The organism is Aeromonas sp. 604443, assembly GCF_049170315.1.
GTDB classification, from domain to species: Bacteria; Pseudomonadota; Gammaproteobacteria; order Enterobacterales; family Aeromonadaceae; genus Aeromonas; species Aeromonas veronii_A.
In genome coordinates this window covers 1-57,252 of sequence record NZ_JAAKMI010000020.1, presented here as the reverse complement: position 1 = coordinate 57,252, position 57,252 = coordinate 1, and the positions used below count along the sequence as shown (strand labels likewise).

Genomic DNA, 57,252 nt, shown 5'->3' with positions numbered 1-57,252 from the left:
TCGGTCACAGTCAGGGTGACCTTCTGGCCATCTTCCACGTTGCTGGTCGTGCCCTTGAGCTCGACCGCCTTGGCTTCATCCACCGACAGGTTGCCATCACCAATCGCCGCCAGGTCGATGCTCGGCAGGTCAGTATCCACTTCATAACCTTCGCTGTCGGTCGCGGTGGCGCTGTTGCCCGCCACGTCGGTGCTGGTCACGCTGGCATCGATGGTGCGGTCGCCATCGGCCGCCAGATCGCTGCCCGCCACCAGGATGGTGAAGCGGCCATCGGCAGCCACCTTGCCGGTGTATTCGGTGTTGTTGACGGTCAGGGTGACGGTGTCCCCTACCTTGAACTCGCCCGTCACGGTGCCGCTGACCGGGATCTGCTGACCCGCTTCAGCGGCGTTGATGACGTCGTCGGCGGTGATGTCGGCATCCAGGGTGATGGCCAGGTCAGGGGCCTTGCTATCAACACTGCCATCGTCGGTAGCGGTACCTGTGTTGCCAGACGGATCGGTGATGCTGGCCGTCACCTTATAGCTGCCTTCCGCCAGCGGAGTAGTGACATCTACGCTGTAACCACCACCCGGTTGCACGATGGCGGTCAACGTTTGTTGAGTGCCATTGGCATCGGTCACGACCAGAGTGACCGTGCTGCCAGCAGGTGCATCCGTAGTGCCCGTAATGGTCGGGGTGGTGTCATTGGTATTGTCAGGTGCATCAACAGTAATCACCGGAGCGGTTACATCCACACTGCCATCATCGGTCGCGGTGCCGGTGTTGCCGGCCGGATCGGTCACGGAAGCCGTCACCTGATAGCCCCCTTCGGCCAGCGGTGTGGCGACATCCACGGTGAAGGTGCCATTAGGTGTGACAATAGTGGTCAGGGTCTGCTGATTGCCGTTGGCATCGGTCACCACCAGGGTCACCGTGCTGCCAGCAGGCGCATCCGTGGTTCCGGTCAGGGTCGGAGTGGTGTCATTGGTATTGTCTGGCGCTACCACGGAGATGGTTGGAGGCGTAAGGTCAAATACCTCATCTTCTCCTGCAGCATCCAGCGGTGGCTCGCCATTGGTGTTGTAGGTGGTATCGAAGGTCGCTTCGGCAATGGTTGCGGAGCCGGTACGGTCGATGGTGACAAAACCGCCGTTGCCACTGGCTCCGGCGACACCACCAACCCCGCCACCACCGGCAGCAGGTGCACCGCCTGCGGCGGAGGCTTCAAAGGCCTGGGTCGGGTCAGCGCCACCCAAAATGGCTTCTTGCAGGGCACTGATATCATCGGGTGTGCCTGCGGCACTGTTTTGCGCCAGCTGGGGAGCATCTTCCTCTTCGGCAGGCTCACTCTGCTCGCTGGCAGGTTGCACATTGAAAGACTGTCCGCCGCCCATGAAACTGGCGCCATCCGGCGACATGATCACCGCCCCTTTCGGCAGCACATCCCCTTCCACCAGCAACTTGCGGCTACCATCTGCAGCCACCTGATAAACTTGACCTTTGAGCTGGGTGACGGTTACGCCCTGTTCCAGAGTAACGGAATTGGTAATCATGTTCTCTCCTGAATCCTGATTTGCATGCAAAAAGCCACAGCCTACTCTGCACAGAGAGAGAGCAAATAACCAGTTCGAAAATTCGAAAGAATAGACTGATTTGAGGCTGGACCGTTCAGCCAGACAGAAGGGTGATGAGGGGATTACCGAAAAATAAAAACTAAAATTATCAATATATTACATTATAATGGCAGGAGCATGACAAGGCATGCTCCTGTCCGGTTTAACCCTATGCACCGGCCCAGAGGATGATGGCCAGCAGTTGTGGCGAGATGATCCGCAAGAACATCACCAGCGGGTAGACAGTGGCGTATGAGAGCGCACTGGCACCACTGGTCGGGTGCATGGCGTTGGCAAAGGCCAATGCGGGAGGATCCGTCATGGAGCCAGCCAGCAAGCCACAGAGGGTGAGATAGTTCATCTTGCCATAGAGACGCGCCAGCACCCCGACCACCAGCAAGGGGATCAGGGTAATCGCTGCCCCATATAGCATCCAGGAGGGGCCATCACCGTTGATCAGGGTATCAACAAAGCCGGCCCCTGACTTGAAGCCAACCACCGCCAGAAACAGCACGATCCCGATCTCCCGCAGCGCGAGGTTGGCGCTGGGGGGCATGAACCAGTAGAGCTTGCCGATGCTGCCGATCCGCGACAGGATCAGCGCCACCACCAGCGGCCCCCCCGCCAGACCCAATTTGAGAGCGGCCGGGAATCCGGGCAGGTAGAAGGGGATGGAGCCGAGCAATACGCCGAGGCCAATCCCGATAAATACCGGCAACATCTGCACCTGTTGCAGTTTTTGTTGCACGTTGCCGACCACATTGGTCACGGCCTCGATGGCATCGAGACGACCTACCAGGTTGAGGATGTCACCAAACTGCAGACTGGTCTGGCTGGTCGGTACCAGCTCGATACCGGCCCGGTTGAGGCGCGAGATCACCACGTCATAGCGCTGTTTGATGTCAAGATCGCGGATCTTCTTGCCCAGCACCTGCTCGTTGGTCACCACGACCCGCTCCACCCTCAGGTCGGTACCGCGAGTCGATAGGGAGGTGTCGACCTCTTCACCCAGCACCAGCAACACCTTGTGCAGTGCATGGCGCTCACCAACCAGGTGCAGCAGGTCGCCCAGCTCGATACGGGAATCAGGGCGCGGCACCATCAGCTCGTCGCCACGCTTGAGGCGTGAGCAGATGACATCAGACTCGTCGAGACTCGGGATCTCGCTCAGCATCAAGCCATGCATGTTGGGGTTGCGTACCGCGATGTTGATGGTCTGCAAGCTCTCCTTGGTTTTACCTGTCTGCAACTCGAACTGGGCGGCTTCATCGTCGATCTTGATGCGAAAGAAGACCCTGACCAGCCACATGGTGAGCAAAATGCCGCAGATGCCGAATGGATAGGCCACTGCGTATCCCATCCCCATCAGCCCGGTTGAACCATGGGGAGCTCCCAGCTCCGCCAGGATCTGCTGACCCGCACCAAGAGATGGGGTATTGGTCACGGCACCGGAGAAGACCCCGAGGATCACCGGTAGCGGCACATCAAACAGTTGATGAAGTGCCGCCGCAACGATGCACCCCAGGATAACCAGCAAAGCAGCAAAGGCATTGAGCTTGAGTCCGGAGCTGCGCAATGACGAGAAAAAACCGGGGCCGACCTGAATGCCGATGGTATAGACAAACAGGATCAGGCCAAACTCTTGAATAAAATGGAGTGTTTGCTCATCGAGCGCCAGCTCTGACACCCCGGCAAAGTGACCCACTATGATGCCGCCGAACAGCACCCCACCGATCCCTAACCCAACGCCATAGACTCGCCAGTTTCCAAGCCAGAGTCCCAGCACTGCCACCAGCGACAACATGCTGATGGAAAGCGCGATTTCACTCATTTCGTGCATCCTTTGCGAATTGAACTGGCCCTAGCTTGTCAGCAAACGCTGATGCCAACTGTGTGATACCGCACGAATTTATCCTTTTACGCGCTAAAAATACCAATTAAGGGCTAGTTGCAAGACGTTAGGCGACGTAGCCGTAAATGGCCATAAAGTGACAAACGCTGCCACCCAGCACAAAGAGATGCCAGATGGCGTGGTTATAGGGGATCTGCTTGGCCACATAGAAGATGACCCCGAGGCTGTAGATAAGGCCGCCAAGCCCGAGCAGCAGCAGCCCCTCACCGGCCAGATGGATATAGAGCTGGTAGATGACCACCAGCGACAACCAGCCCAACATCAGGTAGGTAAAGAGCGACAACTTCTTGAAGCGGTTGATAAATACCAACTTGAACACCACGCCAGCCAGCGCCAGGGCCCAGATCACCACCATCAACCCCTTTGCCAGCGGCGTGTCGAGTGCAACCAGCAGGAAGGGAGTATAAGTACCGGCAATCAGCAGATAGATGGCACAGTGATCAAACACCTTGCACCAGCGTCTGGCCCGCCCTTCCGCCATGCAGTGGTAGAGGGTCGAGGCAAGATAGAGTAGCACCAGACTGCCGCCATAAAGGCTGTAGCTCACCAGCGCCTGCGTACCCTGCCCCCATCCCTTGATGAGCAACAGCACCAGCCCGACAATCCCCAGCAACAATCCCGCACCGTGACTCAGCCGGTTTGCCAGCTCCTCCCGGGGGGAGTAATCCATCACACCACTCATAACATCGACTCCACAATAACTGTGGCTCACTCTACCCAGCGCCATTTCGGAGTACAAGTGTTCGCTTAAAAAATGGAGTGGCTGTCACCCGCCCCCCTTTGGTGTATGCTCTGCCGCCGATGCCCGACAGAAGCGGCATAGACACCAACACCGGTGACCTGGTCTGGAGAACCTGATGACGTTGACTGAGCTGTTTACACATGCGGATCCCGCCTTTGGCGAGGCGATGAACACCTTGCTGGAGAGCTTCCACCACTCCGACGACAGTCAGGCTATCTACCAGCGCGACCAGTTCACCCACCAGCTCGCTCAATCCCGAATGCCTGCGGTCGGTCTCTCCATCGATGAGTATCTGGCGCGGCTGGCCACCCTGGTACCCGGCGCATCCCATCTCACCTCGCCACGCTACATGGGTCATATGACAGCACCATTGCCGGCCTTCACTGCCGAGCTGTCGCGCCTGCTGGTGATGCTCAACCAGAATCCGATGAAGATGGAGTCCTCCCGACTGCTCAGCTTTCTGGAGCGGGAGGTGCTGGCCAAGCTGCACCGCCTCATCTATGGCAGGGACGATGCTTTCTACGGCGAGCAGATGCATGCCAAGGATGCCGCCCTCGGCGTCATGACCAGCGGCGGCACCATCGCCAACGTCACGGCGCTGTGGCTAGCCCGCAACCGTGCCTGCGGCGACAACCTGTTCGCCCTCTATGAGCAGGGCTATCGCGGCGCCGTCATTCTGGGCTCCCGGCTGATGCACTACTCCTTCGACAAGGGGATGGATCTGTTGGGACTCGGCGCCCGCAGCGTCTGGCGCCTCGAGACCGACGAACAGAACCGGCTCAGTCTGGCCGCGCTGGAGCAGGCGCTGATCCAGAGCAAAGAGCAAAAATTGAAAGTACTGGCGCTGGTCGGCGTGGCGGGCAGCACAGACTTTGGCTCCATCGATCCCCTGCCGGAGCTGGCGGCCATCGCCGAACGCGAACAGATCCACTTCCACGTGGATGCTGCCTGGGGTGGCCCGACCCTCTTCTCCCCCCGCTATCAAACCCTGCTGGCCGGGATCGAGCGAGCCGATACCGTCACCCTGGATGGCCACAAACAACTGCTGGTGCCGCTCGGTACCGGTATGCTGCTCTGCCGCCAGCCCGACCTGATGATGGCGGTCAAGCGGGAGGCGCCCTATGCCATTCGCGCCACCTCGTTCGATCAGGGCCGCTTTACGCTGGAGGGCACCCGCCCGGCCAACGCCCTCTATCTGGACGCCGCCTTCCAGCTGTTTGGCCAGCAAGGCTATGCCGACCTGATCGAGGCCAACTACGACCGGGCCCGGCTGATGGCAGAGCTCATCGAAAGCGACCCCGCCTTCGAGCTGATGTCTGCTCCGGTGATGAACCTGCTCTCCTATCGCTGCATCCCGCCCCATCTGCAGGGCAAGGTGCTGGATGAAGCGGCCAATGCGCAGATCAACGACTTCAACGTAGCCCTGCAAAAAGCCCAGCGCGCCGAGGGGCACAGCTTTGTCTCCCGCACCCAGCGGGCCGTGGTGCGCTACGGTGCCCAGCCGCTTACCCTGCTGCGTGCCGTGCTGCTCAATCCCCTAATTGAAGAGCGCCATATCCACGACCTGCTGGCCGATCAGCAGCGACTGGGGCTCACCATTGCTCGCCAACTGTTTGGCGACAGCGCGGAACCGGCGTAAAAATGAGCGGTCTTATTCATTTGCCGTTGTCTGCTGTACAGGTAGACTGAGCGAAATTTGCAGGCCATTTTTGAGGACTAGGCGCCAACAATGAAGCAATTTATTGAATTTATTCCACTTATCGTTTTCTTCGCGGTCTACAAGTTCTACGACATCTACATGGCTACCGGCGCACTGGTGGTGGTCACCGGTCTGCAGCTCGCCTATAGCTGGATACGCTATCGCAAAGTCGAGAAGATGCAGCTCTTTACCTTCCTGCTGGTCGGCTTCTTCGGCGGCCTCACCGTCTTCTTCCACGATGACACCTTCATCAAGTGGAAAGTGACTGTCATCAACGTGCTGTTCGCACTGGGTCTGCTCATCAGCCGCTACGGCTTTGGCAAGAACCTGATCAAACAGATGTTGGCCAAGGAGCTGCAAGCACCCGATGCAGTCTGGGACAAGGTCAATCTCGGCTGGGTCGGCTTCTTTACCGTCTGTGGCCTGCTCAACCTCTACGTGGCGTTCAACCTGCCGCAAGAGATGTGGGTCAACTTCAAGGTGTTCGGCCTGCTGGGGATGACGCTGGTCTTTACCCTGCTGAGCGGCGCCTATCTCTATCGCCACATCCCTGCCGAGCAGTTGTCCCAGCAAAAAGACGAACCCAAAGAATAACCCTCATCAGAAAAGGATCCTCTCATGTGGTATCTCATCTACTCCGAAGATGTCCCCGATAGCCTGCCACTGCGCAAGCAAGTTCGCCCTGCCCATCTGGCTCGCCTGCAAGCCCTGCAGGATGAGGGTCGCCTGCTGACCGCCGGCCCCAACCCGGCTATCGACGCCGAGGATCCGGCCGATGCAGGCTTTACCGGCAGCACCGTCATCGCCGAGTTTGCCTCGCTGGCTGACGCCAAAGCCTGGGCCGATGCCGATCCCTATGTTGTAGCTGGCGTCTATGCCAAAGTGACCATCAAGCCGTTCAAGAAAGTCTTTTAAAACTGCGTCAAATACAAAGAGGCCGGAACGGATGTACAACCCGCTCCGGCCTCTTTTTATTGCGCGATGCTCAGCGCACCAACAAGGTCACGCTCTGGCGACAAACCAGGGATTGAGGATATCGGGCTTGTTGTAGGCAAGGGGTGAGCCATCGAGCTGGGTGACGCTGCCACCCGCCCCCTCCAGCACCGCCTGTGCAGCGCCGGTATCCCACTCGCAGGTAGGTGCGAGGCGCGGATAGAGCTCGGCGCCCCCCTCGGCAATGATGCAGAACTTCAGCGAACTGCCCATGGAAACCAGCTCGATCTCGCCAAAAGGAGCCAAGAAATCGAGGGTTTCCTGCGACAGGTGGTTGCGACTGCCCACCACTCGCCACGCCTCGCCTTCACGATGAGGCCGGGTCTGGATAGGCTCGCGCTTGCCATCGGCGATGCGCCAGGCACCGAGACCCTTTCCGCCATACCAGAGCTTGTCCAGCACAGGGGCATAGACCAGCCCCCAGCGCGGCGCCCCCCCTTCAATCAGCGCGATATTGACGGTGAACTCGCCGTTGCGGGAGACAAACTCCTTGGTGCCGTCGAGGGGATCCACCAGCCAGTAGCGGGACCAGCCGTGGCGTGCAGCCATCACCTCTGGCCCTGACTCCTCCGACAATACGGGAATATCCGGAGTCAGCCGCGCCAACCCCTGAACGATCACCTCATGAGCCCCCTTGTCGGCCGCGGTCAGCGGACTCTCGTCGCTCTTGTACTCCACAGCGAAGGGCTGGCTGTAGATGGCCATGATGGCCGCTCCCGCCGCACGGGCGACAGGTTCAAGTTCGGTGATATCGGGGTGGTACATAACAGGCTCGATCAGTGAGTGAGAAACCCAGTCTATCGCGTTTGTCATCAACCGCTTATAGCTGATTGCACTGGATTATATTGCCCCTGCTTCTCCTGCCCCTTGCCGCCATCGGCCGGTACCAGCAGCACTTCGATACCGGCATTGCGCAAACCGGAAAGGATATCGGCAGGCACGGCATCGTCGGTGATCAGGGTGTGAATACGCAGGGTATCGATGATCTTGTGCAGGCTGCGCCGGCCAAACTTGCTGGAGTCGGTGACCACCACAATCCGCTCGGCTACCTGACACATGCAGCGGTTGAGGCGCGCTTCGTCCTCATGATGGGTGCTGACGCCGCGCTCCAGATCGATGCCATCCACCCCGAGAAACAGCATGTCAAAGTGGTAGTTTTGCAGGGACTGCTCCGCTTGCGCACCGTAGAAGGAGAGCGACTTGCGGCGCAGATGTCCGCCCGTCATCAGCAGCTCCACCCCTTCTGCTTCGAGCAGTTCATTCGCCACATTCATGCCGTTGGTCATCACCAGGATCTCCTGATGTCCCTTCAGATGTCGCGCTACCTCCAGTGTTGTCGTCCCCGAATCGAGGATAAGGCGACAACCTGAGGGCACCAGGGTCGCCGCCAGCGCGCCTATCCGCTGTTTCACGGGAGTATTGAGCACACTCTTGTCGGCAATGGTGCGCTCCGGCACCGTCTGACCCGGCTCGCACAACAGGGCGCCACCGTAGGCACGCACGGCCACCCCCTGCTTCTCCAGAAAGGCCAGATCGTTGCGGATGGTCACGGTAGAGACCTGATAGTGACTCGCCAACTCGTTGACCTGAACGCTGCCATTGCTGCGCAGCTGCTGAATAATCCGCTCCCGCCGCTCGCTGGTTCCGAGCGCACCTTTTTCGCTTGTTTGCATAGTTCTTCTGCCGGAATGCTGTAGTGAAAGATCGCTTTCACTTCGTTACGTTTGCATATTAACGCTCAGCGAAGGTGCCAAATCAAGCCTTCATTACGCTTTACCACCACTCTCATCATCTTTCCCCACCATTCAAAATCTTTCGATACCTTTCTTTTTGTGATCCCTTTCAAGATCTGACGACTCTTTTGTTTCGTTTTCTTTTCCTCCCCACTACCGTAAAGAAAAGAAATCGAAAGAACATTTCCATCCGCAGCAACCAAGGAACATCAAAATGAAATCCATGCTGGCACTGGTCGAAAGACATAAACAGGGAGAACAGACCGGGATCTACGCCGTCTGCTCCGCTCACCCGCTGGTGCTGGAGGCCGCGCTACGGCTGGCCGCCGAAGGGGATGAGCTGCTGCTGGTCGAGGCCACATCCAATCAGGTGGATCAGTTTGGCGGCTATACCGGCATGACCCCCGCCGACTTTCGCGATCGCCTCTACGAGCTGGCGGCACAGTGTCACTTTCCGGCGCAGCGCCTCATTTTGGGGGGCGACCATCTGGGCCCCAACCGCTGGCAGGGGGAACCGGCCGAGCAGGCCATGGCCCATGCCGGAGATCTCATCGCCAGCTATGTCGCTGCCGGGTTCAAGAAGATCCACCTCGACTGCAGCATGTCCTGTCAGGGTGATCCCGTTCCCCTGACCGATGAGCTGGTCGCTGAAAGGGCGGCACGGTTGGCGCAGATCGCCGAGCAAACCTGTCTGGCCACTTTTGGCGAGAGCGATCTGGTCTATGTGATTGGCACCGAGGTGCCGGTGCCGGGCGGTGCCCATGAAGATCTTGCCGAGCTGGCGGTCACCACGCCGGAGGCGGCACGCCACACCCTCGAGGCCCATCAACAGGCCTTCAACAAGGCGGGGCTGGCCCATATCTGGCCCAGAGTGATCGGTCTGGTGGTGCAACCCGGCGTCGAGTTTGACCATACCCGCGTCATCGATTACCGGCCCGAAAAAGCGGCGCCCCTTAGCCGGATGATCGAAGCCTATCCCCACATGGTGTTCGAAGCCCACTCCACCGATTACCAGACTCCCGAGGCCTACCGCCAGCTGGTACGCGACCACTTTGCCATTCTCAAAGTCGGCCCCGCCCTCACCTTCGCCCTGCGCGAAGCGTTGTTTGCCCTCGCCGCCATCGAGGAGGAGCTGGTGGTGGCCAAGGCCTGTTCAGGTCTGCGCAAGGTGATGGAAGAGACCATGCTGGAGCGCCCCGACTTCTGGCGCAGCCACTACCAGGGCAGTGCCAACGAGTGCCGGCTGGCCCGTGGCTACAGCTATTCGGATCGCATTCGCTACTACTGGCCCGATAGCCGGGTCGATGAGTGCTACGCCAGATTGCTGGCCAATCTGGCGGCGGAGCCCATCCCGCTCCCCCTGCTGAGCCAGCATCTGCCCCTGCAGTATCGCAAGGTGCGTCAGGGCACGCTCTCGGCCAATCCCCATGACCTCATTCTCGATCAGGTGCAGGAGGTGCTGCGGCACTACGCCAGCGCCTGCACTGCGGCCTCTCGCCGCCATTCCCAGCTCGACCCTGTTGTATAAGGAGTTGCAGACATGATCCTTGGTTATTCAGAAGAGATATTGCGCAGTGCCAATGGCCTGGCGACTGCCCGTGAAATTCGCCAGCAACCCGCCACCTGGCGCGAGACCCTCGCCATGGTCGAGGAGTGCCGTCCAGCATTGACCCGTTTTCTGACCCCCCTGCTCGCCCGGCAAGAGCTGCGCATCATCCTGACCGGGGCAGGCACCTCCGCCTTTGCCGGTCGGGCGCTCGCCCCCTATCTCTCGGCCCACCTGCATGCCCGGGTCGAGGCGATCGCCACCACGGATATCGTCACCGACCCGGCCGAGTATCTGGCCGAAGATTGCCCGACCCTGCTTATCTCCTTTGCCCGCTCCGGCAACAGCCCCGAGAGCGTGGCGGCGGTCGAACTGGCCAGTCAGCTGCTCAGCCACTGCCACCATCTGGTGCTGACCTGCAACGGTGAAGGGGCGCTCTATCGCCGCTGCCAGCAAGATGCCCACTCTCTGGCCCTGCTGATGCCACCCCAGACCAATGATCGCAGCTTCGCCATGACCAGCAGCCTGACCAGCATGATGCTGAGCTGTCTGGCTCTCTTTCTGCCAGAGCAGTTCAACCGCCAGCGCTGCGAGCAGCTGGTCACCACCAGTGACGCCATTCTGGAGCAGGTTGTGCAGCGCGTACCGGCCTGGAACGAGCCGTTGCCCGAACGGGTCATCTATCTTGGCAGCGGTAGTCTGCAAGGGGTGGCGCAGGAGGCGGCCCTCAAACTGCTGGAGCTGACCGCAGGCCGTCTGGTCGCCATGTTCGACTCTCCCACCGGTTTTCGCCACGGCCCGAAATCGGTCGTCAACGAGCAGACGCTCATCGTGCTGCTCATCTCCAACGACCCTTACACCCGGCAATACGATCTGGATCTGCTGCGCGAGCTGCGAAGCGATGACAAGGCCGCCCGGGTGGTCGCCATCGCCGACCAGCGCCATCCCGCCATCGAGGAGGGGGAGTACATCTATTTGCCCGCCACCCTGCATGGCGACGATGCCCAGCTCGCCTTCTGCTACCTGCTCTATGCCCAGTACTACGCCTTCCATACCTCGCTGGGACTGGGGATCAGCCCGGACAATCCCTGCCCCACCGGTCAGGTCAACCGGGTCGTACAGGGGGTCAATATCTATCCGTTCCACCAAGAAGGAGTGCTGTGATGCCCAATATCGTATTGAGCCGGATCGATGAGCGTCTGATCCACGGTCAGGTCGGCGTCCAGTGGGTCGGCTTTGCCGGTGCCAATCTGGTGCTGGTCGCCAACGACGAGGTGGCAGAGGACCCCATCCAGCAGAACCTGATGGAGATGGTGCTGGCCGAAGGCATTGCGGTGCGGTTCTGGCCGCTCCAGAAGGTGATCGACAACATCCACAAGGCGGCAGATCGCCAGAAGATCCTGCTGGTCTGCAAAAACCCGACCGATTTCAACACCCTGGTTCAGGGAGGTGTCCCCATCTCCCGGATCAACGTCGGCAACATGCATTACGCCGACGGCAAGCGTCAAATCCACAAGACCGTATCCGTGGACGAACAGGACATCACCGCATTTCGCGCCCTGCGGGACGCCCGTGTCGAGTGCTATGTCCAGGGCGTGCCGACCGAACCGGCACAGGACATTTTCAATTTGCTCTGATTAAGGACAATTGTGATGGAAATCAGTTTGTTACAAGGTCTGCTGCTTGGCATCCTGGCGTTCTTCGCCGGACTCGACCTGTTCAACGGTCTGACCCACTTCCACCGTCCCGTGGTGCTGGGGCCGCTGGTTGGCCTCATCCTCGGCGACCTGCCTACCGGTATTCTGGTGGGCGGTACTCTGGAGCTGGTCTGGATGGGGTTGGCCCCGCTGGCGGGGGCGCAACCGCCCAACGTCATTATCGGCACCATAGTCGGCGCCACCTTCGCCATCACCACCGGGGTCAAGCCGGATGTGGCGGTAGGGGTTGCCGTTCCCTTCGCCGTTGCCGTGCAGATGGGGATCACCTTCCTCTTCTCGGTGATGTCGGGGGTGATGTCCCGCTGCGATCGCATGGCCGAAGCGGCTGACGTGCGCGGTATCGAGCGGGTCAACTACCTGGCACTGCTGGCGCTGGGCACTTTCTACTTCCTCTGTGCCTTCCTGCCCACCTACTTCGGGGCCGAACATGCCAAGGCGGCCATCGACGTGCTACCTGCCCGCCTCATCGACGGCCTCGGCGTTGCTGGCGGCATCATGCCCGCCATCGGTTTTGCCGTGCTGCTCAAGATCATGATGAAGAACGTCTATATCCCCTACTTCATCCTCGGTTTCGTCGCTGCCGCCTGGCTCCAGTTGCCGGTTCTGGCCATCGCCGCCGCCGCGCTGGCCATGGCCCTGATCGACTTCATGCGTACCACCACCCCGCAAGCTCGTCCTGTTCAGGAGGAAACCGAAGATGGCATCTAACAACACAGCTGCGCGGATCATCTCCAGCGCCGAACCGCACAATACCCGGCCACAATCCGACGACACCTATGAAGATCAGCAGCTTGGCGCCGAGCTGACCAAGCAGGATATCAACCGCTTTGCCTGGCGCTCCCTGCTGCTGCAGGCCTCCTTCAACTATGAGCGGATGCAGGCCTCCGGCTGGCTCTATGGGTTGCTGCCGGCACTGCAGAAGATCCACACCAATCCGCGGGATCTCTCCCGGGCCATGAAAGGGCACATGGGTTTCTTCAACACCCACCCCTTCCTGGTCACCTTCGTGATGGGGATCGTGCTGGCGATGGAGCGCTCCAAGCAGAACGTCAACAGCATCCAGAGCACCAAGATTGCCGTTGGTGCACCGCTCGGCGGGATCGGCGATGCCATGTTCTGGCTCACCCTGCTCCCCATCTGTGGCGGCATAGGGGCAGATCTGGCGCTGCAGGGCTCCATCATGGGTGCCGTGGTCTTCTTCCTGCTGTTCAACGTGGTCCACTTCGGCCTGCGTTTTGGTCTGGCGCACTACGCCTACCGCATGGGGGTAGCGGCGATTCCGGTCATCAAGGCCAATACCCGCAAGGTGGGGCATGCTGCCTCCATCGTCGGTATGACGGTGATCGGCGCGCTGGTCGCCACCTACGTGCGTCTTGGCACCACGCTGGAGATCACTGCCGGTGATGCAGTCGTCAAACTGCAGGCTGACGTGCTCGACAAGCTGATGCCCGCCTTCCTGCCGCTGCTCTACACCCTGGCGATGTACGCCCTGATCCGCAAAGGCTGGAGCCCGCTGCGCCTCATCGTCATCACGGTGGTACTCGGTATCGTCGGCAAATTCGCCGGTTTCCTCTAATCCGGAGCCGGCAGCAAGCCGGCCCCCTTTGCAGTAAAGGAACAGACTATGTTGGGCATCATCATTTGTGGTCATGGCGGTTTCGCCAGCGGTCTGGAGCGCGCCATGCTGCAGATCCTCGGCGAACAGGAAGCGGTTATCGCCATCGACTTTCCCGAGAGCTCCACCACCGCCCTGCTGCAGGCGCAGTGCGAAGCGGCACTGACTGAGGTCGACAAGGGGGATGGCGTGGTCTTCCTGACCGACCTGCTCGGTGGCACCCCGTTTCGGGTCGCCTCTACCCTCTCACTGCACCAGCCAGAGCGGGAGGTCATTACCGGTACCAACCTGCAACTGCTGCTGGAGATGGCGCTGGAACGCGATGGCCTCAGTGCCCGTGAATTCCGCCGGCAGGCCCTTGATTGCGGCCACCGGGGGCTCACCTCGCTGGCGGATGAGATGTGCAAAGAGCGTCAGACAGATGCCGCTCTCGTCGAGGAGGGCATCTGATGGCCTCACGGATCCGTGCCCGTCGCCTGCTGACCGAACAGGGTTGGCTGGAACATCAGGAGCTGACCCATGAAGGGGGCATCATCACCGCCATCGCTCCCATCACGGATGGCGATCCGGCGCGGGATGTCGATCTGCTGGTGCCTGCGCTGATCGATGGTCATGTCCACGGCGGTGCCGGTGTCGATGTCATGGATAGCGAGGACAATGCCTTGGCAACCTTGTCGATGGCCAAGGCGACAGAAGGGGTCGGCGCTTTTCTTGCCACCACGGTCACCGCCCCACTCCCCGAGATAGAGCAAGCTCTTGCCCGCATTGCCGATGGCGTTGCCCGTGGCATGCCGGGCGCAGAGCTGCTCGGCTGCTATCTGGAAGGGCCCTACTTCACACCGGACAACAAGGGCGCCCACGATCAGGCGCTGTTTCGGGAGCTGGATATTGCCGAGCTGAACCACCTGCAACAGCTGGCGCGCGGCACCCTGAAGGTGGTCGCGCTGGCACCGGAAAAGCCCAACGCCATCGCGTCCATTCACCATCTTGCCGCAAACGGCGTGCGGGTAATGCTGGGCCACTCGGCGGCGGATCACAATACCACCATGGCGGCGCTGGCAGCGGGCGCCTCCGGGCTGGTGCACTGCTTCAATGGCATGCGCGGCCTGCACCACCGCGAACCCGGCATGGTCGGTGCAGGTCTTGTCCATCCCGCAGCCTGGCTGGAGCTGATCGCCGATGGCCATCATCTCCACCCGAGCGTGCTCAAGCTCTGTCACTGCTGCGCCGGCCAGCGCCTGCTCTTGATCACCGATGCGATGCGCGCCGCCGGTATGCCCGACGGTCACTATCTGCTTGGCAACTATCGGGTCGAGATGAAGAACGGTGTGGTACGCACCGAAACCGGCGGTCTGGCGGGCAGCACTCTCACCCTGCTTGGCGCCGTACGCAACATGGTGCAGCTGGCGGATGTGCCGCTCGATGAGGCCATCACAATGGCCTCGCTGGCACCCGCAAAGATGCTCGGCATTGCCGATCGCCTCGGTTCACTGGCAGTTGGCAAACAGGCCAATCTGCTCGCCCTCACCACTGAACTCAATCAACAACACATCTGGGTGGCTGGCCGGGAGATAAATCCGACCAACCTTTCCTCCCTTTTCTCAGGATCTCGCGTCAATCAGGACGCTCAGGAGTCACTATGTATCTGATCTCTTCCCATGAAATGCTCAAAGATGCCCAGCGCCGTGGCTACGCCGTACCGGCTTTCAACATCCACAACCTGGAAACCGTGCAGGTGGTGGCTCGCACCGCCGCTCGCATGCGCTCTCCGGTGATCCTGGCTGGCACCCCGGGCACCTATCGCCATGCCGGGGTCGAATATCTGGTCTCCATCTGTCAGGCAGCTGCTCATGAGTACCGCATCCCGCTGGTGCTGCATCTGGATCACCACGAAGACGAGCAGGACATCCACAACAAGGTCGAAGCGGGCATTCGCTCGGCCATGATCGATGCCTCGCACTTTCCGTTTGAAGAGAACATCGAGAAAGTACGCAGTGTGGTCACTTTCTGCCATCGCATGGGCGCCAGCGTTGAAGCGGAACTGGGCCAGCTGGGTGGTCAGGAAGATGACCTCATTGTCGATGCCGCAAATGCCAAATTTACCGATCCGCTGAAGGCTGCCGAGTTTGTCCGCCGTACCGGTATCGACTCGCTGGCCGTGGCCATCGGTACCGCACACGGCCTCTACAAGGAGGAGCCCCGTCTGGACTTTGCACGCCTCGCCGCCATTCGCGAGCAGGTAGATATTCCGCTGGTGCTGCACGGCGCCTCCGGCGTACCGGAGGCCGATGTGCGCCGCTGCATCGAACTCGGGATCTGCAAGGTCAACGTTGCGACCGAACTGAAGATAGCCTTCGCCGATGCAATGAAAGCCTTCCTTGGCTCTCATCCGGATGCCAGCGACCCGCGCCAGTATCTGGTACCCGCCATGGCCGCCATGGAGGAAGTTGTCGAGGCGAAAATCCGTATGTGCATGAGTAATAACAAGATTTGATAACAATAAAATTACGGTAACAGGTCTGGGAGATAATAATGATGGCTCGCGCATCCTTGCGAAATAAGGTATGGGAATTTGCCCAGAGTTTGGGGAAAACATTCATGTTTCCCGTCTCTTTGATGGCATTCATGGGACTACTGCTGGGGGTGGGGTCATCCATTACCAGCCCCTCCACCATAGATAATTTTCCTTTTCTTGGTGGAGAATATACCCAGCTCGTCTTCAATCTGGTGGCAACCGTAGGCAGCTTCGGCTTCACCTATCTGCCCATCATGTTTGCCATCGGTATTCCGATGGGATTGACCGAAAAGAACAAGGGTGTCGCGGCCTATTCCGGTTTCGTCGGCTATATGGCGATGAATATCGGGATCAACTTCTATCTCGCCAGTACCAGCCAACTGGCTTCGCCGGAAAATATCAAACTGGCGGGGCAAGCCATGGTGATGGGGGTTCAGACCCTCTCCATGGGTGTGCTGGGTGGCATAGTGTCGGGGATCGTAACCTACTTCATCCATCGCCGTTTTTATAACCTCAAACTGCACGACGCCTTCTCGTTCTTCAGCGGCCTGCGCTCCGTGCCCATCATCACCGTGCTGGTCATGTCGCTGATAGGTCTCGCCATGCCGCTCTTCTGGCACTATGTGGCGCTCGGTATTACTGCGGTCGGCAACATGATCATCTCTGCCGGCTCTTTTGGTGCCTTCCTCTACGGAGTGGCCATCAACCTGCTCAAACCGCTCGGTCTGCACCACATCATGCTGGCCATGGTGCGCTTTACCCCGGCAGGCGGTACCGAGCTGGTCAATGGCGAAACCATTTCCGGCGCGCTCAATATCTTCTTCGCCCAGTTGAAAGCGGGTGAACCTATCAGCCCGGCAGCAACCGCCTTCCTGTCGCAAGGGTTTATGCCGACCTTTATATTCGGTCTGCCTGCTGCAGCGTTGGCCATGTATATGGCAGCCACGCCCGGCAATCGAACCAGAATCAAGAGCCTGATTATCTCCGGGGTACTGGTCTCTATCGTGACCGGTATTTCCGAGCCCATCGAATTCCTGTTCCTGTTTGTCGCGCCGGTACTCTATCTGTTCCATGTCTTTATGACCGGCGCCGCGCTCTTTGTGGTGGCCATGTGTGGCGTCACCATCGGCAATACCGATGGCAGTGCACTCGACCTGCTTATTTTCGGCATCATGCAGGGCTGGCAAACCAAGTGGTATCTGATAATTCCCATTGGCCTTATCTGGTCTGCCATCTATTTCACCGTCTTCTACTGGTACATCAAGAAATATGACATCAAGACCCCCGGCAGGGATGAGGTCGATGATATCCAGATTGCGAAACACGACCCGGCCGTGATCCTGAGTGCCCTCGGTGGCAAGGAGAATATCGTCAGCCTGGACAACTGCGTCACACGGCTGAGACTGGTGGTACACGATATGGGCAAGCTGCAGGAGAAGATCCTGAAACAGGCTGGCGCCCTCTCCGTCGTCAAGATCGACGAGCACAGCGTGCAGGTCATCATTGGCGCTCAGGTTCAAACCGTGAAGGATAATCTCGATGCTCTCCTGTAAAGATCGGGAGGCCCTGCGCCTCCCAACCCCCTCTGCCGACTTGCAATCCTCCCGTTTCGACGAGCTGGCAGATCGCATCAGCGACAAATGCCGCAAGTGGGATATGAAAGTGATCGAGAGCCGCTTTGGCCCCGTTCCCGCCGACAGCATTCCCATGTGGATTGCCGATATGGATTTCAAATCGCCGCCGGCTGTGGCTCGCAAGTTCAGCGAAATCATCAGCTGGGGCACCTTCAGCTACACCCACTGCATCGATGATTTCTACGAGGCGGTCATCAACTTCCAGGCCCGCCACCACAAGGTCGCGGTGGAACGGGAGTGGATCACCCTCTCCTATGGTACCGTCTCCACCCTGCACTACACGGTGCAGGCATTCTGCCAGCCGGGTGACAGCATCATCATGAACACCCCTGTCTATGATCCCTTTGCCAAGGCGGCCGAAAGGCAGGGGGTCAAGGTTGTCGCCAACCCGTTAGCCCTGAACAAAGGACGATACCGGATCGATCTGGCGAAGCTGGAGGAGCAGATCATTAGCCACAAGCCCAAAATCTATTTTCTCTGCTCGCCCCATAACCCGTCGGGCAGGATCTGGAGTCAGGCCGAGCTGGAAGCCGTTGCCGACATCTGCCTGCGCCATCAGGTGTTGATGATGGTCGATGAAGTGCATGCAGAGCACATCATCCATGGCGAGTTCGTCTCCTTTCTGGCACTGGAGGAGCGTTACTGCAACAACATGATGCTGATGAGCTCGCCCAACAAGGCATTCAATCTGGGCGGATTGAAAACCTCCTACAGCATCATTCCAAATCCGCAGATAAGAAACCGCTTCAGAGCGCGCCTTGAGCAGAACTCCATCACCTCTCCCAATGTGTTCGGGCTCTGGGGAATTATCACCGCCTATAACGAGTGCGATGCATGGCTGGCCGAATTGAATCTCTATCTGAGAGAGAACTACGCCCTGCTGGCGCGCTACTTCAGGGAGAATCTGCCCGACTTCCAAGTCATGCCGATGGATGCCTCCTATCTGGTCTGGGTCAATACCAAAGGGAGCGGAATGAGCGCAAGCGAGGTGACCCTCAGGTGGGCAGTCGAAGCGGGGGTCATCATCGAAGATGGCTCCCACTACGTCAGCGATGGCGAAGAGTATGTGCGGATCAACATAGGCACCTCCCGCCAGCTGCTCGGCGAGGCGCTGCAACGTCTGGGAAGATGGGCGCAGCAGCAGGTCTGACGACTGCGATATTCCCATCGGCAGAAACAACAAAAGGGATGCCATGGAGTCCCTATTGTTTCATATGGCCACTGTGCGTTGCCAGTACCCGAAGCATCAGATCCCCTGACGAGCTTCCTGCATCAGCAGGCGCATGTCGCTCACGGCTTTGGCCAAACCATCGAAGGCGGCGCGGCCGATGATGGCGTGGCCGATGTTGAGCTCATAGAGCTCGGGGATGGCGGCGATGGCCTTGACGTTGTGGTAGTGCAGGCCGTGACCGGCATTGACCTTCAAGCCCTTGCCAGCGGCATAGGAGGCGCCGGCGGCGATACGCTTGAACTCGGCGTTGCGCTCAGCATCGGTGGTGGCATCGGCGTAACGGCCGGTATGGATCTCGATAAAGGGGGCGCCACTCTCGGCAGCCGCATCGATCTGGATGGGATCGGCGTCGATAAAGAGGGATACCTGGGCACCCACAGCAGAGAGGCGGGCAACGGCGTCAGTCACCTTGTCCAGCTGACCGGCCACGTCCAGACCGCCCTCGGTGGTCACTTCGGTGCGCTTCTCCGGCACCAGACAGACGAAGTGGGGCTTGATACGGCAGGCGATGCCGATCATCTCTTCGGTCACCGCCATCTCCAGGTTCATTCTGGTCTGGATAGTCTGGCGCAGGATCTCCACATCGCGATCGGTGATGTGGCGGCGATCTTCACGCAGATGCACGGTAATGCCATCGGCCCCTGCCTGTTCTGCCACAAAAGCGGCCTGTACCGGATCCGGATACTGGGTGCCACGGGCGTTGCGCAGAGTCGCGATATGGTCGATGTTCACACCCAGATAGATTTCACTCATTGAGAACTCCTTGAAAGGCTTCATCTGTTGACTGCGCGGTCAGCGAATCACACCGCGCCAATATCCGTATGTCTGTAATCTGTGCAGCCTTGCATACTGGCTTTGCGTTTTAAAAACAGCTCCCGGCTCTTTAGCTGACGTTTGCCCAGATAGGGTTGCAGTGCCAGTCGGCTGAAACGTTTGGCCGCCTGCAGCAAGGGAGGGGAATCGAAACGTCCCTCGGCAAAGGCGAGCAGGTGGGCACCGAGAAACAGGGTACGGGGATCCGGCGCCCGCTCGCAAGCAACAAAGCCCAATTCACGCTCGAAGCCATAGAGCAAGGTCGGCTCGATGGGCGACTCGTCGTCCGCCGTGTATTCGAAATCCACCGCATAGCCGAGCGCCTGCAACAGCAGGAACTCGAAGCGGCGCAGCGGCAGCTCCGGCGTCTCGCCATCGGCCAGCGCCATGATGGCACGGGCATAGGCATCGAACACTTCGGGGAACGGGGTGTGCGCTTCCAGCAGGTAGTAGACCAGCTCGTTGAGATAGAGGCCGTAGAAGAGGCGATCGCCGCCGAGTCGCAGGGAGTGATCCGGGCATTCGACCTGGGTGAGGTTCTTGAGATCGCCCTTGCCGCGCCAAGCGATGGTGAGCAGGGTAAAGGGTTGCAGCAGCCCCTTGAGAGGGGAGCGTGGCCCGCGAGAACCGCGAGCCACCAGGGTAAATCGGCCACTATCCTGGGTGAAGACCTCGACCAGCTGGCTGGTCTCCCGATAGGGCCGACTGTGGATGACGAAAGCCGGGGTCAGCAATCAGTCGTCACCATACCCGAGGCTACGCAGGGCGCGCTCATCATCAGCCCAGCCCGACTTGACCTTGACCCACAGCTCGAGGTGCACCTTGTTCTGGAACAGACGCTCCATATCGAGGCGCGCCTCGGTGCCGATGGTCTTGATCTTCTCACCCTTGTTGCCGATGACCATCTTCTTCTGGCCATCGCGCTCGACCAGGATCAGGCCGTGGATGTGGTAGAGACCGTTCTCTTCCACCTTGAAGCGCTCGATCTCCACCGTCACCGAGTAGGGCAGCTCCTCGCCGGTGAAGCGCATCAGCTTCTCGCGGATGATTTCGGAGGCCATAAAGCGGGAGGAGCGGTCAGTCACGTAATCTTCCGGGAAGAAGTGGACGTTTTCCGGCAGCAGATCCTTGGCCCACTCGCGGATCTTCTCCACGTTGGTGCCCTTTTCGGCACTGATGGGCAGAATATGGGCAAAGTTCATCTGTTGGCCCAGCCACTCGAGGTGGGGCAGCAGATCTTCTTTCTCTTTGACGTTGTCAATCTTGTTGACCGCCAGCACCACCGGGCACTTGAGATTGCGCAGCTTGCCCAGCACCATCTCGTCGTCTTTGGTCCAGTGGGTACCGTCGACCATGAACACCACCATGGCCACATCCCCCAGCGAACTGGTGGCGGCACGGTTCATCAGGCGGTTGATGGCCCGTTTCTCTTCAATGTGCAGACCCGGGGTATCTACATAGATGGTCTGGTAGTTATCCTCTGTGTCGATCCCCAAAATCCGGTGACGGGTGGTCTGGGGTTTCTTCGAGGTAATGCTGACCTTCTGGCCAAGCAGCTTGTTGAGCAGGGTGGACTTGCCCACGTTCGGGCGGCCCACGATGGCGACAAAGCCGCAGTAGGTAGTATCTGTCATGACAGTTTTTCCAATGCTTGCTGCGCCGCGGCCTGTTCGGCCTTGCGACGGCTGGTGCCGACCCCGACGAGAGGACCATCCAGACCTTCCACGTCACACTGGACAGTGAACTCCTGATTGTGGGCCTCGCCCTTGACGTTGGTCACGGTGTAGGTCGGCAGGGATTTGCGGCTTCCCTGCAAAATTTCTTGCAGACGGGTCTTGGGATCTTTCTGCTCGATGCCCGGCTTGATCTCTTCCAGGCGGCTGGCATACCAGCTCAGCAGCAGTGTCCGCACCGTCTCAAGATTGGTATCCAGATAGACGGCACCGATCACCGCCTCGACCGTATCGGCCAGAATGGATTCGCGGCGAAAACCGCCGCTCTTGAGTTCGCCGGGGCCGAGGATCAGGTGATCACCAAGGTCAAACTCCCGGCCCAGTTCGGCCAGGGTCTTCTCACGCACCAGGGTGGCGCGCATCCGGCTGAGATCCCCTTCCGCCGCTTGCGGGAAGCGGTGGAAGAGATCGTCGGCAATCACCAGACTCAAAATCGAGTCACCCAGAAATTCCAGTCGTTCATTGTGACGGGAACCGGCGCTGCGGTGAGTCAGCGCCCGGGTCAGCAGTTCCAGATCCGCAAAGACATGCCCGAGACGGGACTGCAGTCTGTTCATCTTGATATTCATTTACTTGATTCCGCCAATGCGGTTGAAGCGCACACCTGTCGGTACCCAACTTGGCAGCAGGGAGCCTTCTTCGCGCTCGAATTCAAAACTTATCCAGATAGCGACCGCCTTGCCGACCAGATTCTGCTCGGGCACAAAGCCCCAGAAGCGGCTGTCGGTGCTGTTGTCGCGGTTGTCGCCCATCACGAAATACTGGCCTTCCGGTACCACCCACTCGTCGGGGTAGGTGCCGGGCTGGCGATAGTAACGGCCAACCATGTCGGGCATCAGCGGATTGCGCAGGGTCTCGTGGGAGACATCACCCAACTGCTCGGTATAGCGGTCAAGGGGGATCCCCATCTGGGTAAATTCGCCTCTTTGTTCAAACTTGACGTCGAGCTTCTTGAAGCCCGGGCACGTTTTCCCTTCCTGCTCCTCGCACTTGGGCCGAATCATCAGCTCCTTGTTGCGATAGATAACCCGATCACCCGGCATACCGACCACCCGCTTGATGTAGTCAACGCGCGGTTCAAGGGGATACTTGAACACCACCACGTCGCCACGCTTGGGCTCGCCAGTCTCGAGGAACTTGGTGTTGGTCACCGGGTCCCGCAGACCATAGGCAAATTTTTCCACCAGGATGAAGTCGCCCACCAGCAGGGTGGGCATCATGGAACCTGACGGGATCTGGAACGGTTCAAAAATGAACGAACGCAGGATCAGCACAAAGGTGATGACCGGGAAGACCCCGGCGGTCTGTTCAATCCAGACCGGCACAGGGGCGACCTTGGCCAGGGTCTTCTCATCCAGGTGGGCACCGCCATGGGCACGAGCCACGGCAATCTTGGCGGCGCGCTGCTTGGACCAAATCATCTTGTCCAGACACCATATAACACCGGTGATCGCGCAGACCACCACCAGGATCAGGGAAAACGTGCTTGCCATCTATTAATCCTTTCCGACGTGGAGAATCGCGAGGAAGGCTTCCTGCGGCACGTCGACACGGCCGAGGGACTTCATCCGCTTCTTACCTTCTTTCTGCTTGTTCAGCAGTTTCTTCTTACGACTCACGTCACCACCGTAGCACTTGGCGGTTACGTCTTTACGCAGCGCCTTGACAGTGCTGCGAGCGATGATCTGGTTGCCGATGGCCGCCTGAATGGCGATATCGAACATCTGGCGAGGGATCAGCTCGCGCATCTTCTCCACCACCTGACGACCGCGATACTGGGCGTTGTCCTTGTGAGTGATGATGGCCAGGGCATCGACGCGCTCACCGTTGATCATGATGTCCAGACGGACCATGTCGGAGGTTTCGAAACGCTTGAAGCCGTAGTCCAGCGAGGCGTAACCGCGACTGGTGGACTTCAGACGGTCGAAGAAGTCGAGCACCACTTCCGCCATCGGGATTTCATAGGTCAGTGCCACCTGTTTGCCGTGATAGACCATGTTGGTCTGCACGCCACGCTTCTCGATACAGAGGGTGATCACGTTGCCCATGTACTCCTGCGGCAGCAGGATATGACACTCGGCGATCGGCTCGCGCATCTCCTTGATGCTGGTGATGGCAGGCATCTGGGCCGGGCTGTCGATATGGATGGTGGAGCCGTCGGTCAGCTCGATCTCGTAGACTACGGTCGGCGCCGTGGTGATCAGATCCAGATCGTATTCACGCTCCAGACGCTCCTGAATGATCTCCATGTGCAGCATGCCGAGGAAGCCACAACGGAAGCCGAAGCCCAGCGCAGTGGAGCTCTCCGGTTCGAAGAACAGGGAGGCATCGTTCAGGGAGAGCTTGTCGAGGGCGTCACGGAACGACTCGTAGTCATCGCTGGAGATGGGGAACAGACCCGCATAAACCTGCGGCTTCACCTTCTTGAAGCCAGCCAGCGCCTTGTCGGCACCATTCTTGGCCTGAGTCAGGGTATCGCCCACCGGCGCGCCGTGGATGTCCTTGATACCGCAGACAACCCAACCTACCTCGCCACAGCCCAGCCCCTGGGTATCCACCTGCTTGGGCGTGAAGATACCGATACGATCGACACCCCACACCTGACCGGTGCTCATCACCTTGATCTTGTCGTTCTTCTTCAGGGAACCGTTCTTGATCCGCACCAAAGAGACAACGCCCAGATAGGAGTCGAACCAGGAGTCGATGATCAGCGCCTGCAGCGGGGCATCCGGGTCACCTTCCGGCGCCGGGATCTTGGCGACGATCTCTTCCAGCACTAGGTCAACACCCAGGCCGGTCTTGGCGGAGCAGCGCACCGCATCGACCGCGTCGATACCGACGATGTCTTCGATCTCCTCGGCAACCCGCTCGGGTTCTGCAGCCGGCAGGTCAATCTTGTTCAGCACCGGCACCACTTCCAGATCCATTTCCATGGCGGTATAGCAGTTGGCCAGAGTCTGTGCCTCAACCCCCTGGCCGGCATCCACCACCAGCAGCGCCCCTTCACAGGCCGCCAAAGAGCGGGAGACCTCGTAGGAGAAATCCACGTGGCCCGGGGTGTCGATAAAGTTCAGCTGGTAGGTGTTACCGTCTTGTGCCTGGTAGTTCAGGGTCACACTCTGTGCTTTGATGGTAATGCCGCGCTCGCGCTCCAGATCCATGGAGTCAAGCACCTGAGCCTGCATCTCGCGGTCGGACAAGCCACCGCAAGTCTGGATCAGACGGTCCGACAGGGTCGATTTACCGTGGTCGATGTGCGCAATAATCGAAAAGTTACGAATGTGTTTCATCGAGCAAGAGTCACTCAAAATTAGTTAAGGTCAGTTATGGAGGCGCGATTTTACTGGATAACCCGGCTGACGGCCATTCTTTAGTCGCCAGCGCCAGTGAAATAGCGCCTGTTCAGTCAGGGGAGGATGCGGACAGGGACGACCACGCCGAGCATCTGCGGGCCGTAGCGCCCCTGATCCAGGCGGTTGGAAAAGTAACGAACCAGTAAAAAGCCCAGCACGCCCCCAAGCAGGCAGCAGAGAATGGTGATCCCCTCCCCCCCCGAGAGCAGCGGTGCCAGCCAGAGCTGCCCCAGCAAGGCGCCAGCAAGCAGGCAAAACAGCGGCAACACATAGACCAGCGCCGCCCCGCGCAGCAGACTCTCTTGCGGGATACCGAGCCTCACTTGCTGGCCAACCCGCACCTCGGCGGTGAGCCTGACCCGCAAGCGGGGAGCTTTCAGGGGAAATGCCTTGGCCACGGTGCCGGTACCGCAGTTGGACTGCTGCTGACAACCACTACAGGCGGAGCGACGCTCGCACTCCACCCAGGCATGGTCACCCTCAATGGCCACCACGGTCGCCAGCTCTTCACTCATCTCATTCACGGCAACACCTCGTGCTCATGCAATGGCAGGATCTGAACACGACTCACAGCCAACGGCAAGCCGCACACTACTGTGAACCCAGAACATGGACTCACTGCACCGCTTCGTTGCGAGCCAGCGGCTGCACCGACTCGGCGATGCGTTTGGCTGTCTCGGCAGGCACTTCCCCAACCACGGTGATCTCGACCCCCACCTCGTTGACGTAGCTCACCAGCGAGGTCGCCCCCTGGCGGATCAGCTGCTGGCGCACCGCCTGCTTGGGATCGACCCGAGAGACGTAGACCGAGAGATCCACCAGGCCATCGGAGAGCATCATGTAATCCACCGGTACACTGGTGGTCACCAGCTGGTGCCGGTCTTGCGACAGCACCTTGAAGCCATCGGGCAACCAGGTGATCTGCCAGTTCAACTGCTGTTGCGGCGCCGGATAGGCATCCTCCAGCGCCAGCGCCGAGGGCTGCTTGCTGTTGGCCAGCTTTACCAGCCATGGGGACGGTTTTTGTTGCAATTGCAGATCCACCCCCAGCATCTGCTCCACCAGATTGCCCTCCCGCTCCACCATGTCGACTCGCAGCAACAGGTGACTACGTTCGTCAATCCAGAGCACAAAGCCATATTTGTCAGCTTCCTTGGGAACCAACCTGACGACTTGAGCGACCTCGCCGGCCACCCGGCTACGGCCAGCAAGCACAGGATCATAACTCTCCAGCACCTGTGCCAACGGCATCTTCACCAGGGTCGACCAGATACCGGGAAAGCGGGCATCCTTCAGGGTGTAGGGATCATGGCTGTTTTCAAAAAAAGTGTATTCATTCTGACGCTGGAGATACTCGATCGCCTTGCCATCGAGATAGCTGAGATGGGCTACCTCCTTGCCATCGATCACGGCATGGCTGATGCGGATCGGTTCAAGACGTCCCTGACGGGCCTTGACCATGGACAATTCGAAGTTCTGTTGCTGCACGGCACTCTGCATCTGCTGCAACAAGGCCTCGGCCGACTTATCGTCGGCCGAGGCCTTGGCACTGATCAGCAGGAGAGAGGCCAGTAAAATACGGCTGTACTGGCGCACGTTGATATCCCTGACGACTCGTTATTGTTGGTTCTGCCTGTCTTGCAACAGGCGTTGTTGCAACTGGTGGTCACGCAGGAAGGCGTTGATCCGCTCCCGCTGTTCCTGCATCTGCTGTTCGGTCAGACCTTGCTGACGGGCACGGGCACCATCCTGTTGCGGATAATGGACGCTCACAGGCGCCGCGCTGCCACCGATTGGAATGGTATTGAGCACCGGATTGGCCGGAACGCCATCCTGTCCCTGATAATGCTGCACTCCGAAGATAACAGCGGCGGCCACGGAGGCGGCAATGGCGTATTGCCCCAGTTGCTGACCGACACGGCGGAACAACGGAACCACATTGGAATCTGTCTTGACAGGTGCAACGACAGGTTGCAGTACGGGAGCCGTCTCGACCGGCTTGGGTGCCAGTATGGTGGGCTCATCCTCCAGCGCAGTCATGATGCTGTCACTGAGATCCAGTTGCAGATTGACCGGCAGGTCACCCCGCATGGCATCGCCGATCAGGTGGTAACGACCCCAAGTATCTTGCAAGTCGGAGTCCATCTCCAGCTCGTTCAGTACCTCTGCGTCACTCAGCTCACCATCCATCAGGGCAGAGATTTGCTCTTTATTTGCCATAAGTTAACCCGTCTTTCCCCAGTTAATTCTCGATCAGAGGTTGCAGCTTTTTATCGATTGCTTCCCTCGCCCGGAAGATACGGGATCTGACCGTACCCACAGGGCAATCCATGATTTCGGCAATCTCTTCGTAGCTCAGCCCTTCCAGTTCGCGGAGGGTGATAGCTGTCCTCAGGTCTTCCGGCAATGCCTCTATGGCTGAAAACACGGTGCGTTTGATCTCGTCAGTCAGCGCCAGGTTTTCGGGGGTTGAGACCTCTTGCAAGGCTTCACCGCCGCCATAAGACTCCGCTTCGTCAGCCTCCACATCACTGCTCGGGGGCCTACGCCCCTGGGAGGTCAGATAGTTCTTCGCCGTGTTCACGGCAATTCGGTACAACCAGGTGTAAAAAGCACTTTCGCCACGGAATGTCGGCAATGCACGGTAGGCTTTTATAAAGGCCTCTTGCGCCACATCGGGCACATCGCCGGGATTGTTGACATACCTGGCAACCAGGTTGACCACCTTTTGCTGGTATTTTTTTACCAACAGGTTGAAAGCTGCTTTATCGCCGCGCTGGACCCGTTCAACCAGTTGTTCGTCCAGTAGATTCTGGTCGCTCATCAGAGCCGTAAAACCCCCATCAGGTTATCGTTTTTCTTTTCCGGCCCTTCCTAAGCGCACAAGTTCAGACAGGGAGAATCAGAGAAAGTTCGCTTCAATTGAAAAAAATGTGATGCAAGCTGCATCCTCGCCCTCGCTTGGGCTACCATGGTGCCAGTTCTTAATCCAGGCCAATGATACTTATGAAAGCAAGTGTTGAATACCTTTGCGATGTACTGATCATTGGCAGCGGTGCCGCTGGTTTGTCCCTCGCGTTGCGATTGGCAGACCACGCCAAAGTCTTGGTTCTGAGCAAGGGGCCCATCAGTGAAGGGGCCACTTTCTATGCGCAAGGAGGCATCGCTGCCGTTTTCGACGAAACCGACAGCATCGAATCTCACGTGAGCGACACGCTCAACGCGGGCGCCGGGTTGTGTGACCCGGCAGTGGTGGAGTTCACCGCTCGCCACGCCCGCGAATCCATCCAGTGGCTCATTCAGCAAGGGGTCCCCTTCGATCAGGAGGAGAACGCCGACGGCGAATCCCAGTACCACCTCACCCGGGAAGGGGGCCACAGCCATCGCCGCATCTTCCACGCGGCGGATGCCACTGGCAAGGCGGTGCAACTGACCCTGATCGATCAGGTGCGCGCTCACCCCAATATCCAGTTGATGGAGCGCTTCAACGCGGTCGACCTCATCACCACCCGCAAGCTCAACCTGCCGGGCAACAAGGTGCTGGGCGCCTACGTCTGGAACCGCAACGCCGAGCAGGTCGAGGTGATCCGCGCCCGTTTCGTGGCGCTGGCCACCGGTGGTGCTTCCAAGGTCTACCAGTACACCTCCAACCCGGATGTGAGCTCTGGTGATGGTATCGCCATGGCATGGCGGGCCGGCTGCCGGGTGGCGAACCTGGAGTTCAACCAGTTCCACCCCACCAGTCTGTTCCACCCGGACGACCCCAACTTCCTGCTGACCGAAGCGCTGCGTGGCGAGGGGGCCTATCTGCGCCGCCCGGACGGCAGCCGCTTTATGCCGGAGTTTGACGAGCGGGCCGAGCTGGCACCGCGCGATATCGTCGCCCGCGCCATCGACCACGAAATGAAGCGGCTCGGGGCGGATTGCATGTATCTGGATATCAGCCACAAACCGGCCGATTTCATCATCAAGCACTTCCCGACCATTTATGAGCGCTGCCTCGCGGTCGGCATCGACATCACCAAGGAGCCGATGCCCATCGTGCCGGCCGCCCACTACACCTGTGGCGGCGTGATGATCGACAACAACGGCCAGACCGATATCCCCGGCCTCTATGCCATCGGCGAAGTGACCTACACCGGTCTGCACGGCGCCAACCGCATGGCCTCCAACTCCCTGCTGGAATGCGTGGTCTATGCCCATCAGGCAGGGGCCGATATTCTGGCCAAGCTGCCGATGAGCGTGGAGCCGCCGCGCCTGCCGGTATGGGACGAGAGCAAGGTGGAAGATTCCGACGAACTGGTGGTGATCCAGCACAACTGGCACGAACTGCGGTTGATGATGTGGGACTACGTGGGGATAGTGCGTACCAACAAACGCCTGGCCCGCGCCAAGCGCCGCATCGACCTGCTCAAGCAGGAGGTGCAGGAGTACTACGCCAACTTCCGTGTCTCCAACAACCTGCTGGAGCTGCGCAACCTGCTGCAGGTGGCCGAGCTTATCGTCAACTGCGCCCTGCAGCGCAAAGAGTCTCGCGGCCTGCACTACAACCTGGATCATCCGGATATGCTGCCGGACTCCAAGCCAACCGTACTGACCCCGGAGCGGGATTAATCCCCTTCCCGCCAAGCATTGCAGCAATCAGTGACCCCGCCCCGGCGGGGTCACTTGTTTTCAACCGCTTTTCAGCCACATGGCAACAGCTTATCGCGCTAAATCAGCGCATGGTCATCACGGAAAGCAGGCGTCAGCGCCGAGATGGCAGAAAGTGGATGGCTCGCGCCAGCAGGCGGTAATGTTCGGGGGGAAGGGCGTCGGAGAAGAGCCACAGTTGCCGTGGCGACGCCGATTCAGAGCCTTCCGGCTCGGGACAAAGCGCCAGCCTGAGCACGCCGGGCAAAATGCGGCTTTTCTTGCCGAGCTGATAGCGGCAACCTTGCCACTGTAGCCACTGACCATCCCAGACAAGCTCGAACGGGGGCGCGGCGAGCACCCGCCAGCTCAGCCAGAGCGACACCAACCAGACGGGCAGCAACAGTGCCCACTGCCAACCGCCAATCAGGCCAGCCACCGGCCAGAGCAGCAACAAAAAGAGGGCCACCAGCAAACATTGCTGATGGCGGGAGGGGTGAACCGTCATGATCACCCGCTCCACAGTATTACCCCTGGCGGTCGTGGCGCGCCTGATTGCGCTCCAGGATCATCGGGATCATGGCGGCAAATGCGGGATCGGCAGGGACACCATGACCCATGCACCATTTGAACAGATCCGGATCGTCGCTCGCCAGCAGGCGGATAAAGGTCTGCTGATCGGCTTCGCTCAGGGAGTCGAACTCGTGTTCGAAAAAGGGCATAAAGATCACATCCAGCTCGAGCATACCGCGACGGCAGGCCCACTTCAGGCGGGATTTTTCAACTGGGCTCAACATGGCACTCTCCTTACAAAGACCGGGGGATGGTACCAGCTGGATTTTCCGGCTGACAAACATTAGTTACGTCTTTACCATGCAGCTCACATACTTTCTCTCTGGAATACCATCGTGAGCCTGCAACCACCTGTTTTTCCTGCCGAGCCGACCCGCTTCTCCCTGACCAAGCTGGCCATCACCCGTATCAGCGGCCAGGATCGAGCCAAATATCTGCAAGGTCAGGTCACCTGTGATGTCAACGCCCTGCAACCGGGGCAACAGACCCAGGGTGGCCACTGTGATCCCAAGGGCAAGCTGTGGAGCAATTTCCGCCTGCTCTGCCTCGACGACAGCCTGCTGCTGCTGACCAGCCCCTCGGTGCTGGAACGTCAGTTGCCGGAGCTGAAGAAATTTGCCGTCTTCTCCAAGGTCGAGATCACCGCCGATGAGCGTCACGCTACCGGGATCGCCGGTACGGGCAGCGATGGCTGGATCGCCGCGCAGTTTGGCCTTGAGCAGAGCGGTCTGATCGATGGCGGCATGGCGGTGAAGATTGAGCAGGATCGCTGGCTGCTGGTGAGCAATCAGCAAGCCGACACCCTGCCGCAAGGTGACGAGTCACTCTGGTGGGGGCTCGAGATCAAGGCGGGCCTGCCACATATGGAAGCGGTGCATCAGGGGGAGTTCATCCCGCAGATGCTCAACCTGCAGGCGCTGGACGGTATCAGCTTCAATAAGGGCTGCTACATGGGGCAGGAGACGGTGGCCCGCGCCAAGTATCGCGGCGCCAACAACCGCGCCCTGTTCCTGCTGGCGGGGACTACCGGCGAGCCAGTTGCCAGCGGCGATACCCTGGAGCTGCAACTGGGTGACAACTGGCGTCGCAGCGGCATGGTGCTCAACGCCTGGCAACAGGCCGGGCAGGTGTGGCTCACCGCCGTGCTACCAAAAGATACCGAGGCTGACGCCCAATTCCGCCTCAAGCAGGACGAAGGCTCCCGCCTCACCCTGCAACCCTTGCCTTACGCCCTGACCGAGTAAGGTCGGCTAGCGAGGCACCCGCGCCAGCAGTGCCTCCTTCAGCCAGCGCCCCGCCTGCCCCAGCGGGCGGGCGCGATGCCACTGCAACTCCAGCGCCAGCGCGTGGCTGGCGATAAAGTCCGGCTCCAGCACCACCACTTCGCCGCGAGCCAGCGGCTGATGCAGCAGAAATTCCGGGATGGCGGACCAGCCAAGGCCCCGCTTGACCAGCTCCAGCACCCCGAGATCCCCCTCGACCCACCACACCTGAGCCGAGATGCGAAAACGCTGGCGCTCGCTCCCTTCACGTCGGCCGGTCACCATCAGCTGACGTGCCCCCTGCAGATCGACCTCCCGCAGCGGCTGCTTGCGGGCCAGCGGATGATCCGGTGACACCACCAGCGGCATGGTCACCTCCCCCAGCGAATGGGCGATAATCTCCCGCTGGGGATGCACCTTCTGATAACTGATGCCGAGCTGGGCCCGACCTGTCACCAGCATCTCGGTCACATCTTCCATCAGCGGGAAGAGCAGCTCCAGCTCCACGGTCGGGTAACGAGTGGCGAACTCCTCCAGCAGGGTGCCGAGCCAGGGTAGGTGGGAGTCATCATCGATGGCCAGAGTGAGCCGCGTCTCCACCCCGGCCGCCAGCTCCCCGGCAATGGATTGCAATCGTTCACTCTGCGCCAGCAGGATCCCCGCCTCCTGCACCATGCGGGCCCCCGCCTCCGTCAGCTGCGGATAGCGGCCGCTGCGGTCAAACAGGGTGAGCGCCAGATCGATCTCCAGATTGGCGATGGCGCTGCTCACCACCGACTGCGCCTTGCCCAGCTTGCGGGCGGCAGCGGAAAACGAGCCGGTTTCGGCGGCCGCCAGCAAGATCCTCAGTTGTTCCAGTGATGGCGTCATCTTATGGCCCTCCGGCAAGCTCTCTCATCCATCTATTTTAGCGATGGATACCAACATGAATCTATCGCTAAAGATCTATAGATTAACCAGCAATCCGTGAATAAATCTGATTGAGAGAGTGACTTATGCGTACCCGTAACGATCGCCTGCGCCATGCCATTGGCTTTGAATTCATTGGCCTGCTGATTGCCGCCCCGCTGGCCAGCTGGGTTACCGGGGTCGGGCTCAACCATATGGGCCCGCTGGCACTGTTCTTCTCGGTGCTGGCCACCGTCTGGAACTACATCTACAACATCGGGGTCGACAAGCTGCTGCTGAAATATCAGGGCCATACCCACAAGACCCTGTGGCAACGGGTGCTGCATACCTTCGGCTTTGAGGGCGGTCTGCTGATCGTCGCGCTGCCGGTCATGTCCTGGTGGCTGAGCGTCAGCATGCTGGAGGCGCTGGTGCTGGATCTGGGCTTCGTCGTCTTCTACCTGATCTATGCCTTCGTCTACAACTGGGGCTATGACAAGGTGTTCCCCATCCCCCGCGAAGTGCCGCACGGCATGCCCCAAGAGGCGCGCTAAGGCGCAAATCGATTGGGCCGGAACCGAGAAGCGAAGGTCAACAAGAGAAGGCAACAGAAGAAACGACACGGCCCCACCATGGCAGACATGATAGGGCCGCAACAGGGATCAGCGCTGGCAGGCCGGCTGATTCAGAGGTAAGGATTCAGGCCTGCCCGTCGCTCAGGCCTGGGCCTGGGCCTGGGCCTGGGCCTGGGCCTTGAATTCTTCGCCGCTCTCGTCAGTTGCAACAGCCTCTTCAGGCTGGGCCTGAGCGGTCTGCAGCGCTTCCAGCTCGCTCTGATAATCGCTCAGGATCTGCTGGGCAACCGCCATATCTCCCTTGTGTTTGCGCTCGAACAGATGGTGCTGCACCACGCCGTTGAGATACTCCACCGTGATGGGCTGCTCCAGGGTGGCCATCAGCTCCTCTTTCTCCAGCTCGGCATTGATTTCATCGGCGGTCGTGCGCAGCAGCCCGGCCAATTGAACCAACATGCGGCGCTCACCTTCGCGCAGCAGGCTCAACATGCGGTTTCTCTGCTGCTCATTCTGTTGGGTCATACATTTCCTTACGTCAATTGGGAACAAGCCCGCTCATTCTGCCCTGTCCCCATGACAGCGTCTATCTCATGCCCCCCACAAATTTTTGGCGCTGGCTCACAAATGGCTACAGATGCTATTTGAAGTGGCTCTGGGGTATAGTAGCCGCTGATTTTCAGGCGCTTTTTTCACCTTCATCCGCGGAAAGGGATGAGACGGCAAGGGCGCCTGCCCGGTTTACCCCAACGAGGTGAAGATCCGCTTTATGACCGACGCCATTGTGGTGCTCTGCACCTGCCCAGATCAAACCAGTGCCGACCTTCTCTGCGAACAGCTGCTGAACCAGCAGTTGGCCGCCTGCATCAATCAACTGCCGGGCATTACCTCCGTCTATCGTTGGCAAGGCAAGGTGGAGCGCGCCACCGAGATCCAGCTCATCATCAAATCCCGCCAGCCACTCTTTGCCGAGCTGCTGGCATGTATTCAAATCCATCACCCCTATGAGGTGCCCGAGCTGCTGGCCCTGCCGGTAAGTGCCGGACTGCCCGCCTATCTCGACTGGCTCAATGGGGAGAGCGCATGACGTTCACCCGCTTGCTCTCTCCCCTGTTGCTGCTCTGTGCCCTGTTGATGACAACAGTGGGCAGCGCCCCAGCACACGCCAGCGGCGCCGATCTGCTCAGCTCGCTGGGCATTGAGGCCAACGCCAAACCCAAATTTTTGCAGGTCGATGAGGCCTTTCAGATCGAGAGCGAACAGCGTGGCGATCAGCTGCTGCTGACCCTCCACATCGCCGACGATTACTACCTCTATCGCCACAGCCTGCGTTTCAAGGGGAACAACCTCACCTTCAGCGAGCCGACCCTGCCGGAAGGCACCGAGCACGAGGATGACTTCTTCGGCAAGACCCGGGTCTACTACCAGCAGGTGAGCATCGCGGTGCCGCTAAAGGAGGTGGGGGAAAATGCCACCCTGCGGGTGCGCTATCAGGGCTGTACCGACGGCCTCTGCTACCCGCCGACCGACAAGCTGATCGATGTGGCCCCGCTGGTCACGGCAACCACAGCGTCCACTGCTGAAACGGCACAAAGCGTCGCACCGGTTAGCCAGCAGGATCAGCTCGCCGCCGCCCTCGGCAATCAGGGGTTCTGGCTCAGCATCGTCGCCTTCTTCGCGCTGGGGCTGGGGCTCGCCTTCACCCCCTGCGTATTCCCCATGTACCCAATCCTGACCGGCATCATCGCCGGTGCCGGCCATCGCCTCTCCACCGGCCGCGCCTTCCTGCTCTCCATGGTCTATGTGCAGGGGATGGCGGTCACCTACACCCTGCTGGGGCTGGTAGTGGCCTCGGCAGGTCTTAAATTCCAGGCGGCGCTGCAACACCCCTATGTGCTGATCGGCCTCTCGGTGATGTTCGTGCTGCTGGCCCTCTCCATGTTCGGACTCTATACCCTGCAACTGCCGAGCAGTTTGCAAACTCGGCTCTCCAGTCTCTCCAACCGCCAGCAGGGCGGCTCTGTGGTCGGGGTCGCTATCATGGGAATGATCTCCGGGCTGGTCTGCTCCCCCTGCACCACGGCGCCGCTCTCGGGGGCGCTGATCTACGTGGCCCAGAGCGGCGATCTCTGGCTCGGCGGGGCGGCGCTCTATGCGCTGTCACTGGGGATGGGGCTACCGCTGCTGCTGCTCGGCACCTCGGGTGGCAAGCTGCTGCCCAAAGCGGGCGCCTGGATGGATGTGATCAAGCAGCTGTTTGGTTTTGCCCTGCTGGCGGTGCCCATCCTGCTGCTGTCACGGCTCTGGAGCGATCAAGTTACTACCCTCGCCTGGCTCGGCTGGGGGCTGCTGCTGTGCGGTTATCTCTATCACCACAACCAGCACCAGCCCCACTCGGTGGCCAGAAGCGTGCGCGGTTTCGTGCTGTTGCTGGCGATGATCAGCGCCGTGGTAGTGGGCAAGGATCTGCTGCAACCGGCCCCCCCTGCTGCCATCACGGCGGATGCCAGTCAAACGGCACCTCAGTTTATCCGCATCAAGACGCTGGATGATCTCAAGGTGCAGCTGGCCGCCGCTCGCGGCAAGCCGGTGCTGCTCGACCTCTACGCCGACTGGTGCGTCGCCTGCAAGGAGTTCGAGCACAAGACCTTCAGCGATCCCACGGTGAGGGAGCGCTTCGGCCAGATGGTGCTGCTGCAGGCGGATGTTACCGCCAACGACGATGCCGATATCGAGCTGCTCAACGGCCTCAATGTGCTGGGGCTGCCGACCCTCATCTTCTTCGACCGCGAGGGCAAGGAGCTGACAGGCCTGCGGGTCACCGGTTTTATGGGGCCTGCCGAGTTTCTGGGCAAACTTGATCAGCTACGCTGACCAACGGCCCCCCTGTCGACAGGCAGGGGCCGCCTCATACGTTACGCACTGATTTTTCTGGCAATCCCTTGTATATGACCGGCAGCATGGCAGAATTTGCCCTTCGATTGTCTCGCCCGTCCGGAGTTTTGATGAAAAAGTGGTTCATCCCCCTGCTAGCCCTCTGGCTTTATGGCTGCAGTGCAGGGCCCGGTGAAGAGGATATCCGGAGCCAAGTTACCGCCAAGCTGCTGGCCGAGACAGACGCCAACCTGTTCGATATCAGCGACTTCACCATCCTCGGCAAGGAGGAGCGGATGGAGGGGGTCTATCTGGTCAAGGTGAGTTACCAGCTCCACTTCAAGCAGGGGCTCGATCAGTTGCAGGTATTGCACGACGAGGATCTGGTCTACGACCGGGTTGGCCCCTTCCAGCAGGAGATGGGTCTGATGGAGCTCGAGCGTAAATATGGCGAGTTCGAGGCGGGCCAGGTGCTGCCGCAAGAGGCAGAGGTGTGGATGATGAAGAGCGAACAGGGCTGGCGGCTGGCGGAACCAGCGCAATAAAAGGCAACAAGCCCCTCATGTCTCTGCAACGGCGGGGCTGCCGTTGCCAACCAGCTCAAACCTGGGTATCGACCCGATACCCTTTTCGCTCGGCAGGTTCGTTCGGCAGCTTGCTGGCCAACCCTGACAGTACCTCCTTGAGGGTGACCCCGCTCTCTGCCGCACCGCTGCTCTCCAGCAGCTTGGTCAGCTGGCTCTGCAAGGGGTTCACCGCTTCGATCTCGGCTCCTGGTTCGCTCTCTTTTCCCTGCCCGCCCTGTTGATCCAGCGTCTCCAGCAGGCGCTCCAGATCCCGCTTGAGCGGATTTTCGCTGCTGTCGGCGATGGCGAGTTTGCGCTGTTCCTGCTCTTGCCGCTGTTGTTGCTGCAATGCCAACTGTTGTTCCTGCTGCTGTTGCAGGGCGCCCATCATGGTGTTGATGAACGCTTCCAGCGAATCTCTGATTGAGATGCGGCTCCCGCTGCTATCCTCCCCTTGCGGCGACAGCCCGAGCTCATCCAGCACGGCGCCAAGATCGCGTACCATACGGCTGTCACTGCCCGTTGATGGTGAGGTCACAGCCCGCTCCTGTGCCTGCGCAGCGGGAGATCCCTGCCGTTGCGCCAGCGGGGTGAGCCCGCCTGACGCGACCACATTTATCTCCATCTTGGCCCTCCTTCACATCTTTTTCGGCCAGCGAACCCGCTCTTGTTCGCCTGGCCCGGCATCACGCTCACACCTAAAAGATAGCGCCAACCAGCAGGGATTGGCGCGAATGCATCTTTTGGTCTATCAGGCGAGATAATTGTGCCAACCCGCTATAAACAAGGGGCTGGCAAGAGTGCCTCGTTCAACCATCACTACGCAGGCTGATAATCGGAGTCAGAAGATATCCTTCATCCGGTGCCACAGCATCCCCAGTGCCAGCAGCGGAGAGCGCAGCGCCGGGCCACCGGGGAAGGTGATGTGAGGCACGCTGGCGAAGAGATCGAAACCCCGGCTCTCGCCGCGGATCGCCTCGGCTACCAGCTTGCCCGCCATATGGGTGGCGTTGAGACCGTGCCCCGAGTAGGCCTGGGCATAGAGCACATTGGGATGCTCCTTGAGACGGCCAATCTGCGGCAGCCGGTTGGCGCCGATCCCGATCATCCCGCCCCACTGGAACTCGATGGCGGTACCAGCCAGCTCGGGGAAGACCCGCAGCATCTTGGGCAGCATGAAGGCCTTGATATCGCGGGGATCCCTTCCCGAGTAGTTACAGGCCCCGCCGAACAGCAGACGACCGTCGGCGGAGAGGCGGTAGTAGTCGAGGGCCACGTTCTGATCGCACACCGCCATGTTTTGCGGCAGCAAGCGCTGGCGCAAGCGGCGATCCAGCACCTCGGTAGCGAGAATGTAGGAGCCCGCGGGCAGCACCCGCCCTCCCAGCTCCGGATTGAGGTCGTTGAGGTAGGCGTTGCAGCCGATCACCAGATAGTCAGAGGTGACCCGACCATGAGCCGTGGTCACCTCGACCTGCTTGCCGTAATCGATATGGGTCACCCGGGAGTGTTCAAACAGGGAAACCCCGAGGCTGGCTGCGGCGCGCGCCTCGCCGAGCGCAAGATTGAGAGGATGCAGGTGGCCGGAGCCCATGTCGATAAGGCCGCCGATATAGCGATCCGATCCCACCACGCTATGGATATCTTCCCGCGGCACCAGTTTGAGTTCGTGCTCATAGCCGAGGCTCGCCAGATGCGCGAGATCCTCTTCGAAACCGGCCAGATGACGCTGACGGGTCGCGAGGTCGCAGTAGCCCCAGGTGAGATCGCACTCGATGTTGAAGCGTTCGACCCGCTCGCGCACCAGCTGCACCGCCTCCAGCCCCATCAGGTCGAGTTCGCGCACCCCATCCTCACCAATCCAGCGGGCAAACTGGCTGGTATCGTGGCCGATACCGCGAATAAGCTGACCGCCGTTGCGCCCGGAGGCGCCCCAGCCGATGCGGTTGGCCTCCAGCAGCACCACCTTGTAGCCCGCATCAACCAGATTGATGGCGGTGTTGAGGCCAGTAAAACCGCCGCCGATAATGCAGACATCCGCTTTCAGCTCGGCCTCGAGTTCCGACCACTGCTGTGGATCGTTGCGGGTCGCCGCGTAGTAGGAGGCGACGTGCTCCTGATATCCGTTGTGCTTTCCTGCCTGCATACTCAGCATCCTGCCTTGGTTGCAAATTGTTTAATAAAATAAGCAAAGTTGTTTCGATAATACCCAGTTCCTCCTCCACTCACCAACCGGTGCGGATCACAGAAATGCAAAAGGCGCCCTGAAGGGCGCCTTTTCATGCAATCAAGGTGCTGTAACGAATTACAGTACGTCGATGGCGTTCAGGTCGGAGAATGCTTTCTCCAGACGAGCGATCATGGAAGTCTGACCTTCACGCAGCCATACGCGCGGATCGTAGTACTTCTTGTTCGGCTTGTCGGCGCCTTCCGGGTTGCCCAGCTGGCCTTGCAGGTAAGCTTCGTTCTTCTTGTAGAAGTTCAGCAGACCTTCCCAGGTTGCCCACTGGGTGTCGGTGTCGATGTTCATCTTCACTACGCCGTAGGAGATGGACTCGCGGATCTCTTCAAGAGTGGAACCTGAACCACCGTGGAATACGAAGTCCAGAGACTTGGCTGGAACGCCAAACTTCTCGGAAACGTACTTCTGGGAAGCGTCCAGGATGGACGGGGTCAGCTTGACGTTACCCGGCTTGTATACACCGTGTACGTTACCGAAGGAGGCAGCGATGGTGAAACGCGGGCTGATCTTGGACAGACGCTCGTAAGCGTAAGCAACATCTTCCGGCTGGGTGTACAGAGCGGACTGATCCATGTGGCTGTTGTCGACACCGTCTTCTTCGCCACCGGTGCAACCCAGTTCCAGCTCCAGAGTCATGTTCATCTTGGCCATGCGGGTCAGGTACTCGCAGCAGATGTCGATGTTCTCTTCCAGAGACTCTTCGGACAGATCCAGCATGTGGGAGGAGAACAGCGGCTTGCCGGTTTCAGCAAAGTGCTTCTCGCCCGCTTCCAGCAGACCGTCGATCCACGGCAGCAGCTTCTTGGCAGCGTGGTCGGTGTGCAGGATTACCGGCACGCCGTAGGCTTCGGCAACAGCGTGAACGTGCTTGGCACCAGAGATGGCACCCAGGATGGCAGCTTTCTGACCTTCCAGCTTCAGACCCTTACCGGCGGTGAACACGGCACCACCGTTGGAGAACTGAACGATAACCGGCGCTTTAACCTTGGCAGCAGCTTCCAGTACGGCGTTCACGGAGTCGGTACCAACGCAGTTTACGGCCGGCAGAGCAAAGCCGTTCTCTTTAGCGATGGCGAACACTTTCTGAACGTCATCACCAGTGATCACGCCGGGTTTTACGAAGTCGAAAATTTTCTTAGACATGTTTAATCGTCCTGTCTCGTATGCCGTTAATAAAAAATGGGGGGTTCATCATGAACCGGCACAGCGGGCACATGATAAACGAAACGGGAGGCTTTTGCCCCCCGTTCCGGGTCAATTAGGCTTTGGCGCGCTGTTCCAGAATCGCAACAGCCGGCAGAACCTTGCCTTCTACGAACTCCAGGAAGGCGCCGCCGCCAGTGGAGATGTAGGAGACTTTGTCAGCGATGCCGAACTTGTCGATGGCAGCCAGGGTGTCACCACCGCCAGCGATGGAGAAGGCCGGAGAAGCAGCGATGGCTTCAGCGATAACCTTGGTGCCTTCAGCGAACTGGTCGAACTCGAACACGCCAACCGGGCCGTTCCACAGGATGGTCTTGGCGTTCATGATGATGTCAGCCAGGGCCTTGGCAGAATCCGGGCCGATGTCGAAGATCATGTCGCCGTCAGTCACATCGTTAACAGACTTGATGGTCGCCGGAGTGGACTCGGAGAACTCGGCACCTACAACCACGTCGGTGGTCACAGGAATGTTGGTCTCGGCAGCCAGTTTCTTGGCGGTGTCGATCAGGTCGTGCTCGCACAGGGACTTGCCGACGTTGTGACCGGCAGCAGCGATGAAGGTGTTGGCGATGCCACCACCGACAACCAGCTGGTCAGCGATTTTGGAGAGGGATTCCAGAACGGTCAGCTTGGTGGAGACCTTGGAGCCGCCAACGATGGCAACCATCGGGCGCTCGGGCTTCAGCATGGCTTTGCCCAGGGCTTCCAGTTCACCCGCCAGCAGCGGACCAGCACAAGCGACCGGAGCGAACTGGGCAACACCGTAGGTGGAACCTTCGGCGCGGTGAGCAGTACCGAACGCATCCATTACAAAGACATCACACAGGGCGGCGTATTTTTTGGCCAGCTCTTCGGTGTTCTTCTTCTCGCCTTTGTTGAAGCGGCAGTTTTCCAGCACAACCAGCTCACCGGCAGCGACTTCTACGCCATCCAGGTAATCCTTGGCCAGGCGAACCGGGCAGGACAGAGCGTCTTTCAGATAGTTGACAACCGGAGCCAGGGAGAATTCTTCGTTGTATTCACCCTCGGTCGGACGACCCAGGTGGGAGGTGATCATCAGCTTGGCGCCCTTTTCCAGAGCCAGCTTGATGGTCGGCAGAGTCGCAACGATACGTGCATCGGAGGTGACCTTGCCGTCTTTTACCGGTACGTTCAGGTCAGCACGGATCAGAACGCGTTTACCCGCCAGATCCAGGTCAGTCATCTTGATAACAGACATATTCAGTCCTCTATATTTTCCAGGTAATGTTAAAAACAGTAACCTTTCGCCCGGGGCAGGCTCAGCCTGCGGCCATCATGGCCCGGGTGGTATCCAGCATCCGGTTTGCGAAGCCCCATTCGTTATCGCACCACATCAACATCTTGACGAGGTTGGCATCGCTCACCCGGGTCTGGGTACCATCAATGATGCAGGAGTGTGCATCATGATTGAAGTCTACGGAGACCAGCGGTTCTTCCGTGTAATCCAGAATACCGTGTAATGTACCTCTGGATGCCCGTTGCAGGGCTTGATTTACGTCACTAACTGTCACTTTTTTACGAACAGTAATACTGAGATCCATCGCTGTTACATTGATGGTCGGCACCCGCACCGCGATCGCCTCGAACTTGCCGGCGAAGTGGGGCAGGATACGCTCCAGCCCCTTTGCCAGCTTGGTGTCCACCGGAATGATGGACTGACTGGCAGCGCGGGTTCGGCGCAAGTCACTGTGGTAGGCATCGATGACTTGCTGATCGTGCATGGCCGAATGAATTGTCGTAATAGTACCACAATTTATCTCGAATTCTCGATGCAATGTTTCAATCACCGGCACCACGCAGTTGGTGGTACAGGAGGCGTTGGAGACGATCCGCTCGCGCCCCGTCAGCACCTGATGATTGACCCCGTAGACGATGGTAGCATCCACATCTGCTTCGGCCGGATGGGAGAACAATACCTTACCCGCCCCCGCCGCCAGATGCAGCTCGGCATCGGCCCGCGAGCCGAATACCCCGGTGCAATCGAGCACCACATCGACTCCCAGCGCCCGCCACGGCAGCTTTGACGGATCCCGCTCGGCAAACAGGGAGATAAGATCCTCCCCCACCAGCATGCTGTTGCCCGCCAGTTGCACCGGATGGTGGAAGCGACCGTGACTGGTATCGTAACGGGTCAGGTGCACCATGGCCTCGGGGGCCGCCAGCTCGTTGATGGCGACGATCTTGATGGTCTTGTCGCGCCCGCTTTCATAGAGGGCTCGCAACACGTTGCGACCGATCCGCCCGTAACCATTGATGGCAATCTTGATCATCGAGAATCCGTTTCCTTGAACCAGCAACAGGGCGGCGCACCGGCCGCCCGAGAGCCCCGGCTACGACAGCAGGGCCTCCTTGAATTCACCGCGGGCCAGCAGTGCGGCCCCGAATACCCCGGCACTGTCACCCTGGGCTGGAGCAATAATGGGGGTTGCGAAGCGGGGATTAAAGAGGAAGGGCAAAATTGTCTGTCGCCCGGCGCTGTAAAGGCTCTGCACATTGCCCACCCCGCCACCGATGACAATAACATCCGGGTCGAGAATGTTGACTACATTGGCCAGCGCCTGACCAAACAGCAGGTGCAGCCGGTCGATGGTGAGCCTGGCCACATGATCGTGAGCCGTGGCGGCCGCGATTTGGGCGAGCGAGAGGCGGCGCTTGGCCTTGGCCTCGTACCAGGCCTCCAGCGCCGGGCCGCTGATCAGGGTCTCGACGCAGCCGTGCTTGCCGCAGTAGCACTCGGGGCCATCGGGAGAGAGCACGTTGTGGCCCCACTCACCGGCGATGCCGTGATGACCGTTGAGAATGCGGCCGTTGATGACGATGCCGGAGCCGACCCCGGTCCCCATGATGATGCCGAACACCACTTTCGCATCGGGATGGTGCTGGCGCACCGCGCCCAGATGGGTTTCTGCCAACGCGAAGCAGTTGGCGTCGTTGGCGATCAGCACCGGCACGCCCAGCTTGCGCTCCAGATCCTCCTTGAACGGCTTGCCGTTGAGCTCGGTGGTGTTGCAGTTCTTCATCAGGCCGGTCTGCGGATCCCGCGCCCCCGGCGTGCCCATGCCGATGACGGTCGGGCGCTGGCCAATCTTCTCGGCGCACTCTGCCACCAGCTTGGCGATCTGGCCGATCATATGCTCATAACCGCCCGCCCGCTCGGTGGGGATGCGATGGCGAAGCAGCACCTCGTCGCCATCCAGCACCACGCATTCGCACTTGGTACCACCAAGATCGATACCCCAATCCAGTGACTTGCTGCTCATCTTGCCTCCTGCACTGGCGCCACATTCTCGTCGTTGCAGCGCCTATTTCAATGTAAAACGGGGCCTGACGGCCCCGGATTTCAAACAAACTCTTCTTCTCTCGCCCCGGCCTTAGCGACCGTGGTACTGGGCAGAGAGCTCGTGTACCGCGTTGACGAACACACCGGCATGTTCCGGGTTCACATCCTGATGGATGCCGTGGCCGAGGTTGAATACGTGACCATTGCCGTGACCGAAACCGGCCAGAATGGAGGCGACCTCTTCACGGATGCGAGCCGGAGTGGCGTAGAGCATGGAGGGATCCATGTTGCCCTGCAGCGCAACCTTGTCACCGACCCGGCGCTTGGCATCGGCGATGTCGGTGGTCCAGTCCAGACCCAGCGCATCGCAACCGGTGGCGGCGATCTGCTCCAGCCACTGACCGCCGTTCTTGGTGAACAGGGTGACCGGCACGCGGCGACCGTCGTGCTCGCGGATCAGGCCATCGACAATCTTGCGCATGTACTGCAGGGAGAAATCGCGGTAATCGCGAGGGGTGAGCACGCCGCCCCAGGTGTCGAACACCATGACAGCCTGCGCACCCGCCTTGATCTGGGCGTTGAGGTAAGCAATCACGCTGTCGGCCAGCTTGTCGAGCAGCAGGTGCAGGGTTTGCGGCTCCGCGTACATCATCTGCTTGATCTTGGTGAATGCCTTGGAGCTGCCCCCCTCCACCATGTAGGTGGCCAGGGTCCATGGGCTGCCGGAGAAGCCGATGAGCGGCACTTCGCCCTTCAGCTCACGGCGGATGGTGCGTACCGCGTTCATCACGTAGCCCAGCTCATCTTCCGGATCCGGGATCGGCAGCGCCTGCACGTCGGCCATGGAGGTGATCGGACGCTCGAAGCGCGGGCCTTCACCCTGCTCGAAGTAGAGACCCAGCCCCATGGCATCGGGCACGGTCAGGATGTCGGAGAAGAGGATGGCAGCATCGAGCGGGTAGCGGCGCAGCGGCTGCAGGGTGACTTCACAGGCCAGCTCGGCATTGCGGCACAGGGACATGAAATCCCCCGCCTGGGCGCGAGTCGCCTTGTATTCCGGCAGATAACGGCCAGCCTGGCGCATCATCCATACCGGCGTCATGTCTACATCCTGACGCAGCAGGGCGCGCAGGTATCGATCGTTCTTCAGCTCTTTCATCCCAGTTCCTGAATTCATATCACGCATAAAATGGCGGTCATAATACCACTTTGCCCACCGGAGCGGACTGCCCAAAACGTGGCAAATGGGTGATCGGTTGCAAAGATGTGAAGGGGCGCAAACCAGAGCGCCCCGTTTTTAAAAAGAGGTGCAAAAAGGTTGGCTAAAAGATAAGCGCCTCGTTACCCCTCGCCAGCCAGTGACAACTCGATCAGCCGCCTGGCAATGGTGCCGTGGGGCGGCAAACGCGGCAGCCGGTCGGCGGCAAAGAAAGCGGCGGCCACCAGTTCGTCATCCTGCACCTTGATCTCGCCGCTCTCGTAGTCGGCGGTAAAGCCCATCATCAGGCTGTGGGGGAAGGGCCAGGGCTGGCTCGCCACATAGCGCACATTGCGCACCCGGATGCCGCTCTCCTCGAACACCTCCCGTGCCACGCACTGCTCAAGGTTCTCTCCCACCTCCACGAAGCCGGCCAGCACGGTATACATGGGATCGTCCGCCTGATAGTGACGGCGATGGGCTGCCAGCAGGATCTCCGGCCCCTTGCGTACCGCTACGATAATGCAGGGGGAGATGCGCGGATAGACTGTATGGCCGTGGTGGCACACCTGCGCCCACTCCCCCGCCTTCGGGGTCATGGGGGCGCCGCACTCGCCGCAGAAACGGTGGGTCCGGCGGAAAGTGGCGAGCTGCCAGGCACGGCCCGCGAGACGAAAGCCCTCCTCGTCCCCCGCCACCATCAGCTGGCGCAGGGGGGCCATCATAGTCGTGGCGGCCTCAGCCCCCAGATCCAGCAGATAGCAGGGCAGCCCCTGCCACTCGTCGAAACGCTCGAAATGGGCGTCAGCCAGCGCTGTGGGCAGGCACGCTTTACTTCCTTGTGGCACCTCTCCCTGCTGATCGAGCAGTACCAGATGATCGCCCCCCAGCACGAACCAGCGGGCTTGTTCGGTTAATGACATCAGATAAACACTCTCGTTAAAACAAAACCCTGACCACGGCTGGCCGACCAAGGGGCAAACGCCGCACGAATGGCTCCCATCTTACGACCGGCACGGGTCGCTGACGACCCCGCCGTGGCCGATTGTCCCATTCGTAAAAAACGGATGGTGCAAATAAAGAGGCCGCCCGAAGGCGGCCCGTTGTTATCCGGTATCCCGTATCCGGCCTCTATCGACGCGGATCAGGCATCGCCCATCGCCAGCAGGGAGGCGTTGCCGCCCACTGCAGTGGTGTTGATGGTGCGAGTTTTTTCGGTGACGAAGCGGCTCAGGTAGTGGGGGCCACCCGCCTTGGGGCCGGTGCCGGAGAGCCCCTGGCCGCCGAACGGCTGCACCCCGACCATGGCGCCGATCTGGTTGCGGTTGATGTAGACGTTGCCCACGTTGATGCGGCTCGCCAGCTCCTCCGCGTGGGATTCGTTGCGGCTGTGGATCCCCAGCGTCAGGCCGTAACCAGTGCCGTTGATGTCGCTGATCACCTTGTCCAGATCCCGGGTGGCGTAGCGCACCACGTGCAGGATGGGGCCGAACTGCTCCTTCACCAGCTCGCGGATGGAGCCAATCTCCAGCGCGGTCGGCTGGACGAAGTGTCCCTCCATGGTCGCGGCTGGCATCGGCGCCTGCGCGATCAGGCGAGCACGAGGGATCATGTAGGCGAGGTGGGCATCGAGACCGGCCTTGGCATCGGCATCGATCACCGGGCCGACGTCGGTATTATGCTCGGCCGGGTTGCCCACTTTCAGCTCCTGCATGGCGCCGGTGAGGATCTCCAGCACCCGCTCGGCGATCTCCTCCTGCAGGTAGAGCACACGCAGGGCCGAGCAGCGCTGACCGGCGCTCTGGAAGGCGGCGCTCACCACGTCGCGTACCACCTGCTCCGGCAGGGCGGTGGAGTCGACGATCATGGCGTTCTGGCCACCGGTCTCGGCGATAAGCGGCAGAATGGCGCCATCGCGCTGGGCCAGGGTCATATTGATCAGCTTGGCGGTCTCGGTGGAGCCGGTGAAGCAGACGCCGCCGATGCGCGGATCCGCTGTCAACTTGGCACCGACGGTGGCACCGTCACCGGGCAGCAGTTGCAGCACGTCACCCGGAATACCGGCCTGATGGGCCAGCGTCACAGCCAGATGGGCGATAAGACCGGTCTGCTCGGCAGGCTTGGCGATGACGGTATTGCCGGTGGCCAGCGCAGCGGCGATTTGGCCGAGAAAGATCGCCAGCGGGAAGTTCCACGGGCTGATGCAGACAAACACCCCGCGCCCCTGCAGGAACAGCTCGTTCTGCTCGCCGGTGTAACCGGGCAGCAGGGTCGCCTGCCCCATCAGGCCGCGGGCCTGCACCGCGTAGTAGCGGCAGAAATCGACCGCTTCACGCACCTCGTCGATGCCATCTTGCAGCAGCTTGCCCGCCTCGCGGGTACAGAGGGAGACAAACTGCTCGCGGTTCGCTTCCAGCAGATCCGCCAGCTTCTCCAGCGCGGCAGCACGCTCGCTTACCGGGGTGTCACGCCAGCGCGGGAAGGCAGCGTGGGCGGATGCCAAGGCCTGCTCCACCGCCTGCTCGTCGGCCCAGTGGATCTTGCCGACGGTGAGGCTCACATCCTGCGGGCTCAGCACGGTGCGTGCCTCGCTGCGTTTGAGGGTCTCGCCATCGACGATGGGGCCCGCCAGCCACTGCTTGCTCTCCAGCTCTTTCAAGCGGGCGAAGAAGGGGCGCTGGATGGAGAGGATGTTCATATTGACGCCGCTGGAGTTCTTGCGGTCGATGAAGAGGTTCACCGGCTGCGGAATGCGGTCGTTGGCAAAACCGGAGTAGCGCTTGAGAGTACGCAGCGGGTGCTCGGCCAGCGAATCCACCGGGGTATTGGGATCCACCAGCTTGTGAACGAAGGAGGTGTTGGCCCCGTTCTCCAGCAGGCGGCGCACCAGATAGGGCAGCAGATCCTTGTGGGCGCCGACCGGCGCATAGATGCGGCAGTGCAGGCCGGGATTGTCGTTCAGCACGGCGTTGTGCAGCTCCTCGCCCATGCCGTGCAGACGCTGGAATTCAAACTGGCGATCACCGGCCATCTCCAGAATGCTGACCACGGTATTGGCGTTGTGGGTGGCGAACTGGGGAGCGATAAAGCCGCGAGTCGGCTCACTCAGCAGGTAGCGGGCGCAGGCGAGGTAGGAGATATCGGTGCCCGCCTTGCGGGTAAAGAGCGGGTAGCCGGGCAGGCCCGCCTGCTGGGCATATTTCAGTTCGCTGTCCCAGTAGGCGCCTTTTACCAGTCGCACCGGAATGAGGTCACCCTGCTCGCGGGCCAGTGCGGTGAGCCAGCAGAGTACCGGCAGGGCGCGCTTGGAGTAAGCCTGCACCACCATGCCGAGCTTGCCCCAGCCACGGTTGGCGTCGGAGCGGTAGAGCTGCTCGAACAGATCCAGCGACAGCTCGAGTCTGTCCATCTCCTCGGCGTCGATGCTGATGGCCACATCCTTGTCGCGGGCCAGACGCACCAGCCCCACCAGCCGCTCGCACATTTCGCCGAGCACCCGTTCGCGGTTGGCCACGTCATAGCGTGGATGGAGTGCCGAGAGCTTGATGGAGATGGAGGGGGCCGGGCCGCCGTCGCTGATCCGCTCGTTGCCCACCGCCTCGATGGCGTTGCGGTAATCGGTCAGATACTTGTCGGCATCCTGCATGGTCAGCGCAGATTCACCCAGCATGTCGTAGGTATGGGTGTAGCCCAGCTCGCGGGATTTGCGGCTCGCCTTGAGCGCCTCCTTCATGTCGCGCCCCAGCACGAACTGCTTGCCCATGATCTTCATGGCGGCATACATGGCGGATCGCACCACCGGCTCCCCCAGCTTGTTGACCATCCGCCCCAGCAGGTTGGCCGGGTTGCCGTCGAGCTTTTTGTCGAGCTTGATAATCTTGCCGGTCAGCATCAGCCCCCAGGTGGAGGCGTTGACCAGAGTAGAGTCGCTCTTGCGGAAATGAGATGACCAGTTGGCGCCGGAGAGCTTGTCCTTGATCAGGGCGTCAGCGGTCTCGGCATCGGGAATGCGCAGCAGCGCCTCGGCCAGACACATCAGGATAATCCCCTCCTGGGTATCCAGGCTGTACTCCTGCAGGAAGGCGTCGATACCGTCACCGGAGCCGCTCTCCTTGCGCACCTTGGTCACCAGAGTACGGGCACGCTGGGTCACCTGCTCCAGCGAGGCGCCATCCCCCGGCAGCATGGCCGACAGTTCGGCCAGATAGGCATTTTCATCCACCACATAGTTCTGGGTGATGGCTTCGCGCAGGGCGGCCAGATCAGAGGGGATATAGTCAGCGGCAAGTACTTGAGTAGCTTTGAACATATGGGGTCTTCCTGTACGCCCTAAGGCTGATATCGACAAAGGCGGTCGCGCCGCCGAAACGCCGACAATGTATACAATATCCTCCCCTATATGAAATGAATTTGTTGCCACTCTTTAACAAAGATCGCTAATTCACCCTATTCATTCCCTTTTGAAGCCAGCCCGCCAATAAACATGAGGGTCATCTGACTTAATTTTGTATACGATCTGCCGCCGCTCTATCGCAAAGCAGCCACCCATCCCCCCAATACGCCCCAAAAAAAGAAGGGCCGCCACGGCGACCCTTCTCATCAATTTATTCAGCCAAATGCTGTCAGTTCATCCAGCGATCGCCACGACTGCGACGACGGGGCAGCATCGGCAGCAGGATACCAAGCAGGATACCGGCCCCCACCATGGCACCACCACGGATAAACCAGTCCATCTGCATGTCGTGTTCCTGGTTGTCGTAGCTCTGGGTCAGGGCATCATTCTGCTCTTTGAGATTGCTCATCTCCTCACCCTGACTGACCAACTGGGCCTTGAGAGCGGCGATCTCCTTGCTCTGGGCAGCGATCTGGCCATCCTTTTCGGTAAAGCGTTTCTCGTTGTCACCGTTGAGATTTTGCAGGCGGGCCTTGAGCTCATCCCGCTCCTTTTCAACCTGAGGGAGCCGCTCACGCAAGCTGGGCTCACTCTGTAGTTCGCTGCTTTTTATCCACCCTTCGCGGCCACGCCCGTCCACCACCTGGGTGAATCCGGCCTCGCCGTTCACCGCCTTCACCTCCAGCGGTTCACCAGCCTTGACGCTACCGAGGATCCGGTACTGGGTACCCGGACCATTGTGGATATAGGTAAAGATGTTGTCTGAAACATAACGGGTATCGGCCAGTGCCTGTTGGGCACACAAGCAGATCAAAATCCCGAGAAGGGCGCGCATGGTCGATCGGTTCTCTTTTTCTGGTTTGGACAAGAGGTTGAATGTTAAGCCGCCAGCAGGCTAAAGGACAAGCAAAGAAAAAGCAGCGCCCCCCCGGATATAAAGCGCGGAGTTGCGAGTCACCTCGCAACTTGCCCGCCCTTGGCCTCACTTGTTTTTTAGCTCCCGCACCTCGCTGCGCAGGGCGCGGATCTCTCGCAGCAACTCCTCTTGCTGGTTGTTGTAGTGATGACGCCACTTGTCGGTCTCGCTCTCCTTGGTCGGCTGCAAAAAGATGCTTGCCATAAAACCGCTGATGGCACCAAACAGACCGACCCCAAACAGGATCAGCAGGCTGGCGACAAACCGCCCCTCCTCGGTCTTGGGCACCAGATCGCCATAGCCCACGGTCGACAGGGTCACCAGCGTCCACCAGAAGGCGTCATAGGGGGTCTCAATCTGGCTGCCGGGCTGACCAGACTCAATCCAGTACATGACGCCGGAGCCCAATCCCAGCAGCAGGACGAAGAGGAAGAGGATGCCGGAGAGGGTGGTCTCGTTGCGCTCGCGACGGAACATGGCCCAGAGATCCGGGTGCTCCTTGAACAGTTGATAGACCCGCCACAACTGGAGCAGTCGGGCCCAACGCAGCTGCTCCACCATCGGCAGACTACCCGGCAGATAGAACCAGTTTGCCTTGAAGTAGGCTTTGCGGTCTGGAGCACGGATCCAGCCATAAGCAAAATGCGCGAGGAAGAAGTAGCAGATCAGACTGTCCAGGTCATAGAAGAGCTGCAGGGTCTGGGGAGTCAGGGTTTCGTGGCCCCACCAGCGGGCCGTCACCAGCAGAACCGAGACAATCGACAGAAATGCCATCAGCAGATCCATCGCCCGTAGATGAGTTAAGTGATGTCGCATACATTTTCCAACTTTAAGCACAGTGCGAATTAATAAAAGAGAAGATAATGCCGATAGCCTTGAGGGCAAAGGAAAAGCGATATTCAAAGGAGATTTTACGATGCAGTTGAACCTGCTGGAGAAGCGGATGAGCAACATTCGGCTGGTGCCGAAAGTGGTGTTGCTGATGGTGGTGAGTACCATTTTGCTACTGACCAAACTCTGGTTTGATACCAACAATCTGGAGACCACCCTGCTCAGCGAGGGGCTTGATCCGGACAAAGCCAACGCCATTGCCGACCGCCTGCTCTGGAGCGGCCTGATGGAGACCACCATCATGGGGCTGCTGTTCGTGATCCTGCTGATGACCGGTTCCCGCCTGATGGTCAAGCAGGTGCACTATCTGGTGGATCTGCTGGAGCGCTTCGCCAAGCGGGATCTCAGTCACAAGGTGTTGCTCAAATCTCGGGATGAATTCGGTGACATCGCCAAGGCGGTCTCCCACTCGCAGGAGAACCTCAAAGCAGTGTTTAACAACCAGCGCGCCGCCTGCAAGGAGCTCAACGACATCGCCTCTCAGGTCACCCTCTGCATGGAGGAGGCCAACGAAGCGATCAACGAAGAGTTCACCCAGATCGAACAGCTGGCGAGCGCCATGAGCCAGATGGTCGGCGCCATTCGCGAAGTGGCTGCCCATGCGGATCAGGCCTCTCACGCCACCGCCGAAACCAGCCAGCTGGCGGAAGAGGGAAGCCGCTGCGTCGCCGATACCGTCAGCACCATCGACACCCTCTCCGGCAACATCCAGCGCTCCGCCACCGTGGTCAACGAGGTGGAGCAGGGGGTCGAGCGCATTGGCTCTGTGGTCGACACCATTCGCGGCATCTCGGAGCAGACCAACCTGCTGGCACTGAACGCCGCCATCGAAGCGGCTCGCGCCGGTGAAGCGGGTCGTGGCTTTGCCGTGGTGGCCTCCGAAGTGCGCGAGCTGGCCAACCGGGCTCAGGCCGCCACCGTCGAGATCCAGAAGATGATCGAACAGCTGCAGGGCAATGCCGGTCAGGCCGCCGAACTTATGGCCCAGAGCGTGCGCCAGGCCGACAAGGGGGTGGAACAGGTGACCCAGGCCGGTACCCAGCTCGCCACCATAGTGCAGCGGGTACAGGGTGTCGCCGACATGAACCGCCACATCGCCGCAGCCTCCGAGCAGCAGAGCTCGGTCGCCGAAGAGATGCGCGGCAATCTGGAACAGGTCAAGCAGATTGCCGAAGGCTCCGTCGTGGTGCTGCGCGAGCTGCAAGAGGCCTCCGAGCTGGTCGAACAGCACAGCAAGGAGCTCGACAGCCAGATCCACTCCTTCAAGCTCGCCTGACTGCTCGCCCTGGTCGGGCATGACCGCGTTGTGCCCTGCCGCCGCTCCCGGCCATAAAAAAATCCGAAACCAGTGGTTTCGGATTTTTTCTATCGGACAAAGGGCAGGCTCGGCTATCGCTTTGCCCACTCTTGCACAACTTACTCGGCAGCCATACGGGCTTCGATGTAAGCCAGTGCGCGGTCGATACGCGCCAGTACGCGCTCCTTGCCCACCAATGCCATTACGGCGTCGATGGCAGGGGATTGACCCAGACCGGTGACGGCCACACGCAGCGGCATGCCGACCTTGCCCATGCCCTGACCCAGCTCGGCGGCGGTCGCTTCTATCAGCTCGTGCAGCGCTTCGGTGGTCCAGCTATCCAGTGCAGCCAGCTTGGTCTTGGCCAGAGCCAGCGGCTCGGCAGCAACGCCACGCAGGTGCTTCTTGGCTGCCGCTTCGTCGATCGCCTCAAAATCTTCGAACAGATAGCGGCTCTGGGCGGCCATCTCGACCAGGGTGTTGCAGCGCTCGGCCAGCAGGGTGACCACGTCGGCCAGCGCCGGGCCATTGCTGGTGTCGATCTTCTGGTTTTCCATGTGCCATGCCAGATGCTTGGCCACATAAGCAGGATCCAGGCTGCGCATGTAGTGGTTGTTCAGCCACAGCAGCTTGTCGGTATTGAAGGCAGAGGCGGACTTGGAGATGGCATCCAGGCTGAACAGCTTGATCATCTCTTCCAGGCTGAAGATCTCCTGATCGCCGTGGGACCAGCCCAGACGTACCAGATAGTTCAGCAGGGCCTCCGGCAGGTAGCCGTCGTCGCGGTACTGCATCACAGAAACGGCACCGTGGCGCTTGGAGAGCTTGGCACCGTCGTCACCCAGGATCATGGAGACGTGGGCAAACTCCGGCACCGGCGCGTTCAGCGCCTTGTAGATGTTGATCTGGCGCGGGGTGTTGTTGATGTGGTCTTCACCACGCACCACGTGGGTGATCTCCATATCCCAGTCATCGACTACAACACAGAAGTTGTAGGTCGGCGCGCCGTCGGTACGGCGGATGATCAGATCGTCTAGCTCGGTGTTGGCGAACTCGATGCGGCCACGGACGTGGTCATCGAACACCACGGAACCTTCGGTCGGGTTGCGGAAGCGGATCACGTGCGGCGCATCGGCAGGGTGATCGTGGGCGTGGTCGCGGCACTTGCCGTCGTAACGGGGCTTCTCGCCGTTGGCCATCTGGCCTTCGCGCAGCGCTTCCAGACGCTCTTTGGAGCAGTAGCACTTGTAGGCGCGGCCATCGGCCAGCATCTCGTCGATCAGACCGTTGTAGCGATCGAAGCGCTTGGTCTGGTAGTAGGGGCCCTCATCCCAGTTCAGCTCCAGCCATTCCATGCCCTCAATGATGGCGTCGATTGCCTCCTGAGTGGAACGTTCCAGATCGGTATCCTCAATACGCAGCACGAACTCACCGCCCTGGTTCTTTGCAAACAACCAGGAATAGAGTGCGGTACGGGCACCGCCGACATGCAAAAAGCCGGTCGGGCTGGGAGCAAAACGGGTTTTGACTTTCATCTTTAAGCCTTGTGTAGAGGGCCTTGGGCCAATTCGTTAAAAAAACCGTCGCATTTTAGCACCGACAATCACGGATGGGAAAACCATGACGCCATTGCGGGCTAAAGTAGGGGGTTAAATCTGTCGCCATTTGCATCTGTAGCCCGATATTTGAAGAGGATCGCAAAACAGAAGCCCCGTTTCCGATTTGCTATGCACAATGCTGGAGAGCTGCCTCCTCCGGTCGATACCCAAATAACGCTCACCACACTTCTCACGAACAAGGAAGAGACGATGCAGTTCCGTTCTATCCAGAATCGCATTCTAGTGATGGCCGGGATCGCCATGACCGCAGCCCTGGTCATCCTGATCCTGCTCAACCAATACTCCGGCCAACAGACCCAACAACTGACCATCAGCTCCAGCCGTGAAGCGCTGCAGCAGGAGGCATGGCAGAAGGTCAGCGCCAATGCCCGCGCCGAGGCGGCCACCATCACCCAGCTGCTGCAAAAAGGGCTCTCCTACACCCAGCAGATGGCCAGCGCCCTCGCCCTGCAACAACAGGGCAAACTACCGCTGGATCGCCAGCAGGCCACCGACCTGCTCAAGGCACAATTGGCGTTGGAGCCCCAGCTCTATGGCGCCTTTGCCGGCTTCGAGCCCAACGGTTTCGACGGTCAGGATGCCAGCTTTGCCGGTCAGACCGCGCTCGGTAGCGACAGCAAGGGGCGCTTTGTCCCCTATTTCTATCGCGACAAGGATCAAATCGGCACCGATCTGCTGCTCTCCATCGAAAAAACCGACCCGGACGAATTCGGCAATCCCGCCAACGACTACTACGCCTGCCCGAAACGGGAAGGACGGTCTTGTCTGATCGATCCCTTCAAGGTGGATATCAACGGTCAGCAGGTGCTGGTGAGCACTATCACCACCCCCATCATGGTGGATGGTCAGTTCAAGGGGATCGCCGCGCTGGATCTGGCGGTGGACTCCATCAGCCGTCAGGCACAGTCCCTCAACAGCAACATCTATGACGGCAAGGGGGAAACCCTGATCGTCAGCGCCGCCGGTGTCATCACCGGCACCAGCGGTGATGCCAGCCTGCTCGGCAGCAGCGCAAGTAAGGTGCTGGGCAACCAGTGGCAGCAGTACCTGAAACCGGAAGTTCAGCGTCAGGAGCTGGACGAGTCATTCCGTATTTCCGTCCCCATCATGGTGCCGGGAATGAGCCGCAACTGGGCCATCATCGTCACCCTGCCCTACAAGGTGGTACTGGCGGGGGCCGATCAGCTGGAGAGCCAGCTCAATGAGATGAACCGGGCCGCGGTGACCCAGCAGCTGGTCGGTGCCTTTATCGTACTGGTACTGGCGCTGGCCACCATGCTGGTGATTGCACGCAGCATCACAGGCCCCATCCGTCAGATGGTCAGCCTGGTGGATGACATCGCCGATGGTGAAGGGGATCTCACCAAACGCCTCACGACCCGCTCGGTGGATGAGCTGGGGGATCTCGCCAAGGGGATCAACCGCTTTATCGACAAGCTGCAAGGGTTGCTCGGGGATGTGCTCAAGACTGCCAGCGAGGTGAACCGCTACGCCGGTGACACCGATCGCATTGCCGGTCAGACCGACAACAATCTGCAGCATCATCAGGCCGAGATGGAGCAGATGCTGACCGCGGTACAGGAGATGTCCTACGTCAGTCAGGAGGTCGCCACCCACGCCAACAATACCGCCGACTCGGCCAAACAGGCGCAAAGCGCTGCCGATCAGGGCAAGGAGCGCTTCCAGCAGGTGATCCAGTCGATGCACAAGGTCGCGGCAGAAGCCGGTAAAGGGGCCGAAGTGGTGGAAGGGCTGGCTCACGACAGCGCCCAGATCACCAGCATCCTCACCGTCATTCAGGGGATTGCCGACCAGACCAACCTGCTGGCCCTCAACGCCGCCATCGAGGCTGCCCGGGCTGGCGAACAGGGCCGCGGCTTTGCGGTGGTGGCCGACGAGGTGCGCAAACTGGCGGGTAATACCCAGCAGGCGGTGCAGAACACCCAGGAGTTGATCGAGAAGATCCGCCTCAGCTCTACCAATGCAGTCAACGCCATCACCCAGAGCCAGCAGCTGACCCATCAGGCGGTGGGCGAGGCGGATCTGGCGGAAGAGGCGCTCGGCAGCATCTACCAGGCCATCTCCACCATCAACGACATGACCTATCAGATCGCCTCCGCCGCCGAAGAGCAGAGCTCGGTCTCAGAAACCGTCTCCGGCAACCTGTCAAAAACCAACGCACTGGCCAACGACATTGCTCAGGATGCGACCGAAACGGCCAAAGCCAGTCAGGCATTGCGTCAGGCGGCCGACAAATTGCAGCAATTATTGGGTCAATTTCGTCTCAGCTGATAATTTTCCGCCTCAGGACTCTCCCCCTCGGGGGCGAGTCCGTTTACCATAGGCGACGAATTTGCCTGATGGCAGGCAATGTAGTGAGAGGTAAATGCCGTGCCCACCCCGGACCGTCGCCCACGAGGCCATAACAGACGAGCCCAGCAGCGTCGCCAAGACGAATCACAAGGATCCCTGCTCCATCGCATCAATGCCGCGACCCTGTCCCTGCGCCAACGTTTTGGCCAAGGGATGAGCAACCTCGGCCAACGCCGCCAGGATGCCAAAGCAGGCAAATTCAAGCTGTCCAGCCCGCTGCCCCGCAAAAACACCATAGGTCTGCTGATCCTGTTCCCGCTCTGGTTGCTGGTGCTGGCCTGGGAGCCGGCACCATCCGCCCCCAAAGCAGCCCCTTCCGGCTCGCTGGAAGTGCCGTTGGCCGTGCCAGCTCAAGCTCTAACTGTCGGCAATGGCGCGGCAGGTAGTGCCCCCGCGGCAGCCAAACCAGTCGAAGAGAAGGTCAACGGTACCTGGCTGCAACACGATGTGCAGGCGGGTGAGACCCTCTACTCCATCTGGCGTAAATTCGAGTTGCCGGGTGCCGAGCTGAGCCGCCTGATCGCCATCGAGGGGCCGGATCGTCCCCTGACCCGCCTGCAATCGGGCCGATCTATCTTCATCCTGGTGGACGACTCCCGCCGCATCCAGCGGGTGGAGATCCGCTCCTACGGTCAGGCGGTTTACCGCTACGACCGGCAGGGCGAAGGGTTCGCCCTCAAGGAATAACAAAAACGGGAGGCGCTGGCCTCCCGTTTTTTTCAGTCAAATATCTTCAAATAAGCTACTGACTTCACAATATTTTTAGCTTGTTCAAAAAACGAAAGGGGTCAAATTGACAAGGATCGGCGCTAACGTACAATCGTTTGTGCTTTAGACAGGGATTGTTCTACGTGCTACTGGGACAAAGAGACGTGGTCAGTCATGAGCCAACCCCTGCTTGCAAGGCAAATGCAGCCCAGCACGGGCTTAGTTTCATTTTGTTATTGATAGGATTTAGCACATGTCTGACATTCGCACCGGCCAGGTAAAATGGTTCAACGAAACCAAGGGTTTTGGCTTTATTGAACAATCCCAGGGTCCGGACGTATTCGTTCACTTCTCCTCCATCCAGAGCACCGGTTTCAAAACCCTGGCTGAAGGTCAAAAAGTCCAGTTCACTGTGACCCAGGGCAAAAAAGGCCCTCAGGCTGAGAACGTTACTCTGGTCTAAGCCCGCGCCAGTGAATCATGCAGGAGGAGCCAAGGCCCCTCCTCTTTTTTGCCCGCCATTCTCGCCTTCCACCACCTGTCACAACCGCTTGCCTCGATCAGCCCACAGAGTAAGCCCCCCTGTTTGCAGGAGGTGGTAGAGATACGCTGAAGTAAACCGCCAGATACGACAAAGCATCGCAGCGCGATGTGAAGGGCAATTCAAAGGGATTATGAAAACTTCGAAGAGAGATTGGAGCGGGAAACGAGACTCGAACTCGCGACCCCAGCCTTGGCAAGCGCGGATCATGCTCTACCAACTGAATGTGGCTGCGATTGTATGGAGAAACTGAATTCGTGAGCTTGGGGGGAAAGATAGTGAATTTGAAGAGAGATTGGAGCGGGAAACGAGACTCGAACTCGCGACCCCGACCTTGGCAAGGTCGTGCTCTACCAACTGAGCTATTCCCG

54 protein-coding genes are annotated in these 57,252 nt (G+C 59.8%); 23 read left to right on the top strand and 31 right to left on the bottom strand.

The annotated features are described in order from the left end of the window. The 3 genes from G5380_RS19660 to trhA all read right to left on the bottom strand — a co-directional run. On the bottom strand, window positions 1-1,535 hold a 1,535-nt coding region (locus tag G5380_RS19660; RefSeq protein WP_421210068.1), incomplete at its 3' end, for a retention module-containing protein. Between the two features lie 229 nt (window positions 1,536-1,764). Further along, the gene (locus G5380_RS19655) at window positions 1,765-3,426 is read right to left on the bottom strand and encodes a putative transporter (protein WP_216952965.1); all 1,662 of its coding nucleotides are present in this window, start codon (window positions 3,424-3,426) and stop codon (window positions 1,765-1,767) included. A 127-nt stretch (window positions 3,427-3,553) separates the two neighbouring features. Continuing rightward, window positions 3,554-4,189, bottom strand: coding sequence for a PAQR family membrane homeostasis protein TrhA (trhA, locus tag G5380_RS19650; RefSeq protein WP_421210070.1), 636 nt, complete (start codon window positions 4,187-4,189; stop codon window positions 3,554-3,556). A gap of 175 nt (window positions 4,190-4,364) precedes the next feature. On the opposite strand from trhA, the gene G5380_RS19645 reads away from it, so the two are divergent. The 3 genes from G5380_RS19645 (at window position 4,365) to G5380_RS19635 (ending at window position 6,863) form a co-directional block, all read left to right on the top strand. Further along, window positions 4,365-5,888 carry an aminotransferase class V-fold PLP-dependent enzyme gene (locus tag G5380_RS19645; protein WP_421353046.1) on the top strand — a complete coding sequence of 508 codons (1,524 nt, stop codon included), beginning with the start codon at window positions 4,365-4,367 and terminating at the stop codon, window positions 5,886-5,888. A 90-nt stretch (window positions 5,889-5,978) separates the two neighbouring features. Continuing rightward, entirely contained in the window at window positions 5,979-6,542 is a 564-nt protein-coding gene (locus G5380_RS19640; RefSeq protein ID WP_421353045.1) for a septation protein A, read from the top strand. Between the two features lie 24 nt (window positions 6,543-6,566). Continuing rightward, window positions 6,567-6,863, top strand: coding sequence for a YciI family protein (locus tag G5380_RS19635; protein WP_265061416.1), 297 nt, complete (start codon window positions 6,567-6,569; stop codon window positions 6,861-6,863). A gap of 87 nt (window positions 6,864-6,950) precedes the next feature. On the opposite strand, the gene cysQ is transcribed toward G5380_RS19635, so the two are convergent. Further along, window positions 6,951-7,706 (bottom strand): 3'(2'),5'-bisphosphate nucleotidase CysQ, encoded by a 756-nt coding sequence (gene cysQ / locus G5380_RS19630; protein ID WP_421260601.1) that lies wholly within the window; start codon window positions 7,704-7,706, stop codon window positions 6,951-6,953. Window positions 7,707-7,753: 47 nt separating this feature from the next. Next, entirely contained in the window at window positions 7,754-8,614 is an 861-nt protein-coding gene (locus G5380_RS19625) for a DeoR family transcriptional regulator (protein WP_421313517.1), read from the bottom strand. A 274-nt stretch (window positions 8,615-8,888) separates the two neighbouring features. On the opposite strand from G5380_RS19625, the gene kbaZ reads away from it, so the two are divergent. The 10 genes from kbaZ (at window position 8,889) to G5380_RS19575 (ending at window position 18,852) form a co-directional block, all read left to right on the top strand. After that, window positions 8,889-10,202: a tagatose-bisphosphate aldolase subunit KbaZ gene (gene kbaZ / locus G5380_RS19620; RefSeq protein WP_216994711.1), complete on the top strand. Its 1,314-nt coding sequence runs from the start codon at window positions 8,889-8,891 to the stop codon at window positions 10,200-10,202. 12 nt (window positions 10,203-10,214) lie between these two features. Next, window positions 10,215-11,384 (top strand): SIS domain-containing protein, encoded by a 1,170-nt coding sequence (locus tag G5380_RS19615; protein WP_421353044.1) that lies wholly within the window; start codon window positions 10,215-10,217, stop codon window positions 11,382-11,384. Further along, on the top strand, window positions 11,384-11,857 hold the full coding sequence (agaV, locus tag G5380_RS19610; protein WP_005335358.1) for a PTS N-acetylgalactosamine transporter subunit IIB: 474 nt from the start codon (window positions 11,384-11,386) through the stop codon (window positions 11,855-11,857). Before G5380_RS19615 ends, agaV begins: the two co-directional genes overlap by 1 nt. A 15-nt stretch (window positions 11,858-11,872) precedes the next feature. Then, window positions 11,873-12,646 carry a PTS N-acetylgalactosamine transporter subunit IIC gene (gene agaW, locus G5380_RS19605; RefSeq protein ID WP_005354369.1) on the top strand — a complete coding sequence of 258 codons (774 nt, stop codon included), beginning with the start codon at window positions 11,873-11,875 and terminating at the stop codon, window positions 12,644-12,646. Then, a complete protein-coding gene (agaE, locus tag G5380_RS19600; RefSeq protein WP_005354370.1) occupies window positions 12,636-13,514 on the top strand; it encodes a PTS N-acetylgalactosamine transporter subunit IID in 879 nt (292 codons plus the stop codon). Before agaW ends, agaE begins: the two co-directional genes overlap by 11 nt. A gap of 48 nt (window positions 13,515-13,562) precedes the next feature. Continuing rightward, window positions 13,563-14,003, top strand: coding sequence for a PTS galactosamine/N-acetylgalactosamine transporter subunit IIA (agaF, locus tag G5380_RS19595; protein WP_421353043.1), 441 nt, complete (start codon window positions 13,563-13,565; stop codon window positions 14,001-14,003). Then, window positions 14,003-15,202, top strand: coding sequence for an N-acetylglucosamine-6-phosphate deacetylase (gene nagA / locus G5380_RS19590; protein ID WP_421353042.1), 1,200 nt, complete (start codon window positions 14,003-14,005; stop codon window positions 15,200-15,202). The genes agaF and nagA overlap by 1 nt, the downstream gene beginning before the upstream one ends. Then, window positions 15,193-16,047, top strand: a complete 855-nt coding sequence (locus G5380_RS19585) for a tagatose bisphosphate family class II aldolase (protein ID WP_421210083.1) — start codon at window positions 15,193-15,195, stop codon at window positions 16,045-16,047. Before nagA ends, G5380_RS19585 begins: the two co-directional genes overlap by 10 nt. A 104-nt stretch (window positions 16,048-16,151) precedes the next feature. Beyond that, window positions 16,152-17,621 carry a maltose/glucose-specific PTS transporter subunit IIBC gene (gene malX / locus G5380_RS19580; protein ID WP_232354435.1) on the top strand — a complete coding sequence of 490 codons (1,470 nt, stop codon included), beginning with the start codon at window positions 16,152-16,154 and terminating at the stop codon, window positions 17,619-17,621. Then, a complete protein-coding gene (locus G5380_RS19575) occupies window positions 17,608-18,852 on the top strand; it encodes a MalY/PatB family protein (protein WP_421210085.1) in 1,245 nt (414 codons plus the stop codon). Before malX ends, G5380_RS19575 begins: the two co-directional genes overlap by 14 nt. A gap of 96 nt (window positions 18,853-18,948) precedes the next feature. Here G5380_RS19575 and pdxJ read toward each other — a convergent pair whose 3' ends face one another. The 10 genes from pdxJ to rpoE form a co-directional block, all read right to left on the bottom strand. Then, window positions 18,949-19,686, bottom strand: coding sequence for a pyridoxine 5'-phosphate synthase (pdxJ, locus tag G5380_RS19570; RefSeq protein ID WP_005335389.1), 738 nt, complete (start codon window positions 19,684-19,686; stop codon window positions 18,949-18,951). Between the two features lie 47 nt (window positions 19,687-19,733). Then, a complete protein-coding gene (gene recO, locus G5380_RS19565; RefSeq protein ID WP_421353041.1) occupies window positions 19,734-20,480 on the bottom strand; it encodes a DNA repair protein RecO in 747 nt (248 codons plus the stop codon). Beyond that, on the bottom strand, window positions 20,481-21,380 hold the full coding sequence (era, locus tag G5380_RS19560) for a GTPase Era (protein ID WP_005335393.1): 900 nt from the start codon (window positions 21,378-21,380) through the stop codon (window positions 20,481-20,483). It abuts the gene before it with no gap. Then, complete coding sequence (gene rnc, locus G5380_RS19555) at window positions 21,377-22,048, bottom strand: ribonuclease III (RefSeq protein WP_005335394.1); 672 nt, start codon at window positions 22,046-22,048, stop codon at window positions 21,377-21,379. Before rnc ends, era begins: the two co-directional genes overlap by 4 nt. Next, window positions 22,049-22,972, bottom strand: coding sequence for a signal peptidase I (lepB, locus tag G5380_RS19550; RefSeq protein WP_005335395.1), 924 nt, complete (start codon window positions 22,970-22,972; stop codon window positions 22,049-22,051). A gap of 3 nt (window positions 22,973-22,975) precedes the next feature. Then, a complete protein-coding gene (gene lepA / locus G5380_RS19545) occupies window positions 22,976-24,769 on the bottom strand; it encodes a translation elongation factor 4 (protein WP_005335396.1) in 1,794 nt (597 codons plus the stop codon). A gap of 116 nt (window positions 24,770-24,885) precedes the next feature. Beyond that, complete coding sequence (locus G5380_RS19540) at window positions 24,886-25,347, bottom strand: SoxR reducing system RseC family protein (RefSeq protein WP_040068038.1); 462 nt, start codon at window positions 25,345-25,347, stop codon at window positions 24,886-24,888. Window positions 25,348-25,447: 100 nt separating this feature from the next. After that, window positions 25,448-26,428 (bottom strand): MucB/RseB C-terminal domain-containing protein, encoded by a 981-nt coding sequence (locus G5380_RS19535; RefSeq protein ID WP_216980206.1) that lies wholly within the window; start codon window positions 26,426-26,428, stop codon window positions 25,448-25,450. Window positions 26,429-26,449: 21 nt separating this feature from the next. Continuing rightward, window positions 26,450-27,052 carry an RseA family anti-sigma factor gene (locus G5380_RS19530; protein ID WP_421205956.1) on the bottom strand — a complete coding sequence of 201 codons (603 nt, stop codon included), beginning with the start codon at window positions 27,050-27,052 and terminating at the stop codon, window positions 26,450-26,452. Between the two features lie 22 nt (window positions 27,053-27,074). Beyond that, the gene (gene rpoE, locus G5380_RS19525; RefSeq protein WP_042062096.1) at window positions 27,075-27,656 is read right to left on the bottom strand and encodes an RNA polymerase sigma factor RpoE; all 582 of its coding nucleotides are present in this window, start codon (window positions 27,654-27,656) and stop codon (window positions 27,075-27,077) included. Between the two features lie 182 nt (window positions 27,657-27,838). Between rpoE and nadB the strand changes: the two genes are divergently transcribed. Continuing rightward, a complete protein-coding gene (gene nadB / locus G5380_RS19520; protein WP_005335413.1) occupies window positions 27,839-29,446 on the top strand; it encodes an L-aspartate oxidase in 1,608 nt (535 codons plus the stop codon). A gap of 133 nt (window positions 29,447-29,579) precedes the next feature. On the opposite strand, the gene G5380_RS19515 is transcribed toward nadB, so the two are convergent. Both G5380_RS19515 and G5380_RS19510 read right to left on the bottom strand, forming a co-directional pair. Next, window positions 29,580-29,972, bottom strand: a complete 393-nt coding sequence (locus G5380_RS19515; protein WP_421210107.1) for a protein YgfX — start codon at window positions 29,970-29,972, stop codon at window positions 29,580-29,582. Between the two features lie 19 nt (window positions 29,973-29,991). Then, window positions 29,992-30,261 carry a succinate dehydrogenase assembly factor 2 gene (locus G5380_RS19510; protein ID WP_005335417.1) on the bottom strand — a complete coding sequence of 90 codons (270 nt, stop codon included), beginning with the start codon at window positions 30,259-30,261 and terminating at the stop codon, window positions 29,992-29,994. A 111-nt stretch (window positions 30,262-30,372) separates the two neighbouring features. Between G5380_RS19510 and ygfZ the strand changes: the two genes are divergently transcribed. Next, window positions 30,373-31,281, top strand: a complete 909-nt coding sequence (gene ygfZ, locus G5380_RS19505; RefSeq protein ID WP_421353040.1) for a tRNA-modifying protein YgfZ — start codon at window positions 30,373-30,375, stop codon at window positions 31,279-31,281. 6 nt (window positions 31,282-31,287) lie between these two features. Here ygfZ and G5380_RS19500 read toward each other — a convergent pair whose 3' ends face one another. Beyond that, window positions 31,288-32,169 carry a LysR family transcriptional regulator gene (locus tag G5380_RS19500; RefSeq protein WP_421328836.1) on the bottom strand — a complete coding sequence of 294 codons (882 nt, stop codon included), beginning with the start codon at window positions 32,167-32,169 and terminating at the stop codon, window positions 31,288-31,290. Window positions 32,170-32,294: 125 nt separating this feature from the next. Between G5380_RS19500 and G5380_RS19495 the strand changes: the two genes are divergently transcribed. Further along, window positions 32,295-32,741, top strand: a complete 447-nt coding sequence (locus G5380_RS19495; protein WP_005335423.1) for a PACE efflux transporter — start codon at window positions 32,295-32,297, stop codon at window positions 32,739-32,741. A gap of 162 nt (window positions 32,742-32,903) precedes the next feature. Here the strand turns inward: G5380_RS19495 and G5380_RS19490 are convergent, their stop codons facing one another. Next, the gene (locus G5380_RS19490) at window positions 32,904-33,284 is read right to left on the bottom strand and encodes a hypothetical protein (RefSeq protein WP_421353039.1); all 381 of its coding nucleotides are present in this window, start codon (window positions 33,282-33,284) and stop codon (window positions 32,904-32,906) included. A 244-nt stretch (window positions 33,285-33,528) separates the two neighbouring features. On the opposite strand from G5380_RS19490, the gene cutA reads away from it, so the two are divergent. From cutA to G5380_RS19475, 3 genes are all read left to right on the top strand, one after another. Then, on the top strand, window positions 33,529-33,846 hold the full coding sequence (gene cutA / locus G5380_RS19485; protein ID WP_421353038.1) for a divalent-cation tolerance protein CutA: 318 nt from the start codon (window positions 33,529-33,531) through the stop codon (window positions 33,844-33,846). Then, window positions 33,843-35,633: a protein-disulfide reductase DsbD gene (locus G5380_RS19480; protein WP_421353037.1), complete on the top strand. Its 1,791-nt coding sequence runs from the start codon at window positions 33,843-33,845 to the stop codon at window positions 35,631-35,633. The genes cutA and G5380_RS19480 overlap by 4 nt, the downstream gene beginning before the upstream one ends. Window positions 35,634-35,764: 131 nt before the next feature. After that, the gene (locus G5380_RS19475; RefSeq protein ID WP_139733337.1) at window positions 35,765-36,178 is read left to right on the top strand and encodes a hypothetical protein; all 414 of its coding nucleotides are present in this window, start codon (window positions 35,765-35,767) and stop codon (window positions 36,176-36,178) included. Between the two features lie 55 nt (window positions 36,179-36,233). On the opposite strand, the gene G5380_RS19470 is transcribed toward G5380_RS19475, so the two are convergent. The 11 genes from G5380_RS19470 to G5380_RS19420 form a co-directional block, all read right to left on the bottom strand. Further along, window positions 36,234-36,824 (bottom strand): hypothetical protein, encoded by a 591-nt coding sequence (locus G5380_RS19470; protein WP_266135361.1) that lies wholly within the window; start codon window positions 36,822-36,824, stop codon window positions 36,234-36,236. A gap of 216 nt (window positions 36,825-37,040) precedes the next feature. Then, window positions 37,041-38,345 carry an NAD(P)/FAD-dependent oxidoreductase gene (locus G5380_RS19465; protein ID WP_421210094.1) on the bottom strand — a complete coding sequence of 435 codons (1,305 nt, stop codon included), beginning with the start codon at window positions 38,343-38,345 and terminating at the stop codon, window positions 37,041-37,043. Between the two features lie 159 nt (window positions 38,346-38,504). Then, window positions 38,505-39,584 carry a class II fructose-bisphosphate aldolase gene (gene fbaA / locus G5380_RS19460; RefSeq protein ID WP_005340963.1) on the bottom strand — a complete coding sequence of 360 codons (1,080 nt, stop codon included), beginning with the start codon at window positions 39,582-39,584 and terminating at the stop codon, window positions 38,505-38,507. A 115-nt stretch (window positions 39,585-39,699) separates the two neighbouring features. Beyond that, window positions 39,700-40,863, bottom strand: a complete 1,164-nt coding sequence (locus tag G5380_RS19455; RefSeq protein ID WP_005340965.1) for a phosphoglycerate kinase — start codon at window positions 40,861-40,863, stop codon at window positions 39,700-39,702. Window positions 40,864-40,924: 61 nt separating this feature from the next. Beyond that, complete coding sequence (gene epd, locus G5380_RS19450) at window positions 40,925-41,935, bottom strand: erythrose-4-phosphate dehydrogenase (RefSeq protein ID WP_421353036.1); 1,011 nt, start codon at window positions 41,933-41,935, stop codon at window positions 40,925-40,927. Between the two features lie 60 nt (window positions 41,936-41,995). Then, window positions 41,996-42,925 (bottom strand): ROK family protein, encoded by a 930-nt coding sequence (locus tag G5380_RS19445; RefSeq protein WP_421353035.1) that lies wholly within the window; start codon window positions 42,923-42,925, stop codon window positions 41,996-41,998. 111 nt (window positions 42,926-43,036) lie between these two features. Further along, the gene (gene hemE, locus G5380_RS19440) at window positions 43,037-44,104 is read right to left on the bottom strand and encodes a uroporphyrinogen decarboxylase (RefSeq protein WP_421353034.1); all 1,068 of its coding nucleotides are present in this window, start codon (window positions 44,102-44,104) and stop codon (window positions 43,037-43,039) included. Between the two features lie 182 nt (window positions 44,105-44,286). After that, the gene (gene nudC, locus G5380_RS19435) at window positions 44,287-45,066 is read right to left on the bottom strand and encodes an NAD(+) diphosphatase (protein WP_421353033.1); all 780 of its coding nucleotides are present in this window, start codon (window positions 45,064-45,066) and stop codon (window positions 44,287-44,289) included. A 221-nt stretch (window positions 45,067-45,287) separates the two neighbouring features. Then, window positions 45,288-48,452, bottom strand: a complete 3,165-nt coding sequence (gene putA / locus G5380_RS19430; protein WP_421353032.1) for a bifunctional proline dehydrogenase/L-glutamate gamma-semialdehyde dehydrogenase PutA — start codon at window positions 48,450-48,452, stop codon at window positions 45,288-45,290. Window positions 48,453-48,765: 313 nt separating this feature from the next. Beyond that, window positions 48,766-49,371 (bottom strand): TIGR04211 family SH3 domain-containing protein, encoded by a 606-nt coding sequence (locus G5380_RS19425; protein WP_216952951.1) that lies wholly within the window; start codon window positions 49,369-49,371, stop codon window positions 48,766-48,768. 147 nt (window positions 49,372-49,518) lie between these two features. Then, window positions 49,519-50,268, bottom strand: coding sequence for a potassium channel family protein (locus G5380_RS19420; protein WP_254204246.1), 750 nt, complete (start codon window positions 50,266-50,268; stop codon window positions 49,519-49,521). A 100-nt stretch (window positions 50,269-50,368) separates the two neighbouring features. Between G5380_RS19420 and G5380_RS19415 the strand changes: the two genes are divergently transcribed. Beyond that, the gene (locus G5380_RS19415) at window positions 50,369-51,619 is read left to right on the top strand and encodes a methyl-accepting chemotaxis protein (protein WP_216952949.1); all 1,251 of its coding nucleotides are present in this window, start codon (window positions 50,369-50,371) and stop codon (window positions 51,617-51,619) included. A 140-nt stretch (window positions 51,620-51,759) separates the two neighbouring features. Here G5380_RS19415 and gltX read toward each other — a convergent pair whose 3' ends face one another. After that, a complete protein-coding gene (gltX, locus tag G5380_RS19410; protein WP_124930141.1) occupies window positions 51,760-53,175 on the bottom strand; it encodes a glutamate--tRNA ligase in 1,416 nt (471 codons plus the stop codon). Between the two features lie 273 nt (window positions 53,176-53,448). Between gltX and G5380_RS19405 the strand changes: the two genes are divergently transcribed. The 3 genes from G5380_RS19405 (at window position 53,449) to G5380_RS19395 (ending at window position 56,803) form a co-directional block, all read left to right on the top strand. Beyond that, window positions 53,449-55,551 (top strand): methyl-accepting chemotaxis protein, encoded by a 2,103-nt coding sequence (locus tag G5380_RS19405; protein WP_421255832.1) that lies wholly within the window; start codon window positions 53,449-53,451, stop codon window positions 55,549-55,551. Between the two features lie 99 nt (window positions 55,552-55,650). Then, window positions 55,651-56,319, top strand: coding sequence for a LysM-like peptidoglycan-binding domain-containing protein (locus G5380_RS19400; protein WP_421353031.1), 669 nt, complete (start codon window positions 55,651-55,653; stop codon window positions 56,317-56,319). A gap of 274 nt (window positions 56,320-56,593) precedes the next feature. After that, the gene (locus G5380_RS19395; protein WP_005338972.1) at window positions 56,594-56,803 is read left to right on the top strand and encodes a cold-shock protein; all 210 of its coding nucleotides are present in this window, start codon (window positions 56,594-56,596) and stop codon (window positions 56,801-56,803) included. Window positions 56,804-57,252 lie beyond the last annotated feature (449 nt).

Bases quoted from the DNA above. Each gene is read 5' to 3' on its own strand.
- G5380_RS19655 (WP_216952965.1), bottom strand. From the start codon at position 3,426: ATGAGTGAAATCGCGCTTTCCATCAGCATGTTGTCGCTGGTGGCAGTG.
- trhA (WP_421210070.1), bottom strand. From the start codon at position 4,189: ATGAGTGGTGTGATGGATTACTCCCCCCGGGAGGAGCTGGCAAACCGG.
- G5380_RS19645 (WP_421353046.1), top strand. From the start codon at position 4,365: ATGACGTTGACTGAGCTGTTTACACATGCGGATCCCGCCTTTGGCGAG.
- G5380_RS19640 (WP_421353045.1), top strand. From the start codon at position 5,979: ATGAAGCAATTTATTGAATTTATTCCACTTATCGTTTTCTTCGCGGTC.
- G5380_RS19635 (WP_265061416.1), top strand. From the start codon at position 6,567: ATGTGGTATCTCATCTACTCCGAAGATGTCCCCGATAGCCTGCCACTG.
- cysQ (WP_421260601.1), bottom strand. From the start codon at position 7,706: ATGTACCACCCCGATATCACCGAACTTGAACCTGTCGCCCGTGCGGCG.
- G5380_RS19625 (WP_421313517.1), bottom strand. From the start codon at position 8,614: ATGCAAACAAGCGAAAAAGGTGCGCTCGGAACCAGCGAGCGGCGGGAG.
- kbaZ (WP_216994711.1), top strand. From the start codon at position 8,889: ATGAAATCCATGCTGGCACTGGTCGAAAGACATAAACAGGGAGAACAG.
- G5380_RS19615 (WP_421353044.1), top strand. From the start codon at position 10,215: ATGATCCTTGGTTATTCAGAAGAGATATTGCGCAGTGCCAATGGCCTG.
- agaV (WP_005335358.1), top strand. From the start codon at position 11,384: ATGCCCAATATCGTATTGAGCCGGATCGATGAGCGTCTGATCCACGGT.
- agaW (WP_005354369.1), top strand. From the start codon at position 11,873: ATGGAAATCAGTTTGTTACAAGGTCTGCTGCTTGGCATCCTGGCGTTC.
- agaE (WP_005354370.1), top strand. From the start codon at position 12,636: ATGGCATCTAACAACACAGCTGCGCGGATCATCTCCAGCGCCGAACCG.
- agaF (WP_421353043.1), top strand. From the start codon at position 13,563: ATGTTGGGCATCATCATTTGTGGTCATGGCGGTTTCGCCAGCGGTCTG.
- nagA (WP_421353042.1), top strand. From the start codon at position 14,003: ATGGCCTCACGGATCCGTGCCCGTCGCCTGCTGACCGAACAGGGTTGG.
- G5380_RS19585 (WP_421210083.1), top strand. From the start codon at position 15,193: ATGTATCTGATCTCTTCCCATGAAATGCTCAAAGATGCCCAGCGCCGT.
- malX (WP_232354435.1), top strand. From the start codon at position 16,152: ATGTTTCCCGTCTCTTTGATGGCATTCATGGGACTACTGCTGGGGGTG.
- G5380_RS19575 (WP_421210085.1), top strand. From the start codon at position 17,608: ATGCTCTCCTGTAAAGATCGGGAGGCCCTGCGCCTCCCAACCCCCTCT.
- pdxJ (WP_005335389.1), bottom strand. From the start codon at position 19,686: ATGAGTGAAATCTATCTGGGTGTGAACATCGACCATATCGCGACTCTG.
- era (WP_005335393.1), bottom strand. From the start codon at position 21,380: ATGACAGATACTACCTACTGCGGCTTTGTCGCCATCGTGGGCCGCCCG.
- rnc (WP_005335394.1), bottom strand. From the start codon at position 22,048: ATGAATATCAAGATGAACAGACTGCAGTCCCGTCTCGGGCATGTCTTT.
- lepB (WP_005335395.1), bottom strand. From the start codon at position 22,972: ATGGCAAGCACGTTTTCCCTGATCCTGGTGGTGGTCTGCGCGATCACC.
- lepA (WP_005335396.1), bottom strand. From the start codon at position 24,769: ATGAAACACATTCGTAACTTTTCGATTATTGCGCACATCGACCACGGT.
- G5380_RS19540 (WP_040068038.1), bottom strand. From the start codon at position 25,347: ATGAGTGAAGAGCTGGCGACCGTGGTGGCCATTGAGGGTGACCATGCC.
- G5380_RS19530 (WP_421205956.1), bottom strand. From the start codon at position 27,052: ATGGCAAATAAAGAGCAAATCTCTGCCCTGATGGATGGTGAGCTGAGT.
- rpoE (WP_042062096.1), bottom strand. From the start codon at position 27,656: ATGAGCGACCAGAATCTACTGGACGAACAACTGGTTGAACGGGTCCAG.
- nadB (WP_005335413.1), top strand. From the start codon at position 27,839: ATGAAAGCAAGTGTTGAATACCTTTGCGATGTACTGATCATTGGCAGC.
- G5380_RS19515 (WP_421210107.1), bottom strand. From the start codon at position 29,972: ATGACGGTTCACCCCTCCCGCCATCAGCAATGTTTGCTGGTGGCCCTC.
- G5380_RS19510 (WP_005335417.1), bottom strand. From the start codon at position 30,261: ATGTTGAGCCCAGTTGAAAAATCCCGCCTGAAGTGGGCCTGCCGTCGC.
- G5380_RS19500 (WP_421328836.1), bottom strand. From the start codon at position 32,169: ATGACGCCATCACTGGAACAACTGAGGATCTTGCTGGCGGCCGCCGAA.
- G5380_RS19495 (WP_005335423.1), top strand. From the start codon at position 32,295: ATGCGTACCCGTAACGATCGCCTGCGCCATGCCATTGGCTTTGAATTC.
- G5380_RS19490 (WP_421353039.1), bottom strand. From the start codon at position 33,284: ATGACCCAACAGAATGAGCAGCAGAGAAACCGCATGTTGAGCCTGCTG.
- cutA (WP_421353038.1), top strand. From the start codon at position 33,529: ATGACCGACGCCATTGTGGTGCTCTGCACCTGCCCAGATCAAACCAGT.
- G5380_RS19480 (WP_421353037.1), top strand. From the start codon at position 33,843: ATGACGTTCACCCGCTTGCTCTCTCCCCTGTTGCTGCTCTGTGCCCTG.
- G5380_RS19475 (WP_139733337.1), top strand. From the start codon at position 35,765: ATGAAAAAGTGGTTCATCCCCCTGCTAGCCCTCTGGCTTTATGGCTGC.
- G5380_RS19470 (WP_266135361.1), bottom strand. From the start codon at position 36,824: ATGGAGATAAATGTGGTCGCGTCAGGCGGGCTCACCCCGCTGGCGCAA.
- G5380_RS19465 (WP_421210094.1), bottom strand. From the start codon at position 38,345: ATGCAGGCAGGAAAGCACAACGGATATCAGGAGCACGTCGCCTCCTAC.
- fbaA (WP_005340963.1), bottom strand. From the start codon at position 39,584: ATGTCTAAGAAAATTTTCGACTTCGTAAAACCCGGCGTGATCACTGGT.
- G5380_RS19455 (WP_005340965.1), bottom strand. From the start codon at position 40,863: ATGTCTGTTATCAAGATGACTGACCTGGATCTGGCGGGTAAACGCGTT.
- epd (WP_421353036.1), bottom strand. From the start codon at position 41,935: ATGATCAAGATTGCCATCAATGGTTACGGGCGGATCGGTCGCAACGTG.
- G5380_RS19445 (WP_421353035.1), bottom strand. From the start codon at position 42,925: ATGAGCAGCAAGTCACTGGATTGGGGTATCGATCTTGGTGGTACCAAG.
- hemE (WP_421353034.1), bottom strand. From the start codon at position 44,104: ATGAAAGAGCTGAAGAACGATCGATACCTGCGCGCCCTGCTGCGTCAG.
- nudC (WP_421353033.1), bottom strand. From the start codon at position 45,066: ATGTCATTAACCGAACAAGCCCGCTGGTTCGTGCTGGGGGGCGATCAT.
- putA (WP_421353032.1), bottom strand. From the start codon at position 48,452: ATGTTCAAAGCTACTCAAGTACTTGCCGCTGACTATATCCCCTCTGAT.
- G5380_RS19425 (WP_216952951.1), bottom strand. From the start codon at position 49,371: ATGCGCGCCCTTCTCGGGATTTTGATCTGCTTGTGTGCCCAACAGGCA.
- G5380_RS19420 (WP_254204246.1), bottom strand. From the start codon at position 50,268: ATGCGACATCACTTAACTCATCTACGGGCGATGGATCTGCTGATGGCA.
- G5380_RS19415 (WP_216952949.1), top strand. From the start codon at position 50,369: ATGCAGTTGAACCTGCTGGAGAAGCGGATGAGCAACATTCGGCTGGTG.
- gltX (WP_124930141.1), bottom strand. From the start codon at position 53,175: ATGAAAGTCAAAACCCGTTTTGCTCCCAGCCCGACCGGCTTTTTGCAT.
- G5380_RS19405 (WP_421255832.1), top strand. From the start codon at position 53,449: ATGCAGTTCCGTTCTATCCAGAATCGCATTCTAGTGATGGCCGGGATC.
- G5380_RS19395 (WP_005338972.1), top strand. From the start codon at position 56,594: ATGTCTGACATTCGCACCGGCCAGGTAAAATGGTTCAACGAAACCAAG.